Origin of the sequence: Ralstonia sp. OTU4908 (assembly GCF_038440115.1) — a bacterium.
GTDB lineage: Bacteria > Pseudomonadota > Gammaproteobacteria > Burkholderiales > Burkholderiaceae > Ralstonia > Ralstonia pickettii.
In genome coordinates, this window is sequence record NZ_JASATD010000005.1 from 168,627 (window position 1) to 224,257 (window position 55,631).

Below are 55,631 nucleotides of genomic sequence, written 5' to 3' on the forward strand. Positions count from 1 at the left end.
CGCAGCCATGGAATATGTCTTGGTGAACGCGAGCGGCGAGAACAGTCGCCCCTCCTGGGCCTCGAGCGTAAAGACCGGAACAAACGAGAGCGTGACTATCAGGAGTGAGAAGAACAGCGCAGGGCCGACTTCTGCCGCAGACTCGCTAATCACATTCCAGCGCTCATGCCCATAGAGGCTACTGCTCGGATGCTCCTCGTACCAGCGCTCTAGATGCTTGTGCGCGTTCTCAATCATGACCACGGCGGCGTCGACCATGGCGCCGATGGCAATGGCAATTCCGCCAAGTGACATGATGTTGGCGTTGACGCCTTGGTAGCGCATGACCAGGAAGGCCGACAAGACTCCGAGCGGCAGAGAGATGATGGCCACAAGCGCCGAGCGCAGGTGAAACAGAAAGACTAGGCAAACCAGCGCGACAACGATGAATTCTTCGATGAGCTTGTGCGTCAGGTTGTCCACCGCGCGGGTAATCAGCGAAGAGCGGTCATACGTTGGCACAATCTCAACACCGGCAGGTAGGCTCTTCTGCAGAGTCGCCAGCTTGGCTTTGACCGCGTCGATGGTCTCCAAGGCATTCTTGCCAGACCGCATCACAATGACGCCACCTGCCACTTCGCCTTGGCCGTCTAACTCAGCGATACCGCGACGCATTTCTGGGCCCAATTGCACCGTGGAAACGTCGCCGAGCCGTACCGGGATGCCGGCGCCGCTTGTCACCAGCGGTATCTGCCGGAAATCGTCGAGTGTTTTCAGATAGCCCGAGGCGCGCACCATGTATTCGGCCTCGCCCAACTCCAGCACCGAACCACCAGTCTCCTGGTTGGCCCTTTTGAGTGCCGCGAGAACCTTGGCCTGGGACAGGTTGTAGGCGCGCATCCGGTCGGGTTGCAACACGACCTGAAACTGCTTGACCATGCCCCCGATGGAGGCGACCTCAGCTACGTTGGGTAGCGATTTCAGCTCGAAGCGCAGGAACCAGTCCTGCAGAGCACGCAACTGACTCAGGTCGTGATGGCCGGTCTTGTCGACCAGCGCGTACTCGTAGACCCAGCCCACGCCGGTGGCATCCGGGCCCAGCGCCGGCTTGGCTGCCGCCGGCAGGCGCGATTGCACTTGGTTCAGATACTCCAGCACGCGTGAACGCGCCCAATAAAGGTCGGTGCCGTCCTCGAATAGCACGTAGACAAAGGAGTCGCCGAAGAATGAGTAGCCCCGCACGGTCTTGGCCCCCGGCACCGACAGCATCGTGGTCGTCAGAGGATAGGTGACCTGATTCTCGACAATCTGCGGCGCCTGGCCAGGAAACGGCGTGCGGATGATGACCTGTACGTCGGAGAGGTCGGGCAGCGCGTCGAGCGGCGTGCTGCGCACCGCCCACAGACCCCATGCGGTCAGCATGATGGTGGCTAGCAGCACCAGGAACCGGTTGCGGATGGACGCAAGGATGAGCCGGGTAATCATGGCTTGGTGCCCCCCGCTGCGGGGACCGGCTGCACAGAGGAAAGCACAGGCGTGTCATCCGCATCCATATGGAAGCGGAAGCGGATTTGTTGTCCTGTCTTCAGGCCCTTCGGCATCCCAGTCGGCGGTGCTTTGAACTCCATCGTCATGGCGCCCCAGTGAATGGTCGGAATCGGTCCGTGGGAGATGGTGAGCGCTTGCGGGGAAACGGCTTCGATGCGTCCGACACCTTCGTGCTCAGGGCCCGCCGCTACCGGAGCGGCTGGCGCAGATGCGCTTTCCATACGCGTGGTGGCCCCGCGCAGGCTTGCTTCCGAGTCAAGCAGGAACTGGCCGGAAGCCACGACCTTCTGGCCCACCTTCAGGCCTTCGGTAATCTCCGTTTGTCCGTTCGCCTCGGCACCGGTCTTGACCTCGACCGGGTTGAAGCCGCCATTGCCAGCTTCGGCCATGGCGATGGTGCGAGTACCAGTGCGGATGAGGGACTCCGTCGGGACGAGAATCTTTTCGGCGCCGCCCTGCGAACCAAAGCGGACGCTGACGAACATGCCAGGGACCAGCTGCCGGTTCCTGTTTTGCAGTTCGATGCGAACTTTCAGCGTGCGCGTGGTGGGATTGACGTCCGGCAGAATGGCATCGACCTTGCCTGTCAGCGTCTGCCCGGGTAACGCCGAAGCACTTGCCGTCACCGGTTGACCGGGCTTGGCGACGGAGGCCTGGCTTTCCGGCACTTCTGCCAGCACCCAGACAGTCGAGAGGTCGGCCACCCGGAACAGCGTCATGCCGGGCGTGACCGTCATGCCATCACGAGCGCCGACTTCAGTGACGACGCCGTCGACGGAGCTGGCGATGCTAAGCCGGGGCTGAAGCTTGCCCGTGGTTTCCACCAACCGAATCTGGCCCTCGGTCATGCCAGCTTGGCGCATACGCGCGAGCGCTGCACCACGTAGGTCACCTGGGAGGCCCGCGTTTGCGCGCGCCACGGCCAGGTACTCTTCCTGGGCGGCCACCCAGTCTGGCGAATAGATGACCACCAATGGCTGCCCGCGCTTGACCGAGTCGAGTGTGGTCTTGGCATAGGCGTGCTCAACGAACCCTGCGGTACGTGCCTGGATAACCTCGATGCCGCGTTCGTTGATGGCGACGTTGCCGGGCACCTCCAGCACCGATTCGAGCCGGCCCGATTTCACTTCTACCGTGCGGATGCCCAAGTTCTGCGTGATGCGGCTGTCAATGGTGACGGCGGCCGAGCCGGCGCCGGCGTCTTCGTAGACCGGCACCAGTTGCATGTCCATGAAAGGCGACTTGCCAGGCTTGTCGAAGCGCTGCCCGGGCACCATGGGGTCATGCCAGTACAGAATCTTCTTGCCAGTTTTCGGGTCAACGTCGCCTGCCTTGAGGCCCGAGTTGGCGGTTGCCGTCGCTGGCGGCTGTGCAGAGTTTCGCCCTTGCGTTACGCCAAATCGATAGGTGCCGTAGAGCGCAGCTCCGGCAACCATCAGACCCGCCACGACAGAAATGGCTTGCTTCTTCATTTGGATTCCTTTGTGGCCGGTTCGGTTTGGGCTGTGGGCAACGGGATGAGGTAGGCGAGCTCGGCCCAGAGCTTTGCTGTCCGGGCTTCCAGCGTCAGGCGTTCCAGCGCTGTATCGATGGCGCGGTGATTGGCACCGGCGACAGCCAGCAACGTCCCGGTATTGGCCCGGTAGGCGGTGAGTGCGGCATCTGACTGGGCGTTCGCCAGCGGCAGAAGCTTCTCGTCATAGCGTTGGAGGCGGCCAAGATTCCGTTGCAGTTCGGATAACTTGGCTGAAATCTGCGCCCGGGTTGTGCGTGCGACGACTTCGGACTTGGCCCGGGCTTCTTCCGCTTCCGCCAGCTTTGCTGCGATTTCCCGGTCCTGGCGGTTGGCGCGGTCCCATGGCAAAGGAAAACTAACGTTGACCGAGGCCATATTGGAATAGGCCGAGCCGCGTTGGCTGTACATCAATTCAACGCTCACGTCCGGGTTACGGGCTGCGGTTGCAACGCGAATATCAGCCTCGGCGAGAGCAACGTCGCGTTGGGCCGCCGCCAACTCCGGTATGGCATCCATGTCGGTCTGAGCAAGTTGCTGGATGCGCGGCGGGACGGTGAGGGACGGCCGCTCCGAAAGAGGCCGACTGCTCGCCTGCCCAACCCATCGTTCAAGGTTGGCCCTGGCGGCATCGATGGCAGCCTGATTCTCGTCGCGCTGGTCCTGCAGCTTTTGAATTTCCACCTCAGCGGCCAGCACGTCCGTGCGCGTGCCGCGCCCGCTCCGATAGGCGGCCGTCGCTGCTTGCAGTTCGAGTTGGAGGGGGTGGCTGTGGTGGCTAAGCAGCACGTCAGTCTGCTCCGCATACCAGCGGTCAAGCCAGGCCGCAGCAACACCACGCTGGACGCTGGCAAGGCCAACTGTCCGTTGTGCCTCGGCGGCCGCTGCTTCGGCCTCGTAGCGTCCAGCGCGCGCCCGGCGTTTGTCCGGCCGGGTGAACTCCTGCACCACGCTAATTGAACGCTGGGTCATGAAATCCCGGCCGAGGGAAAACTGGTCGGGACCGTTTATCGGGACATTGTTGACCCCGAGTTTGAGCACAGGGTCAGGCAACTGGCCAGCTGCAACGGCCATCTGCGCAGCCGATTCCACGGAGCCGCGCGAGATTTCAGCGTTGGCCGCACGCGTCGTGGCAAGCGCAATGGCTTCTTCGAGGGAAAGCGCGGACGTTGGCTCCGCGTGTGCAAGGATAAGCGCAGACAAGCCAAGGACAGGCGCAAGAAATAGCGCCTGTAAAAATTGACGAGAAAAAAGCATGTAGCCTCCAGGAGCAACGGTACCTGTCTCGATATAGCGAGACGGACTTAGACAGCGTTGCTCAGAAGGCTACGTTCGATAACAGCAGTGAAGGATGGTGAGTGGCGGCGGCGGGGCTCGCGCGACGGCGCCCTCGTGTACGTGTGCGACGTAGTTCGCGGCGGAGACGGGAGCGGGCTCAACCACGCTCACGAGCACCGGCAGAAATGCCGGGCTCTGGGGAGAGAAGTGGTCGGCAGACTTGGCATTGAACTGGCAATGCTCAAGGCACAGGCCATCGCGCTTTTCACTATCCTTCTGCGCCATCGCTGCCATCTCGGGGCAGGATTCGGTCATCCCGGCCATCCCATTCATGGCGCTGACTGAATACAGACTTCCCGCACAGGCGTACGCGGCCGCTGCCAGTTGAACTGTCAGGAAGGCGACTACGAGGAAGCCGGTCATCCACAGCCGGCGAAGAGATGTGCGCACGCTATGTTGTTGTTCGATTTGGCGAGAATGGTAGCAGTGGTCGGTATCGGTCAGGTAAGGTCACCTGTTGCGCCTTTGCAGCAGATGATAGCGGTCCCGGCGAGCCACCACGGTTCGTTCGCTGGGACCGGGCCCCATGCTTACTTAGGTTGTTGCTGCATCAAGTCCTGGCATGACTGTTTCATCATTGCCTGGCAAGCAGGCATCATGCACGCGTCGGCAAAGATGAGGTAAGCAGGAACAAGTTGCGCCTCATCATCCTGTCGACGAGCAATCGTCTCGAGAGCAGCCAGCAAGTGGTCTGCCACTGCAAAATCCTGCTCACGGCAAGCTCGCTCGAAGACCATGAGCAGCTCCTTCTGTAAAGAGCCCTCGAGGGGTGCGGTGGCATCCGATAATCTCCTGCGCCTCATCATTCTCACCAGGGCGCTTATTACGCCTTGGTCCAGCAGTCGACATGGTGATGATGGACCCTTCCCTTATGGGAAGGTCAAGAGATGTTCTTGTGCCTGCACACCAGTTGATGAACATCAATTGCCAGCTGAAGCGCTGACCTACATTCGCCATAGGGGCCATTGGGCTTCGCAATGAAGGACTACGACTATGGCGAAGAATCGAAGCATCTCACTGTGTATTGCTGTTGCTGCGCTCGCTTGGGCGCCGTTGGCGTTTTCGGCCGCGTCGACGAGTGGGGCGTCCCACAACCGCCATCACGCCCCAGAGCCGCCCGAAACGCCGGCGGTAGCGCATCAAGGGAATCCTGAGCTTGACGCCCAGATTGCCCACTTGCGTGCAATCCGCGAGCGGCTGTCACGAGCCAATACCCCTGAAGAGCGCCAAGCGCTCCTGGCAGAACGAACACAAGTCATGCAGGAAGCCATGGCAACCATGCACAAGACCGTTGGAATGCCTATGGGGATGCGGCCGCCGAAGGGCAAGAGCAAAGACCTGGCTGCCCAAACGCAATTGTGTCAGGGCATGATGGGCCAACACATGGCCCTGATGCAGGAAATGATGCAGTCGATGATGGACGGTCAGGGTATGGGCGGCGGTATGGGAATAGGTGGCGGCATGATGACCAAATAGGTCGCCCGGTTCTCGCTCAGCTCTATTCCGGATAGTGGAACGTCTATTGTGTGCGCCGTGACACATTGACCTTCCTGGTATGGGAAGGTCTAACCTAATTATTCAAAGCGTCCCGCCTGGCTGACTGGGGCAGCTAACTGTATCGCCAGTACGCTTGCCATGGTTTTCCGCCATGCCATGCGGCGCGCACAGGCGGTAACCGAACGGAGCCAAGGTCTATGGATAACCATCGTCATGTGCGTGGCGAGGAGCATGGCCATCACCACATGGACCTCGAGCGTCACCTTCATGTCGTTCACGGTTCGTCTGCGCATCAGCATCACGAGCTCGAAGCATCGGCTGACGAGCTGACCGAGAAAGACCCCGTCTGCGGGATGAGTGTCAGCACCGATTCGCGCTTCAAGGCTGAGCACCAAGGCAAGACGTACAGGTTCTGCAGTGAGCAGTGCGAGGACAAGTTTGTTGCCGAGCCGCAGAAGTATCTGGCCTCTTCGGCCGAAGCCGCTCTCGCCCCTACGCAGGAAGGGACCATCTACACGTGCCCGATGCACCCGGAAATCCGGCAAGACCATCCCGGCAATTGCCGCATCTGTGGGATGACGCTGGAACCGGTCATCCCACAGTTGGAAGAAGAGAATCCGGAGCTGGCCGACTTCCAAAGACGCTTCTGGTGGACGCTCCCCTTGAGCGCTGCGGCTTTAGTCCTGGCCATGTTTGGGCACCGTTTTGGCTGGATGGCAGCGGCCACACAGAGTTGGGTCGAATTGGTCCTGGCGACGCCCGTTGTGCTTTGGGCGGGGTACCCGTTCTTCGAGCGCTGCGTCCGGTCCTTTATCCATCGCAGCCCAAACATGTGGACTCTTATCGGGCTCGGCACCGGTGCTGCTTACGTCTACAGCGTTGTCGCGACTGTCGCGCCCGGCGTATTCCCCGAAACGTTCGTTGAGCATGGCCGCATTGGCGTGTACTTCGAAGCGGCCGCAGTCATCATCTCGCTGACTTTGGCTGGACAGGTGCTTGAGCTCAGGGCGCGGTCTCAGACGTCGGCCGCCATCAAGTCGCTTCTCGGTTTGGCGCCGAAAACAGCGCGTCGCATCAACCCAGACGGTAGCGAGGAAGACGTTCCTCTGACTCACGTACACGTGGGTGACCGTCTCCGTGTCCGCCCTGGCGAGAAGGTGCCCGTTGATGGCGTGGTCATCGAGGGTACAAGTTCTGTTGATGAGTCCATGATTACGGGCGAGCCGATTCCTGTGACCAAGCGGGTGGGTGACCACGCCATTGGCGCGACGATGAATGCCTCCGGCAGCCTGGTCATCGAATCCGAGAGGGTGGGCTCGCAGACCGTCCTGTCTCAGATTGTGCAGATGGTTGCCCAGGCGCAACGGTCCAAAGCACCGATGCAACGGATGGCGGACAAGGTGGCGGGCGTGTTCGTGGTCGCGGTGGTGACCGTTGCTATCCTTACGTTCTTTGCCTGGGGACTCTTCGGGCCACAGCCGAGCTGGGTATACGGTCTCGTCAATGCCGTCGCTGTTCTCATCATTGCCTGCCCGTGTGCGTTAGGGCTGGCGACCCCGATGTCCATCATGGTGGCGAGCGGCAAAGGTGCATCCAATGGTGTTCTGTTCCGCGACGCAGCAGCCATCGAGAACTTGCGAAAGGTCGACACGCTTATCGTCGACAAGACCGGGACGCTGACCGAAGGCAAGCCGGCCTTCGAGCGCAGCGTTGGCACCAACGGCTTTTCCGATATGGAGGTTCTCCGGCTCGCGGCCAGTCTCGACCAAGGCAGCGAGCACCCCTTGGCCGCCACGATTGTGGACGCCGCGCGTCAGCGGGATTTGCCGCTCGACAAGACCGAAGATTTTGAGTCAAGCACAGGCATCGGGGTGCGGGGAACGGTCGCAGGCAAGAAGCTCGCGCTTGGCAACACCGTGCTCATGGAGGCAGAAGGCGTATCAGCAGCCTCGTTGAGCCAAACCGCCGACGAGCTGCGGGCGCATGGTGCCAGCGTCATGTACCTTGCCGTCGAGGGCAAGCTGGCCGGCCTGTTGGCAGTATCCGACCCGGTGAAGGCAACGACTCCGGAGGCCCTCCAACGTCTCAAAGAGAAAGGCATCCGGGTAGTGATGGCCACCGGGGACGGCGTGGTGACCGCCAAGGCGGTTGCCGACAAACTCGGCATCGACGAGTTCCACGGGGAGGTCAAGCCTGCCGACAAGTTGGCGTTGGTCAGCAAATTCCAAGGCGAAGGCCGGGTGGTAGCCATGGCGGGCGATGGTATCAACGACGCGCCTGCGCTAGCCAAAGCCGATGTCGGCATCGCAATGGGCACCGGCACCGACGTCGCCATGAATAGCGCCCACGTCACCTTGGTGAAAGGCGACTTGCGAGGAATTTCCCGGGCCCGTCAGCTGTCGGAAGCGACAATTGCCAACATGAAGCAGAACCTCGGTTTCGCCTTCATCTACAACTCGTTGGGTGTGCCATTGGCAGCAGGTGTCCTCTATAGCACAACGGGTCTGCTTCTGTCGCCGATGATTGCGGCGCTTGCCATGAGTCTGAGTTCGCTGTCCGTCGTCTCGAACGCTTTGCGACTTAGTAAGGCGCAGATGTGATGCGTCTGGAGTCCACTCGCCTGCCGGTGCCGCGAGGCAACCAGGACGTCGTGGCTGGCTGAAGATGGAGCATGCAGACGAGAGCAGGCGCCCGCTATATCCCCGGATGACGCTGCGTGGCAGGTTGTGACGGCAATCCGTCTTCGAAGGGAGAGTGCGAGGCCGCATGGTCCATAGCACGCGCCCTGTCACAGAGACTGTGCGGTAACGTGTCAACGTCTGGTCGAATGCACCGAACGCGATGTTCAAAGCGCCAAGCTTGGGACGATGACGAAATACACGTTCAAGAGATAGAGCCCGGACAGAATAAGGGTGACTCCGCCGGTAATTTCAAATGCCCTCTGCCCCTTGCCCAGAGGCCTCAAATGTTCGAGCCAACCTATCGCTAAAGCTCCCAGCCCAAGCGGAACGGCCCTGCCAAGCGCAAAGGCAAGAAGAAGCGCTGCACCGAAGAAAGGGGACCCTATGCCGGCGGCCACCCCTAGCATGACTACTAACGCCGGCGTGCACACGGGGCAAATCGCGACTGCGAACGGCACGCCCAGTAAGAACGCGCCCCAGGCTCCTTTGACTGGCATCGCGCGAATGCCTACGGCTGGAAGTGGCACTCGCAGCCATCCAACCCATACAAGCCCGAGCACGATGAGCAAGGGCCCCAACGCCAACCCCCACTCACGCCCTAGAAGTTTTTGTACCCAGACTCCGCCCAATCCTGCTGCGAATCCCAGCAGAACATGGGTGAGTACCATTCCAGCGGCAAACATGGTCCCAAAGAACGCCGCGCGAGACGTAGTCTGAGCGCGCGTTACATAGGCGAGCGAAACCGGAATGGCGGCCAAGGCCACAGGATTGAAGCTAAACAGGAAACCAGCAAGAACCGCAACTCCGAGGGCTGGAAATCCAACGTGCTCAACCGCGCTGCGCAATATGTCTATGTTCACTTGCCGCCGCCCAATCTCAGATGTTTTGCGAGTTCTGCGCGTAATGCGTCGGTAGTGGGTAACGAGGTAAACACCAGGGCTCCGTCGATGGCGATGGCGGGAATCGTCAAGACGCCAAGCGACACCGCATAATCCAATTCGTCGAGAACATCGACGTCACGCAGCGTTACCTGGTCGCTTCCAAAGGACGCTATTAGCTCGCGAATGCTGTCTTGTGCAGCGGCGCACTTTTGGCAGCCGGGCGAGGTTAGGAGTTCGACTTTGACCATGCTAGGCTCTGTTATCGCAGCTCGTTAAAGCCATCTTCCAGCGCAGCCAGAATGGGACAGTCGTCCAACGGGAGCGCCCCTTGAGTGCACTTGGCGAGCAGTTGGTCCAGTGTCCCGGACATGCGTTGCATGGTCGCAATTTTTGCCGAGAGCTGTAGCTTCTTCTCAACGGCGAGGTGGCGGACATCGTCGCAACAGGCGGAGTCGCGGCTTTTAAGGGTGAGCAGTTCACGGATGTCCGACAAAGAAAAACCGCATTGTTGTGCGTCTTTGATGAAATGAATGCGTCCAAGCATGGTCGCGTCATACAAGCGGTATCCGGCTTCGGTCTTCGAATCGGGGGCGAGGAGCCCTTCCTTCTCGTAATAACGCAAGGTATCAGTGCTGACGCCGGCTAGGGCAGCCATCTTGCTGATGGTAAACATGGTGTCCTCCAAACTTGATTTTCATTCTAGAGCTTGGAGCTAAGTCCAAAGTCAAGCATCGAAGGCGGAAACAGGCCCGGAGGACTACCTTAGCGATGCGTCAAAGTGGCGTGCCGATACCAGCACCGCGCAGCATCGCTTCATCAACGGCTGCCCCGCAGCAGCATGCCGCCAGCTTGCCGTCCACGATGATGGCCGGCACTCTGTGGATTCCAAGGCGCTTCGCCTCCTTCACCACGTTGATATCGTTCATGTCCCGAACGACCACTTCGCATGAGGAACACGTAATACTCGTGACGAGGTCGATGGCTTCGTGACAGGCAGGGCATCCAGCACTATAGATTTCGATAATTCGTTTGGCAGTCATGGTTTCACTCCGTTCAATGCCTCCCAAAGGCGGGAGGTAAAGAAATGCTAGAGCTTGGACTACGCACCAAAGTCAAGCGAATTGTTTCGAGCGAATCCCTATTGTTGATGGCGGCAGCAGGCCCGGCGCACTACCTAAGGAAGCTTCAAAACAGCATAGCAATATCAATATTCGCTTCAAGCAACAGCGCTTCATCAAAGGTCGCATCGAAACAGCAAGCTGTGGCGCCTTGGACATGGTCGGGATTTCTCGCGTTTGACGTGTACGAGGGCACGCCGCTCCAGCGTGCCCTGCATAACGATTCTAGGAGCCACGTTTTCCAAGAGACGACCTTGCGTGTCGAACTATTGACTGTACGTCTTGGCTATCCACGACGCCACGGTGTGTAGTGCGCGAGACGCTAGACGGTCCGCAACCAAGCTTTAGGTGACGTCCCAAGCTTTCGTGAAAAAGCGCGCGTCAAAGCGCTGGCGCTGCCATATCCCACTTCGATGGCGACGTGCTTGAGGGGGCGACCGGCACGCAGTAGAGCTTGCGCGAGTGTGAGACGCCATGACGAGAGGTAGCTGGCAGGTGTTTGGCCTACCACCTTGCGGAAGTGGAGGGCGAACCGGGCGCGCGACATTCCAGCTACCTGGGCCATTTCACTCAGTTCCCACTGGTGTGCCGCGTCCCCATGAATGGCCGTCAAAACCTTCGCCAGTCGAGGGTCCGCCAAGCCTGAGAGCGTTCCGTTATTTGTGATTCCGTTATCGACGCAATATCGTAGGACGCGAATCATGAGAAGCTCGCAGAGACGGTCCAGCGACGCCTGCTTGCCGCAGTGGTTGGAAAAAGCCTCGTCGTAGAGCAGCTCGAGCAGAGGGTGAGCACCGGCTAATTGCGAAAGGGGAATGAGAACGAGGCTCGGCAGCGAGTCAGCGATGGGATTGTGTCGACCGGCGCCGAGCATAATCGCCGCACACACCACGTCGGCTCCTTCGCGCTCATCGGCTATGAGTTGATGGGCATCGGGACTCGGCATGAACACCAAGGTCGGCTCGGTAATCGAAAAGCAGCCGTCGCGTCCACCAATCAGCTTTACCGGTCCGTGTCTGATGAGGTGCATGTGTCCTCTGCGCGTGTCCTTCTCAAAGCCATGAACGCCGCAGATGTTGCCGGTATAGAAGACCCCGGCGCTGAGAGATAAGCGATTCAGAAGCTCTGAGAGACGTTCCATGTCAGGGTGAGATTTTCGGTCATGACAACGGGACGGGGCATCACCAACACCTGCGGTTGCATCCCTAGACTTTCAAGGGTCCGGCGCTTGGCCGGTACAACCTGTCAGTCTGTATATACAAAATCGGAGAACCCTGATGCAAGTCAATCTTTCGCAGCCTATTCGCCGGCTGTTCCTGTCGGCCATTGCGTCCGCAGCGGTCGCGTTGACCTTGGTCCCTATTTCATCGTTTGCTTACGATGAAGGCTCTCCATCCGCTATGAACGTGGATGCAAAAGGTGTCGCGCTGAAGGGTTACGACCCTGTTTCCTACTTCAGCGGGTCGAAACCCATACACGGGAAGGCCAAAATTACGGCACAGCATGACGGCGCAACCTACTACTTCGCTTCCGTCGCCAATCGCAACAAGTTTAAGGCGGCCCCCGAGCAATATGCTCCGCAGTATGGTGGCTTCTGCGCGATGGGGGTAGCGCTGGGCAAGAAGCTGGACGTTGACCCGCTGGCATACAGGGTTGTGAATGACAAGCTCTACCTGAATGTCAGCAAGGACGTTCAGAAGCGCTGGCTCGACGATGTGCCTGGCAACATCGAGAACGCGGAAAAAGGCTGGCCGGCACTGAAGGACAAGGCTCCCAAGGACCTGTAAATCAGCAAATGACGAGGGGCCTGGCTCGGAACGAGTAGCCCCTACCGCGTGTCTTTTGTAGTTAGATTCGCTCCAACCCCAAGACTTCCTTCCCGCCTCGCAGCCATCTAACCGCCTCGATGATGTCGAACGTCAGAGAAATCGAGTTTACGACAAACACCACCCACGCATACATACGCACGGGACCAGTGGGGAGCGGGCTGGCGCCCCAAAGTTGGCTGGCGAGATAGAGGACCAACGGAACCCAAACGAAGTGCGGGAAGGACAAGAGTCGCGTGAGTCCTCGCTGAAGGACCATTATTGGGACGTTCACCGCAGCGACGATGGCGAACGCCATGGCCGTGTAGCGGCCCACAGGTGAATCCAAGAACGTCAACGACGCCACGTTTGTGACGACAAGAATCGCGAGCCATGTCTGCACCCACGCGGGCAATCCAGCTATCGACTTAAGCAGGTCTTTCAAAGCGTTTCACTCCCGTTCAGGCGCTTCAGGGCATGGACATCGACTAAATCACCTAAGCGAGCCAACACATCGCGCGCCAGGCGAATGTTCTGCTCCGCACGAATCGTCGCCATCTCTCTGGACGTCGTGCACAACTTCATTACACATACGTTGGAAGCCACGAACTGCTTGTCTCCTGCAACCACCGGCTTCGAGTCTATCGAGCGTATTACCGCTAGAACCATTTCGGTGCCCTCCAGAATTTCCAGGACCCTGGACGAAACTACCTGCAGGTCCCCCGATAGCCGTTGCTCTCGGTTGGCAGACTCAATCGCCGCGCGCGAGCGCGCCATTGCCCCTGACATGCTCGCGACAAAGAAGGGAACGAGCATGGTCAAGAGGGCCTTACCCAAGTCAATAGGCAGACCGTGCAGCAGCGCGGAACCCTGGTTGACCAACACCAATGTTGGACCGACCAACGCTGCGACCAGCAGCGCCCTTCGCACGATGGATGCGTCCCAAGGAGTTGCGAGCTTCATGAAATTCAGCGCGAAGCCAACGCAATCCAGTTTGCGAATAGCCGGCCGTCACGTCCCAGACTCAGGGTCGTGTTTCGTCTTGTCCTGAGGAACGTCGACCTGCCCATGCGAGTAAGCTGTTGCTGCTTCATGAAAGAGCCCTATCTGCTTCTTGAAGTTCGAACAGTGCCGGCACATCATCAAATGGGCCTTCATTGCGACCCTCTCACGTAGGCTCAGATGTCGTTCGAGGTCCTGGGAGCAAAGCTCGGTGGTCTCGCGGCAATTCAGCATACCGGCGCCTCCTTTCGTCCCCAGCCGACATCCATGCATTCACGTAGCTTCAGGCGCGCTCGATGCAGGATGACGTGGCAATTGCTCATGGTGATTCCAAGCTGCGTGCAAATTTCTTCGGCCTCAAATCCGAGGAACTCTCGCATCATGAAGACGCGACTCGTCTTGGCCGGTAAGACAGTCAAACAAGCCTCGAAAACATTCCAGAACTGCTGAGATTGAAGCGCCTGCTCCGGATTAGGCCAGGTTGCTGGGCGGTGCCCGTCCTTCCACTTGCCGCCCTCATTGAACAGGACCTCCAAGCGTTGTTCCAAGTCCTCATCTTCCTTGACAAGGCTGGACAGGTTGACGCACCGGTCCGCTTGACGGAGGTGGTCAATGATTCGATTTCGAAGAATGGCGAAAACCCAAGTTTTCAACGTTGAATGGCCAGCAAAGGACGAGGAGCGGCGCAGCGCGGCTTCAATGGCCTCCTGCACGAGGTCTTCCGCCGTCTCCCGGTTTCGAAGCTGAAGCTCAGCAAATCGCAGCATGTCCGCTCGCAGCGCCGTAAGTGCTTCCCAGCTCACGCCAGGGGAAGTCTGCTGTTGGTAGTTGAGGTCAGCGGTATTCCGTCGAGCCATGGCTCTCCTTCCGTGTAACGTCTCGGCATGCCAAGCTTGCCGAGTCAAGTACTGCGGGGCGCAGGACGTAGAAAATGCGGGCCCATCCTAGGGGAGCCAACTCCCAGGCTCTTGACCAGGAGTCTCGGAATCCAGGCCACGCGTTTCATCCTTCCAACGCACCAGCAGCCAGCCGACGGTGAGGCGAGGTAAATGCTGCCGTCAAATTAGACGTGGGGACTCGTCCAAACCTTACACAAGCGCAATCAGTGTAAGTCGGCGACGCCTGTGCTCGTCCAACGCACAAAGGCCACTGTTCCCAAGAAATGCACGCCACCCTCCCGCTACTTCTAAAGTCCGACTTCCCCGCGATACGCCGGCAGTCGGTCGAGACCCTCCAAGTCAATCTCGGATACCGATGCAATCAGAACTGCGTGCACTGTCACGTCAATGCCGGACCGAACCGCACCGAGGAAATGTCTGCCGAAACGGTCGATACCGTCATCGAGTTCCTGGTAGCCAATCCGACGGTGACTACCCTGGACCTGACCGGTGGCGCGCCTGAACTGCACCCGCACTTTCGGCGCCTCGTGGCGGCCGCGCACGCCAGCGGCGTCAAGGTTATCGACCGCTGTAATCTCACCATCCTTGAAGAGCCCGGGCAGGAGACCCTGGCGGAGTTCCTAGCTGCGCACGCCGTCGAGGTGGTGGCATCTTTGCCTTGTTACATGGAAGACAACGTCGACCGCCAGCGAGGTCGTGGAGTCTTCAGTTCAAGCATTCGAGCGCTGCAGCGTCTCAACGCCCTCGGGTACGGCAAACAGGACTCGGCGCTTGTTCTGAACTTGGTTTACAACCCCCAAGGTCCGACCCTGCCGCCTCCCCAGGACAAGTTGGAGCGCGATTACAAGAGCCACCTCGAGAACGAGTTCGGTGTGGTCTTCAACGGACTTTTCACATTGGTCAACATGCCTATCCAGCGGTTCGGCTCCATGTTGGTCTCGAAGGGGCAGTTTAGCGATTACATGCACATCCTCAGGCAGGCGCACCGAGAGCAGAACTTGACCCAGGTCATGTGCCGAAGCCTACTGAGCGTCGACTGGCAGGGGTACTTGTACGACTGCGATTTCAACCAGCAGTTGGGCGTGCCAATTCATGATGCGCATCGGATGCGGGTGCACTTGGGGGACGTCACATTGCCTCAGCTCCTGAACCGCCCGATTCGCGTCGCAGACCACTGCTTCGGCTGCACGGCCGGACAAGGCTCAAGCTGCGGCGGCGCCCTCGAGAACAAGGGCAACACTCTCGTATGTGCTGATGGAGCCTAACCCCATGTCGACGCTCGAACTTGTTCAGGATTACTACGGCCGGCAATTGAAGAGCTCCTCCGACCTCAAGACCAGCGCCTGCTGCGATGCCAGTCAGGTGCCGCATTGGCTCAAACCGTTGCTTGCTCGCATACATCCCGAGGTTCTGTCGCGATACTACGGGTGCGGCCTGGTTTGCCCGACGGCTCTAACGGGATGCCGTGTTCTCGACCTCGGCTGTGGCTCGGGCAGAGACGTCTACGCATTGGCGCAGCTTGTCGGGCCGGAAGGAGAAGTCATCGGCGTTGACATGACGGAGGCGCAACTTGAGGTTGCAGCCAGGCATCATGCGTATCACGCAGGTGTGTTCGGTTACAACAACGTCCGGTTTATCCACGGCTATATCGAACGGCTCGGTGAACTCGGTCTGGACGCCGGGAGCTTTGACGTCATCGTATCGAACTGCGTCGTCAATCTCTCTCAGAACAAGGGGGCTGTGCTTGAGGGCGTTCGTCACCTGCTCACGCCGGGCGGGGAGCTCTACTTCTCGGACGTCTACGCTGACCGTCGAGTCCCCGAGTCGCTTCGCGAAGACCCTGTGCTCTATGGGGAGTGCCTGGGCGGCGCCTTGTACTGGAATGACTTCCTGCGGCTTGCGGGCGAGCATGGCTTTACTGACCCGCGCCTTGTGGAAGACCGTCCCCTCGCCGTCACCGACCCGACGCTGGCCGACAGGCTCGAGGGCGTCGACTTCTACTCAGCAACCTATCGCCTGTTCAAGATTGATGAGCTTGAGCCTGCCTGCGAAGACTATGGGCAGGCCGTCATCTACCGTGGGACCGTGGCAGAAAGCCCGACTCGGTTCGTGCTCGATAAGCACCACGATATCGAAGCCGGCCAGGTGTTTCCCGTCTGCGGAAACACCTGGCGGATGCTGCGCGACTCCCGCTTCTTCCCTCATTTCACGTTTGTCGGCGACTTCCGGCGGCACTACGGCCTCTTCGAGGGCTGTGGCAGCGCCATTCCTTTCGACACCGGCCACGCACAGTTTATGTCTGGCTCTTGCTGCTGAGCGGCTCAATGTCCAAACCGACTTGGCAACTACGCGACGTTCCTTTGTATGAGGCAACACGTTGGAAAGCTCGCCGAGTTCCGACATTCACCGCGACGCTTCGAGCGACCTTGTTGGGCGCTCGAAGCGTGCCCTATTGCCGACATGGAAGGCCAACAAACCAAACACAAAGGAGCAGCATGGAGATTAAAGCATTAGCGTTTGACACCGGCGGAACTGTGCTCGACTGGCACAGTGGCTTGGTACGGGCACTGGCCAAAGTGGGCGCAGCTCATGACGTCTCGCTCGACTGGCATGAGGTGGTGAACGAATGGCGCCGGCGTGCCATGCGGGACATCGTGGGCCAGATATATCCCGCCTTCAACATGGACGACGTTCACCGGCAGACGTTGTCAGAGACTCTGAACCACTTCGGTCTTGCACGGCTGAGCCTAGCTGAGCGCCGAGAGATTTGGGAGGCTTGGCGTCATCTGGACGCTTGGCCCGATTTTCCGGGTGCGCTGGCCGAAATCAGGAAAACTATCCCGGTCGTGTCGTTCACCATGCTCCCAACCGCGTTGGTGGTTGACGTGTCGCGTCGAAACAGCATTTCCTGGGATGCCATCATTTCGTGCGAGATGATAGGGGTGTACAAGCCGCACTCGAGCGCTTACGCGACCGCCGCGAAGTGGATGGGGCTCGAGCCTTCTTCAATTTTGATGGTCGCTTGTCACAACTTCGACTTGAACGCCGCAAAGAAGGCTGGATTCCATACCGCGTTCATCCGGCGGCCCCAGGAATGGGGGCCGCCGGGGCCACCTGACCCCAATCCGAACATGGAGTATGACTTTGTCGAAGATGGATTCCGGGAGCTACAGGCACGCTTGGCGCAGCGGTAGCAGCGAATGTCAATCCGGAACCGGGCCGCTGGACCCGGTTCTTTTTTGTCACTGCGGCCTGTTCAGATTCCCACAGTCAGGTTGACCCACGCATCTGGCAGCCACTGAAGCACATGAGCTTCCACCCACTTGTCCGCTCCGGTCAGGATAAGAACGCCGGACACGCCGAGCACAATCGCAAACACGCTACGAATCCGCTCAATGCGTGCCAACACCCAGTCCCGAGTTCTTGCGAATCCGCTTCTGGACGCGTAAGCAACACCCACAAGCGGTACTGCGGCTCCAAGTCCAAACAGACCGAGGATGAATCCTCCGCGCGCGACGCCGCCCTCGCTGGCGACCAAGGTCAAGGCTGAGCCGAGGAGGGGCCCGGAACATGGACTCCACACAAGTCCCAGGACTGCTCCGAGGAGCGCCGCACCCACGAGAGAGGTGCTGTCTAACTTCGCTGACATCGCGTTGGCACTGCCCGCGACGGGAAGCATCCATCGAGAGAAGCGCTCTCCCTGAGCTGGCACCAGCATCACGACCGCGAACGCGATAAGCATTGCGGCGCCCAGCGTGCGAACTGTGTCGCCGTCGATGCCAAGTACTGGGCCGAGGGCGCCAACAAGCATCCCGACGCCCGCGAAGGACGCTGTCATACCCAGCCCCATCGCGACCGGTGCGAACCTGTTGCCCTGCAGCGCTCCTCCGACAACAAGCGGGAGAACCGGGAACACGCAAGGCGACAAGGTCGTCAGACTTCCCGCCGCCACGCTCAAGGCCAACTGCGGGAGCGATATAGAGAGCGTCGTCGGCAGCATCGTCAGAACGCTGCCTTCAATGCGCGACGAATGCCGTCTGTCGACGTATCACCGACCAGGCGAGTGACTTCTTTGCGCCCATGCAGGACCACCAGCGTGGATTGCGCCTGCACGCCAAACTTGCGTTTCAGTTCCTTCTCGGTGTCATAGTTGGCTTCGAGCACGGTAAGGTCCAGGCCAGGCTCCTTCCGCAGTTCCTGCAATGCCTTGTCCTGAGCTCGGCACGTCGGGCACCAGTCAGCGCGGAAGTGCACCGCGACAGGTTTATCAGCTTGTTGCGCTGCGGCGAGCGTCGAAGCCGAGTACGGCTGAATTTCGAGCGCTTGCGCTAGGGTCGCAGCACACATGGTCAGCATTACAAATATCCATTTCAAGGTCGACATAGCAGTCCTCCAAACTCAAACAGGATTGGCAACATGAGACGGGTGGGGTCTTCCGTTCCCCTGAGGACAGGGTTCTTGGCGGCGTACAAGCTCCGCTTCTAATGCATCCAGGTCGGCGCCCCAGTCGATGGCTACATGGCTCAACACTTCAAGGCGATGGTCCTTCAGAGCCTCCTTCTTGTCCGGTCTTCGCGCTAGCCGCTCGTCTCGGCGAACCAGCAGCTCTGATATGACGGGTCTGTACATGCGAACAAACTCGTTGAGCCACTCGCATGAGTTTGCGTGCCTCCGGACCGCGCTCATCCGGAATCGGTCTACCAGCGCAAGCGTCGTCACGGCGTCGAACCAGTGGCCATCCGTAACCCACTGGTTCACCGTGAACAGCCCGACAGGCAGCCCACGGTCGTCGAGCGAAATCGCAAACAGATGGGAAGGTGCCGTGTTCACCCAACGGACCTTCCCGCTTGGCAGTCGGCGGCGGCGGCCATTGCGCGTAGCGTGCCAAAATAGGTGCACATGGCCGTGCTCCACGCCGCTCCGATGCGCGTGGTAATAGAACTGCGACCCCGAGACCTCGTCGATGACGTCGTCAGGCGGATAGTGGTCGTATTCGACGACCGTCCGCCCTCGAATCCAACTCTGAATCAGCGAACCAGCCTTTGACGTGGCGCGGCTGAAAGCTTCGACGCTCGCTCGAGCGCCATGCACTTGAGCGAGCAAATCCTCGTCCGAAAGCCTGCGCCAAGACTCTCGTAGAACCCTTCCAGCGTTCGTGCGCAATCTCGGGGTGCCCATCGTCAAACTCGTGACGTCATTTCTTGCCGCCGCACGCGCCGCACTTGGTCTTGCATGCGGCGTTCTGCTGTGTCGTCTGTGCGCTGCACTTACGACCAGTACACGCGCGGCACATCATCGCGCAGCCGCTCAGCGCGGCCGTTGTCACGACCGCCGATGCGAGCGTTTTTGCGAGCATTGAAGACAATCCCTGCATAGTTATTGCTCCGTTAGATGGGGAAGGTTATTGCTTCTTGCCAGCACATGCGCCGCATTTGGCCGCACACTTGGCGGCACCACACGCGGCCTTCTTCTTAGCCTTCATCTTCGGGCCACTGGCCTTGCATGCGCTGCAGCCAGCAGCAGCGGCCTGTTTCGGGCTGCACTTTGCGGCGTTGCAGGTGGCAGCGAACGCGTTGCCCCCAAGTGCCGCAGCGGTAATGACTGCGGATGCCACAGCACGCGAGAGTTGGTTAGACAGATTGCTCATAGAATTCCTCAGTAGGTTGACGTTGTAATAACGAGTACCCGGTGTGTTGCCTGGGACCGCTTGCGCGGCCCGAGCCATTGGCGCGTTCCGTTGCAAGAGCGTGGGTAGTCCGCGCAGGGATTGGCCCGTCGCGTCCGAAATGAGATACCAATAGCTGAGTTCATCGCTGGATGCCGATTGCGAACCGTTTTTCCAGCCAGTTATCGACGGATAATCGTCCCGGGCCATGGACAATCAGATATAACAAGACCGCAGCCCACGTACCGTGCGTTGGGTACGCATCGGGATAAACGAATATCTCAATCACGAGCGTCATCACCAAGAGCCCAAACGCGGAGAAACGTGTGGCAAGCCCCATGAGAAGCAGTACAGGAAAGAAGTGCTCTGCGAACGCCGCCATTGGTGCAGCCAGTTCCGGAGACACCAACGGGAGCCGGTACTCGTCCCGAAACAGCGCGACTGCGGAGTCCGACAGTCTGGGCAAGCCGAAGCTGAACTCGCCGCTGACAAAATTGAGCTTGAAGCCTTCCACCTTCGTCTGGCCAGAAAGCCAAAACACAGCGGCAATCGAGAACCTAGCAACCAGCGCCAACAGCGTGTCAGGGAAAGACGACATCATGCGGATGACCGTCTGAACGCACTGAACAAGGGGCTTGCAAATGGGAGAACTGTTCACTTTAGGTTGCCTCCTGCCTCGATAGTTGAATGAGCGTCACCGCCTGTTGTCGCACAAGCGTGGAAAGCGCAAGGGACAGGTTGAAGTCGTTGTGTGATTCCAGCGCGTACTCTGCTGCGGCCCCCAATGGGTGCCCCGACATCAGCGCCTCAACGAATTCGCCCCCTCCCGGCGCCAATCGAACAAGCTCGACTTCCAGGTCCACACGGCAGACCAGCGTGTCTTCCGGTGTGTCAATGTCGATGCTCTCCAGCAATCCCGTTCCGTTGTGGGCTGCCCATAACGAAGCCACCGCAAATTTGGAGCGAACGAGCCTTGCAGAAGGATGAAAGTTGAATCGAAGCGCGCTCAGGGTTGCGCCGCTTGCGCCGACCAACTCTTGGTCGAGCGCAGTAAGCGGCGTAGCGTCTGCAGCGTGATATGCAGCAACGCGTGTGAACTCCAGCCTCGCGACGTCGGCCAGATACGGTACAGACCATGCCGGCTCAAATGTTTCGATGAATGAGGCGAAGTCGCGCCCATACAGTGCCAAGATGGGCGAACTCGGCGGCAACTGGCGGGCGAATAGTGCTGCTGCCGCGCGGAAGAATTCGATGCCAACCAGCTCCTGAACGACGGGAAAGGTCTCGGCAAGGGCATCGACCAGTGAGACCACGACGTTGTTGCGGTACACGGCAAACCGCCTGGACGGGTCTGAGTTGTTCCACGCCTGGATACCCAAAGGAACAGGAGCCTCGGAGTCCAACAGCGCGCGAGCGAAATCGCGTTGAGCCGCCTGTGTGCGCTGACTCATGCTCGTCTCCCGATTTCGCCGTGAAGAGGGCGACTGAAGCCACGCTCAGCGTGCCGCGCCTCAGCGAGCAAATCGCTCAGCGGCGGCACATTGTTGTCCCATTCGATGAGTGTGGGCGTAGGACCCAGCCATGCAATCGTGCGCCTAAACAGGTCCCAAACGGTGGGGCAAACACGGGAACCGTGGTCATCAATCAGAAGAGGGGCACCGTTGGCATCCCTATCGGTAGAAAAGCCCGCGAGATGAATCTCCCCCACTGCATTCAGCGGAAGACGGGACAGGTAGTCCAAACTGCCCCTGTGATGGTTGACGGAGGACACAAGGACGTTCGTCAGGTCGAGTAAGAGCCCACACCCTGTCTTCAGAACCACCTCGCGGATAAACTCAGCTTCATGGAACTCATTGCCCGCGAACTCAACGTAGGTTGCGGGGTTCTCGAGAAGGATGCGACGCTTCAGACGTTCCTGAACTTGGTCGACGTGGTCGCATATCCGCTCGAGCGTCACGCGGTCGTATCGGATAGGCAGTAGGTCGTTGTAGAAGAAGTCGCCGTGTGTCGACCACGCCAAATGTTCTGAGAACGACTCAGGTTCGTATTGCGCAAGCAGTACCGCGAGCCTTTCCAGATGCGCCTCGTCCAAAGGGGCTTCGCCCCCGATGGACAAACCGACACCATGAATCGACAAGGGGTACGCCTCGCGAACCCGGCTTAGCCAGTGGTGAAACGGCCCACCGTCCACCATGTAGTTCTCGGCATGCACCTCGAAGAAACCAACGTCCGGCCTCGTTTCGACTACTTCCTTCGTGTGCTGCGGCTTCAGTCCCACTCCCGCCCTCGAAGGAAGATGGGAATTCCCACGACGCTCGCAGCGAGCTGCGGGTGTGTCATGAGGAGCGGGGGCGAGGAGCGGGAACATGATTAGGACGCTTGCAAGACGGTCAAGCCTTCTTCTCGGCCGTGAACGCCTGCAGCTGGCCAAAGCCGGTCGGCGACGTCTTCGAGACCGTCTTGTCGCACGTACCCTTCGGAACAAACGACCAGGCGTTGGACTGGTGGTCGACTTTGGAGGTACCGGCACAGGTCGTTCCGGGGCCGGCTGCGCAGTCGTTCTTGCCCTTGAGTGCCACGCCAAAACACTTTTCCTTCTCGGCCGATTGGGCCAAGGCCGGTTGCGCCGCAAAGGCGGCGCCCAGGGCGAGGGCCAGCGCGGCGGCGGGCACCTTGGAAGAAATGCGCAAGTTCATTTGAATCTCCATGATTCGGTGTCGATGGTTTGAGCCTGCAGGACTCGGCGGCCGTTCGGTTGCTGACTGCTAGATAACAGCGGCGCGCTGCCCTACGTTCGAATAGACGAAGGAGTGCCCCGTCGGCTTACAGGTGTGCGTGCTTATTTCGCTAGTGCATTGCCCTGCGCTGACGTATCGAAACGGGCTAGCAGTACCCCCAGGCGCCGACGCGTTGTTTCAGGAATCGCAGAAGGCGGTGTGACCAAGGCGCTGTCGAGCGCGCGATGCGCCAAGGATTCTGGCCAGAGCTTGGCCAGCCGCCGCACGGTCGCCGATACGACTTGCTGGGCCCGCGTAGCGTTCTGCTGAAGGTTGGCAATCGCCAACTCTGCGGTGACACAGGCTTGATGGGGATGCCAGCAATCCCAGTCGGTGACGAGCGCCAGCGTTGCGTAGGCGATTTCGGCTTCGCGCGCCAGCTTCGCTTCCGGCATGTTCGTCATGCCGATGACCGACGCATTCATCGAACGATACCAATGCGACTCGGCCCGTGTAGAGAATGCGGGACCTTCGATGCACACGTAGGTGCCACCTCGGTGGACTTGGACGTCATTCGACGCAACCTCAGTGGCCGCGTCGGCCATCGTCTGCTCCAATTGGGCGCAGACTGGGTCGGCCATCGATACGTGCGCGACCGCCCCACCGCCAAAAAATGTCGATGAGCGCTGTTTCGTGAGGTCGAGGAACTGCCGTGGAAGAACCAGGTCCAGAGGCCTGATGTCCTCCGCCAACGAGCCCACCGCCGATACGGAAATGAGGTACTCGACGCCTAGCTGTTTGAAGGCATGAGTGTTTGCTCGGTACGGGATTTCGTGCGGCAGCAGCGAGTGCGAACGGCCGTGCCGAGCCAAGAAGGCGACCTCCACCTCACCTAGACGTCCCATCAAGAAGGCATCCGAGGGTGCGCCGAATGGGGTTTTGATGCCTATTTCGGAAACGTCGGTAAGCCCCTCCATGCGGTACAACCCGCTTCCGCCTATCACGCCAATTCGCGCTCTGCGCATGACTCCTCCTCCCGTAGGTTGAGTCGTTCTTGACGATTGAGGGGCGGATTTCCTTACGTTTGTCCTGTGTAAGGAACGTTGGCGCTGCATCGTCTATCAAGTGCGGCCAGCACTTTCGCGGGCCCCGAACCTCGAGGCGTCGATGCGTTTGGATAAACGGTGGGTATTTTTGAGCCTTTTCGTCGCGATGGTAGCGACGCTGCATGCTCTCGGCGTTGGGCAGCACCTCAGCCTGGAAGGCTTCAAGCATAGCCAAGCCGGCCTGCTTGTGTGGCGCGATGCAAGCCCCCTCGTCGCTGCCGGGGTGTACTTTGCAATCTATACGGCGGCCGCCGCGCTTTCGCTACCGGGGGCGGCCATTCTCACGCTCGGTGCCGGAGCCATTTTTGGGACGCTCTGGGGAGTGGTTATTGCGTCTTTCGCGTCCACACTGGGCGCAACGGCCGCTTTTCTCAGCGCCAGGTGGCTGATTCGTGACTGGGTGCAAGCTCGGTTTGGAAACCGGCTCCGCGCGTTGAACGCTGGCATTGCGAAGGATGGCGGGTACTACCTATTCAGTCTGCGCCTTGTTCCGGTGGTGCCGTTTTTTGCCATCAATCTCTTGATGGGGCTCACGACCATCCGGACGTGGACGTTCTACTGGGTGAGCCAACTGGGAATGCTCGCCGCCACCATCATCTATGTCAACGCGGGCACGCAGCTCTCGCGTGTCGACTCTATCTCTGCAATCGCTTCGCCCGGTTTGCTAGGCTCTCTGGCATTGCTCGGCCTGTTTCCTCTCGCCGCTCGCAAGATTGCCGACTCGGTCCAAGCGCGAGCGGTCTACAAGCGATGGCCCAAGCCGAGACGATTCGACCGGAACCTCGTTGTCATTGGCGGCGGGTCCGCCGGCCTAGTCACCGCATACATAGGCTCCGCCATGCGTGCCAAGGTGACGCTGGTCGAAAAGCACAAGCTGGGAGGTGATTGCCTGAACACGGGGTGCGTGCCGTCCAAGGCGCTTATCCGTTCCGCGAAGTTTCTGTCGCATGTGCAACGAGCGCAAGACTTCGGTGCCCGCTCGGCCAGCGTCGACTTCGACTTCGCGCAGGTGATGGAGCGCGTGCAGAACGTCATCCAGCGCATCGAGCCGCACGATTCAGCGGAGCGATACACCAGTCTTGGTGTCGACGTCGTCAACGGCGCGGCTCGAATCGTCAGTCCGTGGGAGGTGGAGGTTAGTCAACCGGATGGAACGACTCGACACCTCACGACGCGAGCCATCGTTATCGCCGCCGGTGCACGGCCCACCATTCCGCCTCTGCCCGGCATCGACAAGATTCAGGTGCTCACCTCTGACAACGTCTGGAGCCTCCGGGCGCTGCCACGCCGTCTCGTAGTTCTCGGGGGAGGCCCCATCGGCTGCGAATTGACGCAGGCGTTTGCGCGGCTGGGCAGCCAGGTAACACAGGTTGAGATGGCACCTCGCCTCTTGATGCGCGAAGACCCTGACGTCTCGCAACTGATTGCGCAAAGATTCAGGCTTGAAGGCATTGACGTACGCTTGGAACATGGTGCAAAGCGCATTGAGGTGGACGAAGCGAGTAAGCGGCTCGTTGTCGAGCATCACGGCATTGAGTCTGCCATTGAGTTTGACGAGCTGCTGGTGGCGGTCGGGCGGACGCCAAATCTCTCGGGGTACGGTCTGGAGGAACTCGGTGTCAGTCTCGGTCGAACAGTCGAGGTCAACGGGTATTTGCAGACGAACTATCCGAATATCTACGCTGCGGGCGACGTGGCGGGGCCCTACCAGTTCACACATACGGCGGCACACCAAGCCTGGTACGCGGCCGTCAACGCGTTGCTTGACCCGTTCAAGAAGTTTCGAGCCGACTATCGTGTCATCCCTTGGGCAACATTTACTGAACCCGAAATTGCCAGAGTTGGTTTGAACGAGACCGAAGCGACGGACCGCAACATCCCATATGAGGCCACCGTTTACGGAATCGACGACCTGGACCGTGCCATCGCCGACAGCGAAGCGCACGGCTTCGTCAAGGTGCTCACCGTGCCCGGAAAGGACAAGATTCTGGGCGTCACCATCGTCGGAGAGCATGCGGCGGACTTGCTGGCTGAGTACGTGCTCGCCATGAAGCATGGCATCGGGTTGAACAAGATTCTGGGGACCATACACACGTATCCGACGTTCTCCGAAGCGAACAAGTACGCGGCGGGCGCCTGGAAACGCGCACATATTCCTCACCGGCTGCTCGGTTGGTTGGAGCGCTTCCATGGCTGGCGACTCGGCAGTCAATCATGAAATTGACACTGGCGCGCGGATTCGAATATCGCAGCCGTTCGTGGCGCAACGAGTTCATGGAGACCACGACGTGAGGCCAGCACTATGCATCATCTTGCCGGTCCTCAACGAGGCGCCAACCCTCGAAGAGCGCCTGCGCGCGCTGCAAGCCATGCGCAAACGCGGAGCACGCGTCGTGGTTGTCGACGGTGGCAGCGACGACGACACCCTATCTATCGCCCGCCAACATGCAGACCTGGCGTTTCTGGCACCTCGAGGGCGTGCTTCTCAAATGAACGCGGGTGCGGCCGCTTGCCCGGCCGACATTTTGCTGTTTCTCCATGCGGACACCCTGTTGCCGTCATCGGCTGATGTCCTGGTCGCGCGTGCCTTACGTGGCCCGCGCCAATGGGGACGATTTGACGTCCGCCTGGATTCGCGTCGCCCAGCACTTCGTCTTGTGGAAACGCTGATGAATGTTCGGTCCAGGTGGACCGGCATTGCTACCGGCGACCAAGCCATGTTCGTCAGGTATGAGGCGTTTCAGGAAGCGGGGGCGTTTCCGGACATTCCACTGATGGAGGACGTCGTGATGTCCAAACGACTCAAGAAGCTGAGTCCGCCCGCATGCTTACGGCAAAGGGTTGTCACCTCGGCGCGTCGCTGGGAGCGCTATGGCATCTGGCGAACAGTTCTTCTTATGTGGCGCCTTCGCCTTGCATTCTTCTTTGGCGCCGACCCGAACAAGTTGGCGGTTCAATATGGCTATCAAATCCCATCGCGCTAGGCGTTCTTTTTCTGGCGTTCAGATTGCTGTCTTTGCAAAGGCGCCACTGCCGGGGTTCGCCAAGAGCAGGCTCATTCCAGCACTTGGCGCCACAGGCGCTGCGCATCTGCAGCGTGCGTTTATCAGGGGCACAGTGGCAACGGCTATTGCGGCAAACCTAGGCCCCTTAACGCTCTGGTGCACACCGGATACTGAGCACCACCTCTTTCGCGCCCTGCGGCACCACTATGGAATTCAGATTCTGATACAGGCTGACGGAGACCTCGGTGCCAAGATGACCGACGCTTTCGCGCGCCATTGCGCTACAGGGCCGCTCCTCCTTATCGGGACAGACTGTCCTGCACTTTCTCCTGCGCATCTCCGGCTTGCAGGAGAAGCTCTCTTGCGCGGCAATGACGCGGTATTTATCCCCTCGGAGGATGGAGGGTATGCGCTCGTTGGGTTGCACGAGCCGCAGCCTGCGTTGTTTGACGGTATTCCATGGAGTACTTCGGATGTATTGCGAGCGACGCTCGAGCGTGCGGCTTCACTTGGTCTGAGGGCAGAACTGCTTGACATGCTTTGGGACGTTGACGTGCCTTCGGACTTAGCACGGCTGGAGCGGCTATCCGAGGTGAAAGCCAGCAGTTCGGAGAGAGGTCATTGGTCAAATTGGCACCGGCGTGTCAGACGGGCAGCAGCTTCCTCTGAGTCTGTTCGGTCGACAACCGCTGCGCAGACAGAGTCCGCAGCAGAGGACTACACGTGAAACGGCTCGTTCTCCTTGGCGGCGGACATGCTCACGTCCACGTGCTCACCGAACTTCGCAAGAAGCCGATTGCCGGATGGGAAGTTCACCTGATTTCGCCATACCCGCGCCAAATCTACTCGGGGATGCTCCCAGGTTGGATTGCCGGGCACTACGACATCGAACAGTGCGCGGTGCGCCTCGATGCCCTCACCGCAGCGGCTGGGATACCGTTCCATCGGACATCCGGCATCGAAATCGACCTGCGCCGGAACGTCATTGCATGCGAAGACGGGAGTCAGGAGCCCTTCGACGCGCTATCCATCGACACGGGGCCGCAAACCTCGCTCGATGGCATCGTCGGAGCCACACGAAATGTCATCCCAATCCGACCCATCGAGGCGTTTGTGGCGGCCTTGCCAGAGCTCGCTTCCCGCATCGCTTCGCACCATGGTCCCTTTGACCTGGCTGTCGTCGGCGCCGGTGCAGCAGGTGTCGAGCTTGCTTTTGCCATTCAGCGTCGCGCCATCAGCGAGGGTTGGTCGCATTTGCGTCTGTCCTTAATCGGCTCCAGTTCGCTGCCACTGGATGGGGTCTCGCGTGTGGCTCGTCTTCGCGCCGTGCGGTTGCTGCATCGACTTGGGGTCGGTTGGATTGGCGGTCGACGTGTTACGGCTGCGTTCAAGGACAACCTCACTTTCGAAAGCGGACCTCCGCTAAAGGTTGACGCGTGCCTTGCTGTGACGGGCGCTTCTGCGCCGGCGTGGGCGGTACAAAGCGGGCTTTCCACAGACGCCGCAGGTTTTATCGCGGTTGAACCGACTCTCCAGAGCACATCACATCCCAACGTTTTTGCAGCAGGAGACGTCGCGGCGTACCACTCGGCTCGCCCCAAGGCAGGGGTCTACGCTGTTCGAGCGGGGCCGGTGTTGGCCTCGAACCTTCGTGCCTTCTGCGAAGGGCGGACGCTGGTCGATTGGGAGCCGCAGGAGCGAGCGCTGTATTTGGTAAGCACGGGAGGCCGTCACGCAATTGCATCCTGGGGCAAATGGTCTTGGAGCGGGTCGTGGGTCTGGTATTGGAAAGATTGGATTGACCGCCGTTTCGTAAGGCGCTTCTCCATTGTGGGCGGTCAGCGATAGGGGGATGGCAGAAATGCGACTGTGGAAATCTCGTGTCGAGACAGAACACGACAAGGATGTAAATCAGCATGCGGCACACGGCGAGCAGTTGCTTTCGAACCTGCTCGCTTTGGCCTGGGTTATTGACTCCAGGGACCCATTCTCGGGAGGCCGACTCTGGAGAGTCTCGCGCTACTGTGCTTTGCTGTGCGAGGGCATCGGTCTACCCATCGAACAGAGCGCCAGCATTACGCTGGCTGGCTTCGTGCATGACCTCGGCAAAATCGCCATGCCGGATAGCGCCCTTCGCAAAGACGGCCCATTGAATGCACAGGATTTAGCGGTTATCAAGACGCATCCGGACGTTGGCGCTCGGCTTATGTCGGGGCACCCGCTTTCGCCGCTCGTGCTGGACGCAGTGCATCTGCATCACGAAGCCCCCGACGGCTCCGGTTATCCCAAGGGCCTCAAAGGCGACGATATTCCGCTGGTTGCCAGGATTGTCGGCTTGTGCGATGCCTTCGATGGCATGACCAGTGCGCGACCCGGTCGTAAGGTTCGCTGCATCGACTCGGCATTGGACGATATCGGATTGGGGCTGGGTTCACGCTTCGACGCTGAGCTCGGGCAACGGTTCGTCGAGTTGGGGCAAGAGGGGCTCCTTGGCCACATTGCGGGCTACAGCGACGACGGTATCCCTCTTCAGTTCTGCCTAGCGTGCGGACCGACACTTGTCACAAGGCGTGAGCAAGGCCTTGGCGATAGCGTGTTTTGTGGCAACTGCGGCCGGCATTACGTCCTCGAGACGGGGCATGCCGAAGCCCTGCTCGAAGCGGTTCCGACCGGGATGGTCGGGACGGCTCAGAACCTGAGCCCCCGGCCCGACGCCGCGCTTATCCGGCGCTTTGTGGAGGACACCGCGCGTCACGCCCTCGCTGACTTGTCTTGACCACGGTAGTCGCTTGTATCGATAGGGGTACAGAGCATTGACAACCGGTGCATCATGCACCTTGCTTTCGGGGCGCTCGGTCTGGCTTCGTTGCTGACACGCATTTGGTGAGTTGCTCCAATATCCGGACCATGTGGCTCCGAGACGCACTATCAAGAGGTCGATACGCTCGGTGTCATCAACCCTGCGGGGACCATTCACCATACGCCTACGCTAGTTTCTAACCGGCATAGGAGGTAAAGCGAGCCGTTACGTCCAAAGGAATTTACTCAATGCCGTACGTACTCTAGTCAACCATCACGTGCCTAAGCTGCGGGCACGCGAAGTAAGAGACGATGCCCACCGACTTATGCACGTGGTTCTATGTGTGCAAGAAGTGCAATGCGACTCTCACACCGAAGCAAGGAGGCTGCAGCGTCTTTTGCAGCTACGACTTCGGTGAAGTGCCCACCCATCCAGATGGCCCATCACTGTTGTAGCGGTCACGGCAACTGACCGCGCAATGAGCGGCAGCAGCCCATTTTTTCTCTTCATCCAAGGAATTAACCATGTCCTACCTCAAGCAACTTACCTCCGTTGACCACGGGTCTGCAGAAGGCAAGCAGAAAGAAGTTCTCGATACGGCGCTCAAGCAGGTTGGCTTCATCCCGAACATGTATGCCAACATGGCGAACGCGCCGGCGGTGCTCAGCACATATTTGCATGGCTATGGACTGTTCCGGGGCGAGTCTGGTTTTTCCCCGGCGGAGCAGGAGGTTGTCTTTCTGGCAGTGAGCCAGGTCAATGGCTGCAGCTATTGCACGGCCGCTCACAGCATGATTGCCGACAAAATGTCGGGTGTTCCTGCACCTGTTCTGAAGGCCATTCGAGAGAAACAGCCTATTCCCGATGCCAAGCTGGCAGCGCTTTTCGAACTGACTCAAGACATTGTTCGTACGCTCGGCAACCCCAGCGAAGGCAAGGTCGCCGCCTTTCTCGATGCTGGCTACAAAGAGCAAGATGTGCTCTACATCATCCTGGCCGTCTCCGTTAAGGTTCTGAGTAATTACTCCAATCATGCCTTCGGGACCGAAGTCGATGCGAGATTTGCGGCTTATAAGGTTGGATGACAAGGTCGCACCACTCACGACTGGTTGTCATGTCGGCTTGTTGCGCCTTCGTTGAGTGGCTTCGTGGGCAAAAAAATGGCCACCCGGGAACGGGTGGCCGAATCAATCACTGTCCTTGAGATACAGCCGGCGCCGGGAGTCCAAAATTAATTGCGACCCTCAATCGTCTGAGAACAACTCGGTGAGCCCATTCCAATCTTTTGACCGGACTAGGAGTTCAACTATCTCGAGTATGACCAACAGGCTCTCCTGACTTCGCCCTTTGAGCGTCCGGCTGACCTTACTTGTTAGCGCTTGCTTGCGGGAAATTCGAATTCGCTTGTACTCACGTCACACCTTGAAAGAAGGCGTGGGTGGTACGTTCAAGCCGAGGCCGGTTCTTGGCCAGTTGGAGCGGCCACCGGCTTGGCAATTTTCGCTGCCTCAAACGCCAGAATCAGTAGCGTGCCAGTGGGCTTGCCCTCGCGCGACAGATAGAAATCCGCCTTCAGCTTGCCGGTGACTTTGACGAAATCGCCTTTGGCGAGGCCCAAGTCTTCGCTCTTCATGACCCTCACGGTATACCAACAGGGTTCTGCATCGCTTCCGCGCTGGCTTTCGCACATCCGAAACTCGTAATAGGTCTTGCCGGTTGTCTTTGTTTCCTTCTGTTGTGGCTGGGTAGCCACGTTGCCAAATGCCTGCATTTTTTGATGTCCTTGCGTGGTACGTAGGTTTTTGATGGCGTTCCATCACTACGTATAGGCACCAGCCGAAAGACATCGAGCGGCCCTACAGCCGAAGCGGGGAAACCGGCTGCCGCCACGGCTTCGCGGTGTTCGGGCGTCGATAGGGCAAATAGTTCTCGTTGAACCAGCCGGACAGTGAGTGCTCGTTGGTGGAATCCAGTCTCACCTTTGGCAACCACGTCGGCAACAATTGCACGATGGCATGACCCACACGGACATCGATAGCGCCGCCACCGCCGGATGGCCAGACAGCGGCCCAAACCTCAAACACCCCAGGCTCGACCTCCTTGAAGTGTCGACCGTAGTCCGGATTGATTACCTCGGCGTTTGAAACCTTGGCTGTCTTGCGAATTACGGCAAGGGCATCTTGCAATATGCGGTCGGTGCGAGCGAACACGACGACACGTCGAAGTGTCGTATCGTCTTCTAAGGCGGACCCGATGCGCCTCACCAGTTTGGACAACGCCGTCTCGCGGTCGTTACCGCGTTTGCTTCGGTCGATTTCAAACCAAGTGACTCCATCCGGTTCATATGCGAGCGCGTCAGGACGCAGCGTTCGAGGTGTGTCGGGCCACACCTCGACCGACATGAAACCTTGCTTGACCTTTCCGGTGTTGCCCGTTCCCTTGTTCAATTCTCGTAGCGCTTCGGATTCCGTGAGCGCACGCAGCCCGCGCGCTTCGCATGCCAAGACGATGAAGTTCATCCACAGCCGGTGCTCTGGATTGCTCATATCGGCGACACGTCGCACAGAGGGGCACGCGGCTATGCCGTGGTCATCAAGCCATCGTGCACCGGCCGTGGTCAGTCCGTACACGTGCTGGAATCGGTCGGTGCGATAGCGACGGACCAGTCCAGCTTTGGCCATTCCTCGCATTGCGCGTTGGGCGGCAGTGAGCGCTGCTTTGAAGGGGCGCTCTGGGCAGCACGCGAGGGCGATATCGACGGCGCGGATAACGCGGAATCGATTCAGTGTCGACAGCGCTCGCAGCCACATGGCCTCCTGTAGAACGGTTGGATGTATCTCGGAGGTCAGCCCTCGGCTCTTGATTTGCGACGCGCGTTGCCGCACGTTGGTCGGCGTAGGCGCGTCCGTCTGCGCCGCAGTGTTCATCGCCTCCGCGCTATGTGATGCACCTTGCTGCGGCGCAGAGAAGCTGTTGACAGTCTCTCGTAGGCAAGCGTCGTGTGCCTCTACTGCGCGGTGGCGTGTGTCGTTGGTAGCGCGAGACGGTGCCGTGGGGTTAGGTTTCATCGTGGGTATCTCCGTTGATAGCGTTTGCAACGCCACGCGCCCCTCGTTGTGCTGCCGGGCGTGCGTGGGATGTGCTTTCGTATAGCTATCAGCGCCAATAGGGTCTACGAGGCTGTCCACCACGCACGCCTTGGCGAGCGTTTGCGCTACCAAGGATTCGTCGCCCGGCTGGGCGAGGGCATGGGGCAACTGTCTCTTCCCCTCGTCCAGCCTCGCGCGCTTGGGGCGCGCGACGCCGACGTATCCGTCGCGACGTCCGGCAAAGTGAACGCGCTTTCGGCCCGGCTCCGCCGGTGCGAAACCCCGCCGCCGTCCGCAGACGTTTTTTCAAGGCCCCCTGTTTCCCTGGGACGGCGGCACGCAACCCTTCTTTCGGCATGCCGTGCCGGCCTGGCTGCCCCGTGCTGCGTGAAGCAACTCTGTCGTCAACGCAGCGCGGGGACCCCGCGCCAGACCCAGCATCCGCTCGCGCGTCTGCGTCCGCCCTCGATGTCGACATGCGCTGGGCCGGCGGCGGGGTTTCGCCCCGCCTTCGCCTGGCCCCGTCGCGAGCAGCTCTTCTCCCGTAGCCGTCCCGCAATGGTCAGCTGACCCATGCACGCCGCTCTGCGTTTAGGAAAGGCCCACGGCTGGACGCCGTGCCGTCCGTCCGCTGCCGCCATCGGGAGCGCGGGTTTGGTGTCGTCGGGCCGGGCCTGTTGAGAAGCCGTACTGACCGACGGTGAGAGTGCTGCCTTGGCTACCCTCGTGGTGAGCGTTCGCTGCATCCGTGGTGACGCTTTCGGTGCCCGGGTGCCCGCCACACTGGCGCGTGCGATACCGGCAAGTGGCGCTGAGCCAATGCTCGGCCGTCTCGCGAGTCGACGCCCGTGCCAAGACCACGCTGTCGTCAGCAATCGGTCCTTCCAGGGCTCGGAGCTGCCCGTCGCGCAGTGCCTGAATCGCACGCTCCTGCAGTTGTCGCAGTTGTCCATGCCCCTGTGGCTCAGGTTGCCACTGGCTGACGTTGGGCAAGAGGTCCAAGACTCTACGCCAGACCGAGGGAAAGCTTTCCAGCGGGTCCACTAAGAGAACGGACTGAATAGGGGTGCGCTCAGTCGCCAAGCACGCCAGCACTTCGAAGAGGCGCTCAGCCTCACCCGGCGGTATATCGTCAAAGGCGGTCTGCTCCACCAGTGCCATTTCTTGGAGCCTTCTTGGTCCATCTGCTGGCGCGGTACCGTCCCAGCCTGCCAGGCGCCATTCGTCGCGCCAAGCCAAAAGCTTTGCGCCTGTGCCAACGCTGTCGGCTTCCAGTGACCGGCTGTAGAAGCGTGGGCGGTCCGCATGCTTTTTGAGGTGACCCACGTAGCTCGTCACACGGCGGGCCAGGGTCTCCTCCGGGCGGCTCAATCCCAGATAGGTTTCGAGGAGCCCGAGTAGGCCCATCCGCCCAACGACAGGCTCGTTAAGGGAGTTCTTGCGCGAGGGTCCTTGGCGACTGTCTAAGCTGAGTCCGAACGTAACGTGCATGGGCGGATGTGTTTGACGGAACTGAGTTCTAGATGGAAAAGCTTGTCGGAAGCCGAACGTACACCGACGCGGACAGCACTATCAGCGCATCGGAACTGTTCATTGCTCACCGAAGAGGTACGTGCGCGCCGAGTCTAGGGGAATATTGAGGCATTTTGTGTCTCGAGTGCGCTTGGTCATGTGTCGCATCACCATGAGGCCACAAGATAAGAGGCAACTGTTTCCTTAAGACGAAAATTGCCTCTTCTCACTGGGCGTTGTCCCCAAGTGATGCCGATTGCAGCATAGCTGCGTCTGATTGTGTTTGCTGCGTGGGCAATTCGCGCGCAACACAGGTTGCTATACATGTGTGCATCAACCACATTTTGGAGACAACACATGCACGCAAAACACCGCAATGGCCGAGTCCAACTCTATCGCAGCACCTACGTGCGCAAGGGCGAGAAAGGCAATACCCACGGATATGCGCAGCAGCAGTTTGTCGGCAGCCTGCCCGCTGAGTCGTTGGCCATTCCAGACGACCTTGCCGGCAAGCTGACTGATGCTGAGCGCGGCTACGTCGAGCGCGAAATCATCGAGCCGGCGCGCCAACGGGCGGAGGATGAACGGCTCAAGGCTCAAGCACGCGAGCGCGACCCGAACTGGCGCATCGTGGAAGCGGCACGTTTGCTGAAGGAGGCTCGCAACCTAAGCGATGCCTGTCCGGGCGTATTGGATGCCGTCGGCGCAGCAGGAGCGGTGGATGTCTCCGAGCACCTGCGTGGGTTCGTCCTGCCGTCGAGGCAGAATAGTCAGACGAACCATCCGCTGAATGACGCTCTTGAGTCGATTCGTCGGGCGACCAAGTCCGTCAAGGATGGGGACTACGGTAAGGCGCCCGAGGAGAACGTGAGAGCGACAAACGAGTATCAACTGTGGGCCGCAATCAAGAGCGCCATAGATGGCGCCGGTGATGACAGCCTTTTGCGTGCGATGCAGGACGCAGGTTTTGCGAAGGCAAAGGGGAGGTGAGTTTGGATTGGGCGGGCACGGCAGGCTAAAAAGCGATGAGGGAGCCGAAGCCCCCTCATTACACATTTGGGCTATGCCCGGCGGCCCATCAGCTGTTCGCAGCGGCGTCCTTAACCTTCTTCAATGCGCGAACCTTGACGCGCACCGACGCAGGCTTGGCCTCGAACCACTGCTCCTGACCGGTAAACGGGTTCTTGCCGAAACGGCGCTTGGTCGCCGGCACCTTGACCGAGGTCACCTTGAACAGGCCCGGCAGCGTGAACTCGCCCGCGCCCTTCTTGTGCAGCGACCCCAGGATGGTGTTCTCCAGATGCAGGAGGACGGCTTTTACCGACTTCGCATCGACTTCAGCCTGCTCAGCCAGATGGCTCACCAGGGCGGCCTTCGTGAACGTGTCCTTCAGCGGTTTGATGGCAGGTGCCGTGCCTGCCGACTTCTTTGCCGGTGCGGCCTTCTTTGCGGCGGTCTTTGTTTTGGTTGCCATAAGAGAATAGGTTGGGTGAGTTGACCATCTAGTGGCAGTGCGTCAAGGTTGCAACGCACTGCTGGTTAGCAGTGCAAATATTGCCGTTTCCTCAATGATTACGCCAGAGCATGCGGATGGAACGGGCCGCATGCGAGGGCCCCGAGTAGCCGGAGCCGGCTCATGTAAAGAGGGATGAAACATCCGCGATGGCCTGCGATTTCCTGACCGCCGGCGTAGCGATGATGCTGGAAGGCGCCTTGATGGCTCGCCTGCCCTGCGGCGGAATGGGGCGAAATTCCTTAGGCCCATTCGGTTTGCGGAAAACATTAACGCCCTCGGCCTGCTCCAGAGGCTCTCCCTTCCTCGTGCGCATCGACCATCCCTGCAGACCGTTGATTTCGCATAGTGCAGCACGCAACTGCTGCCGCCGCCGCCGAACCGTGGCGCCAGCGACGTCCGTCGTGCACCAGACGTAAGTCGCCAGCGTATCCAAGTTGAAGGACATGGTTGTTCTTGGTCGGATGCGTACCGAGAGAGCACAGTGCAACGCACGTGCGGTATCCGTTTGCAGCGTCAGGCGCTCCTGCAGCGAAACGGGCGAGTATTGCTGGCCAATCAGAATTTCGGTCAGCCGCGCGTTCAGGATGACCTGCGCGCCCTGTTTGTCGCCGCGACGCCAATGGAGTAGCCGTGAACTGAATTCCTCATTGCCCTTCGCTGCCCATATCGTGACCTCACTCAAGCGCATCAATTCGCGGCGAATCTGCTTTGCTGCACTACCGCCCTCGGCTGCACGTCCACAGCGCTGTGACAACTCTGCATAGCTCACGTGCAGCGTTGCAAGCGCAGGTGCATTTCCCTCATGGATGGCGGCAAGCGGGCGGGCAGCAGGTTCACAATAGAGCGCTGCTTCGATAGGTGCCCAGTCGGCGATTTGCTGCTGAGCCTTTCCGTACTGTTTTCCCGCCAATTCCAGGAGCACGAGCAACAGCGTTTGTTCGGGAATGCCTAGGCGGTCCGGGCCGCGCAGCCGCCAAGTGACACCACCGAATGTACACCGAGCGTCGAGCTTCGGCCGCTCACCATTGCCGACGGAGCCGAACAACCCTGTACCCGGCAGCATCGGGTCGTACCGCACAATACGCTTATCTTGAACTGGCAATGTCATCGCTTCGCCCCCGTCGTACGTCCCTTTCGTGCCGCCGAAGGCGATTTCGATGCACCATCGGGCGTCCAGACCGTCATTGCTCCGGAGTGTGGGGCCTTGCGCAGCACAACCGTCGCGGGGGTGCCAACGTAGTTGGTTTTCGGGCTGTCCAACCGCACAAACTGACGGAGCTCGGCCTTGGGGATGCCGAGCTCGCCGGCCAACTGCTCTGACACCGGGGAAAGATTCGCTTGCCAGCGTATCGCGTCCGTCAGTGCGGTACAGCCTCGGGAAGCGTAGGCGTACTCACCGCCACCGGTTGTCATGGACATGCGGTTGGCGTGGTGCGCGATAAGAACGGCGGCACCCGTGTCATGTGCGAGTCGTTCGAACCGGTTGACGACGGCTGTCATCATCGCTGTATCGTTCTCGTCCCCGTCGTGAAACCGACGCAGAGGGTCGACGATGACCAGGCGCGCCCCTTTGCATAACTCGACCAGTTGGCGGTATTCCTCGTTGCCGACGCCGAAGCAGACTAACGAACCGCGTCCGTTCAGTGGATAGATGCCCAGGTTCTCATGCAGACGCGCGAGGAAAGTATGCAGGCTGTCACGACTCGTGGATACCATGCTTTGCTGCAACTGTTCGGAGACGCCATGCAATCGCTGGTGGATGACCGCCTTCGGCTCTTCAGCCAGAAACAGTACGACCTTGGCCGGCGATAGACTGCAACCGTCCAGTGCTCCACCGAGAATCGGCTGCCCCGACGCCATCGCACAGCCGATTTGCATCAGGAGCATGGTTTTTCCCAAGCTGCCCGGGGCAATGAGGGCGCCCACCGTACCCGCCAGCAAGCCTGGCAGGATGTGTTCCAGCGTCGGCGGCGGCGTCATCAGAAGGTGGCGAATGTTCAGCTTCAGGTCGGAGAGCGCAGTCATTGGCCGCCTCCGACTACATGTTCGGCGAGCCAGGCGTCAACATCTGCACGACGCCAGCGGAGCAGACGGGTGCCGGGGATGTTAAGCCGTGGTGGAACAGCCATCGGGTTGAGGCGGAGGTCTTTTTTGATTGTCTCCGGGCTGCGGCCGAGCAGCTCCGCGAGTTCGCGAAGGTCCAACAGGTAAGACATGGAATACACTCCAAAAGGTAGATTCCCCGGAGCGAGAGGGTTGAAAACGCCTCCCGCGACGCCGGGTGCCACCACGTGGCTCTATGTGTATTCACTCGTCTTAAACGCTCGGGCGCTGCTGAATTGCCGACCGCTTTTGCCAATCACTGGCAATGCGTTCTAGCGCTGCCCTTTGTCAGCCTCGCTCTTCGTCTCGACCGCTACGTAAGTCGTAACTGTCCCTGGCACGGACGCGCTCCGCGCTCGCGGTGACGCCGAGATACGCCTTGCAGTTGCACGACGAAAGGGTTCCGGATTCAGTGACGTGGGCCTATTTTTAGACTGATGGAATCGCCTCAACGGGTAAGGTGCGTTCATATGATGCCCAGGCATCAGGCGCACAAGAACCCACCATCATGTGAACGCGGCGTTGAGGGGAAGTCCTTATCAGACAAGGCTTTGCGGGCGATTGTGAGGGGCTGCTCTATCTTTCTCTAGAAAGATAGTCTCAGCAGGGCGAAGTGTGGCCTGCGGAGCCTCGGGCTCGCGCCGGCCGTGGATAGCGGTGCTGGGCACCGAGCTAAGCACGCCCGGGCGTGCGGGACTGCGCCCTACCGGGCGTTCGAGGGCGCAGCCCTGGCACATATCAAGCTCGGCAGCGATGGTCGACCAAAAGGGGCGGGCGTGTATTGGTGCTCCCGACATCAGGCGCACCAAACCCAGGCATGACGTGAACGCGGACAAACGAGGAAACCGTTATCCCGTAAGGCTTGGCGGCTCATCGAAAGGGGCTGCTCTATCTTTCTCTAGAAAGAGAGTAGTTTCATCAGGGCGAACTATGGCTGGCGGACGTTTGGTCGCCGCCAGCCGTAGGGGCGGTGCGGGCACCGCGCTATGCCAAGGAACGCCTGCGGCGTCCTGTACTTCTCCCAGGCAAGAGTACTTGGGCGAAGCCCTGGCATATCTCACCGCATCCGCTGTCAGGCTACGGCTACGATGGTTCGGCTGGATGGGACAGGGCGGGTCAATTTTGCATCGGCGTCAACACGTGGCAGGTTAGTCAGAACCAACTCCCAGAATTCAGCCCTCGACTTCCGCGATGGCTTGCTCTGCGGGAGACAGGCGAGGATGGAGTGCCGCCTGTAATTGACCCTCGCGGTCGGCACGCCGTAGCCACTTTGCGACCGCGTACGCGTCGTGCTGGTCGCTGGTCATGCCTTCCCGCGCGGAAAACGCGTGTCGCCACATCGACGGGTAGGCCTCGACTATCGCCGAGCGACTCGCAGGAATATCCCAGCCATCGAACGGCCAGAAGTGCACCGTCTCGCCGAGCTGCCGGTGCAGATACAAAAACCACGGTAGGCCGGAATGCGTCGATTTGGCCACCGAGCCTTGCACGTCGAAGTGGAACGACGACTTGGCCCTGCAGGGCGCCTCGGTGATGCGCCGCCACTTGGGATTTCCCTCCCGCGCAGCGCCGTTACCGGTAAGACCATCGCGAACGAAATCGACGTAGACGTGCGCCTCGTCGGTTGGCCAGTGCCTTTGGAAGTCCTCCAAAAACGCGTACCAGTCCGGTTCCAAATGATGGACCTCGAAGTAGCGCAGGGGGAATGAGAAGCTGTGGTCGATGCCAACGATGGTCGGAATGTCCTCTCGTAGAAGGTCGGTCAGCCATATGGCGATGCCGCGTCGTGTCCAGTACTTGTGAGGATTTGAGTGAGGGAGTGACTTCGGTGGGTTCGTCGTTCTCAGGGCCCGCCATGTAGATTCGTATGCCCTGCAGGCTGTCGCTGGGCGTCTGAGCGCCGGAATAGTCGATACCCACGTAGCGGTGAAAAGATGCGGACATGACGAAACCGGCTTGTAGTGTTCTGGCTGGGTCTTGCTGCAGCATGATTTCTATCGAAGCTGCGAGAGGTGCCTCTGAATTGCACCGTTCTGCCTCGAATGTCTCTCAAGCAAGGAACTTGTAGTTCGAGGGGAAGGCCTTACCGTCGCAAAAGAGAGCGAAAGCACTAAAACTGTGTACGCGCAGGGCGTTGATACTGGCGGAAACGCTTTGGTCTAAACAAGGCACCACTTCGGGCTTGCTGCGATTAAAAATTGGCCGCCAAGTAACTTCATCATCCGCTTTAGCACGCTGATGTATAGTGCAGGTTGATTCTAAAGCGAGAGCGACCATGGCCGACATCCTCGACTTCGAAGAAGCAAAATTTCACAGGGACACGGGTAAGTTGCTGTGGGGCGAACACGACGTCAACATTGATTGGCAGGATGTCACGGTCTACGGGGCCACCGGAGAGCCGCAGATGACAGACGCCATTTCGATGGGCGAGAAAACCCGGCAGAAGGTGGCCAAGCTGTTCGCATCCTTCGGGCTGCCCGCCAAGCCCAACACCTACGGCGAACTGTTGCGCAACGTCGAGTACTGTGAAATATTGATTCTGATTACAGGAGGCGCGAGTGCGGGCGTTTCTTTGGACTGCATGATGGGGTCCGGTGATATTTGGAAGCCGGGCTGGGGTGCGCGTATCAAGGCCATTGTTGAAGGGGACTTGGAAACGTTGGCGCGTCTGCATCAGGAAGCCGATGTGTTTCGCCTCAACGGCTTGCGAGCGGACAACAAACGCTCGTCGTGTGTCTGATAACGCTGGCGGACCTACCGTTATCAACTCCTTAACCAAACGTCGGGCCTTCCGGTGGCCGTTGCCGGCCGTCTTATCCGCTAATCACAGACATTGATGTGCATGATTGGCGAGAAATTTTACAGCCCTGCTTGGGTGTCCGTCATTTCCGCGAAACGCCCCGAACGATATCGCTCTGCCCTCTCGGCATCGGTCATCGGCTTGGTGGGTTCCAGCAAGCGCACATCGATGCCCTTGCTTCTCGTCTCCATGAGTTTCCGAAGCGCGTGCTTAACAGCATGAGTCAAGCGAGACACCTGGAAGAGCAATCCTCTCAAGCCCATTTCATTCGCTCTCCGGTCGAGATACCGGTTGGCAGTTTGTCACTTCGATGGCTCGCCTCCGATACCTCAGACACAAAACGTCGCCGCACACAGACGTGGCCAAGCTGCCCGCAGCTTTGGCAATGAAATATACGGCTCGCTGACTGGAGCGCCTGCTTCGATATCGTCAACGGTTTGTGTTGGCTCGCACCATAGCGACCGCTCGAGTCGCACGCGTTCATACAGCAAGGCCCACCGCCCGTGCAGCGCTTCCGGTGCGCCGTTGGCGACCTGCACGAACAGGTCAGCGCACGCAAGCGACCACGGCGCCACCGCGTCGAGTCCCCTATCAAGCATGACATCGTCATCGGCCATCGCATAGCCGACGCGGTCCTCGAGCCATTCCTGCAGGCTCTGCGCTGATTGCTGTGCAGCGGATAGCGCGGCCGCGCATACGGCGGGCGACAGGTGCACTACTGTGCGAACACCGGCGGATTGTGTGGTTTTGATTGAACTCACTCGCGTTTCTCCTGATTTATGAAGTAAAAACAGAATGTGCGAGGACGGTCGAGAATGCAGCAAATATCGATTACGTAATTAAAATATCGATTACGTAATCCCATCGTAGTTGCCTATACGTGCTGTGCGCCCATCGGGCGAATATCAGAGGAGGGCACAACGATGGTAGGGCGACCTGGTGTTAGCTTGGTCGATGTCGTGCGCGCTTGCGTTGCACTCATGCACCAGAAGCGCCGCGTCGGACCGAGCAATGTACGCTCCGAACTTGGACGGGGCAGCATGTCCACGATTAGTCGGCACCTGCGAACGCTGGCGCTGCACGAGGGGCATCGCGAACCGAGGTATTGATGCGTGATTCGAAGAAGGCGGCCCCCTTTTGGTGGGCCGCTTGCTTTCCAGGGTACTGTTCTCCCGATATTTTTCCACTTGTTGCTGATGTGCTGCGAGAGGGAAGGGCGGTCGTTATGGAGTGGCATTTTTGCCTGATAATGAGCAACTGGTTTACCACCCTCGCAGCCTGCAATGCTCGACGATATCAAGAAAACCCTCTGGGCTGCGGCCGATAAGCTGCGCGCCAACATGGACGCGGCCGAGTACAAGCACCTTGTGCTCGGGCTCATCTTCCTCAAATACATCTCCGATACCTTCGCCGCCCGCCGTGCTGACCTGGCGCGCCGCTTCGCCGACGAGAATGACGAGTACTTCCTCCACGACTGCGACGACGAGTTGCTCGCGGAAGAGCTGGAGGACCGGGACTACTACAAGGAAGTCAACGTTTTCTGGGTACCCGAATCCGCCCGTTGGGAGAACCTGCGCAGTGCCGCCAAGCAGACGGACATCGGCAAGCGCATCGACGAGGCGCTTGCCGAAATCGAGGGGGAGAACCTGAAGCTCAAGGGTATTCTGGACAAGCGCTATGCCCGGGCGCAACTGCCCGATGGCAAGCTGGGGGAGCTGGTCGACCTGATTTCCACCATCGGATTTGGTGCGGATGCCGGTCAGGCGCGCGACGTCCTCGGCCAAGTCTACGAATACTTCCTTGGCCAGTTCGCCAGCGCCGAAGGTAAGAAGGGCGGCCAGTTCTACACGCCGGCGTCCATCGTCAAGACGCTGGTGGCCGTGCTCGCGCCGCATCATGGCAAGGTCTATGACCCCTGCTGCGGCTCCGGTGGCATGTTTGTCCAGTCGGAAAAATTCATCGAGGCACATGGCGGCAAGTTGGGGGACGTGTCCATCTATGGGCAGGAGTCCAACCCCACCACCTGGCGACTGGCGGCGATGAACCTGGCTATCCGGGGAATCGATTACAACCTGGGCCGGGAGCCGGCGGACACGTTTGTGCGCAACCAGCACCCGGACCTGCGCGCGGACTTCGTCCTGGCCAACCCACCGTTCAACGTCAGCGACTGGTGGCACGGCAGTCTGGAGGGAGACCCCCGGTGGGCCTATGGCACGCCGCCGCACGGCAATGCGAACTATGCCTGGTTGCAGCACATGCTTTATCACCTGAAGCCGAATGGCCGCGCAGGCATCGTGCTGGCCAATGGTTCGATGAGCTCAAGCCAGAACAGCGAAGGCGATATCCGCAGGGCGATGGTGGATGCCGACGCGGTGGAAATCATGGTGGCCCTCCCGGGGCAGCTCTTCTTCAACACCCAGATTCCGGCCTGCCTGTGGTTCCTCGCCAAACAGAAGACTACCCGCAAGGGCGAAGTGCTATTCATCGACGCGCGCAAGCTCAGCACCATGACTAGCCGGGTTCAGGCCGAGTTCACTGAAGAAACCATCGACCGGATTGCCGATACCGTTGCCGCGTGGCGTGGTGAGGCCGTCGAACGAACTGGCGAGTATCAAGATATTCCCGGCTATTGTCGCAGCGTGAAGCTGGCGGAGATTGCGGAGCATGCTCACGTGCTGACCCCAGGGCGCTATGTCGGCGCCGAGGAGGTCGAGGATGATGATGAAGCTTTTGCTGAGAAGATGCAGAAGCTCACGGAGAAGCTGGGGGAGCAGTTGGCAAAGGGCGCAGAACTGGACCAGTTGATTCGCCAGAAGCTTGGGGGAATGGGATATGAGCTTTGACTCAACGGGTGTCGAGTGCCAACAGACAAGCATATTCTCAGAACTAATCGCACAAGGAGCATTGCAAATCGGCGATGGCTACAGAGCGAAGAATGACGAGCTTGGTGGGGCGGGAACTATATTTCTACGCGCAGGACATGTTCGCGATACTCATATAGATTTTGGCGGCGCCGATAGATTTCAAACGACTGATAATTCGAAGTTCAAGGACAAGGTGTCGCGCTCCGGAGATGTCGTGGTCACGACGAAAGGTAACAGTACTGGGCGCGTGGCCTTCGTCACTCGTGACATGCCAGAGTTTGTCTATTCACCGCACCTGAGCTATTGGCGGTCCCTTGATGAAACGCGTCTATGCCAAGGTTTTCTGCGTGCCTGGTCGCGTGGGGCTGAGTTCAGGTGTCAGCTCGATGCAATGAGCCGTTCTACGGACATGGCGCCGTATCTTAGTCTGTCAGACCAGAAACGACTCCGTATCACTCTCCTTCCCGTTGCCGAACAACGAGAAGTGGCAGCCCTACTTGATGAGCTCGACGACCGCATCACCCTCCTACGCGAGACCAACGCCACGCTGGAAGCCATTGCCCAAGCCCTATTCAAGTCCTGGTTCGTCGATTTCGACCCCGTCCGCGCCAAGCAGGAAGGCCGCGCGCCAGACGGTATGGACGAAGCCAGCGCTGCGCAGTTTCCGGATGCATTTGAGGAATCGGAGTTGGGGTTGGTGCCAAGGGGGTGGGCGGTCCGTTCGCTTGATTCCTTTGCGAACTATCTCAACGGTCTGGCACTGCAAAAATACCCACCGGAGAGCGATGACGAGTACCTTCCAGTTATCAAGATTGCTCAGCTCCGGGCGGGAAGCGCTTCAGGCGCGGACCGCGCTAGCTCTAGGCTCAAACCCGAATACGTTGTTCACGATGGTGATGTATTGTTTTCTTGGTCTGGCACACTGGAAGTTGAATTGTGGTGTGGCGGCGACGGAGCTTTGAATCAGCACCTGTTTAAGGTCACTTCCACTGAAGTGCCAAAGTGGTTTTATTACTTGTCGACACGGCATTTTCTTCTAAGGTTCCGTGACATCGCCGCCCATAAGGCAACTACTATGGGGCACATTCAGCGCAAGCATTTGACGGAAGCTCGGTTGGCAATCCCACCTGCTCACGTCCTCGGGTCGATGTCGGAGCTTGTCGCGCCACTAATTGAGCGGCGCATTGCGAATTCTTTGCAGGCGCGGCACTTAGCGACGCTTCGGGACACCCTCCTCCCTCGCCTGATTTCCGGCCAACTCCGCCTCCCTGAGGCAGAAGCAGATGCCCTAGCAGCCTGACGCCGCCATGACAGAAGACCGACTGGAACAGGAAACGCTCGGCTGGCTCTCCGAAGTCGGCTATGACTGCCTCTTCGGCCCTGACCTCGCTCCCGATGGAGCGAACGCCGAGCGAGCCGATTACCGTCAAGTCCTGTTGGTCGAACGTCTACGCGGCGTCATGGCGCGCCTGAATCCGAGCATCCCGCTGACTGCCCGCGAAGACGCGGTGCGTCAGATTCGAGACCTGGGTATCCCTGTTCAGCTTTCCGCAAACCGGCGCTTCCATCAAATGCTGGTCGGTGGCGTGCCGGTCGAATATCAGAAGGACGGCGAAACCCGTGGCGATTTCGTTCGCCTTATCGACTGGGCCAATCCAGGGGCCAACGAGTGGCTGGCCGTCAACCAGTATTCCATCAAGGGTCCGCATCACACCCGACGGCCTGACATCATTCTGTTCGTCAACGGCTTGCCATTGGCGCTACTGGAACTCAAGAACCCAGCTGACGAGAGCGCCGACATCTGGAGGGCCTTCGACCAGATTCAAACCTACAAGGAACAGATTCCAGACGTCTTCCAGTACAACGAAATCTTGGTCATCAGCGACGGCTCCCAAGCCCGCATGGGCTCGCTCTCGGCAAATGCCGAGCGCTACATGCAGTGGCGCACCATCGATGGGGTCACCTTGGACCCGCTCGGCCAGTTCAACGAATTGGAAACGCTGGTCCGGGGTCTGCTGGCGCCAAGCTATCTGCTGGACTACCTACGCTTCTTTGTCCTGTTCGAGGACGACGGCACTCTGGTGAAGAAAATCGCCGGCTACCACCAGTTCCATGCTGTTCGGGCCGCAATCCAACAAGTGGTGTCTGCCTCTGTGCCTGGCGGCAGCCATAAAGGCGGAGTAGTCTGGCACACGCAGGGCAGCGGCAAGAGCATCACCATGACTTGCTTTGCTGCTCGGGTGATGCAGGAAGCGGCCATGGAGAATCCCACCATTGTCGTCATCACGGACCGCAGTGACCTCGATGGGCAACTCTTCGGTGTGTTTTCTCTAGCGCAGGACTTGTTGCGCGAGCAACCGGTGCAGGCGGCAACTCGGCAGGACTTGCGCGCCAAGCTGGCAAACCGGCCTTCCGGCGGCATCGTCTTCGCCACCATCCAGAAGTTCATGCCAGGGGAGGATGAAGATAACTTCCCCATGCTCTCGGACCGGCACAACATAGTGGTCATCGCCGACGAAGCGCACCGGACCCAATACGGCTTCGAAGCCAAGCTGAAGACGTTGAGCCCGCCGAGGCCCGCCGCCAACGACGATTCGGGCCTGCTGGTTGCCGAACCCCGAGCGGTCTACCAGGTCGGCTATGCGCAGCACCTGCGCGATGCGCTACCCAATGCCACGTTCGTGGCCTTCACCGGCACCCCGGTATCGAGCGAGGACCGAGACACGCGGGCGGTGTTCGGCGACTACATCCACGTCTACGACATGCAGCAGGCCAAGGAGGATGGCGCCACGGTGGCCATCTACTTCGAGTCTCGCCTAGCCAAACTGTCGCTTAAGGCCGAGGAGCTGCCTCAGATTGACGCGGAGGTGGATGAGCTCGCCGAGGACGAAGAGGAAAGCCAGCAGGCGAGACTGAAAACCCGCTGGGCTGCTCTGGAAAAGGTGGTCGGCGCGGAACCTCGCGTGGCCGCTGTCGCCGCCGACCTGGTGGCGCACTTCGAAGAGCGCAACAAGGCGCAGAGCGGCAAGGCCATGGTGGTGGCGATGAGCCGCGAGATTTGCGTTCACCTCTACAACGAAATCATCAAGCTGCGCCCCGACTGGCACGACCCCGACCCCGAGAAGGGCGCTATCAAGATTGTGATGACTGGCTCGGCCAGCGATAAAGCGCTGCTGCGGCCTCACATCTACAGCGGCCAAGTCAAGAAACGCTTGGAAAAGCGCTTCAAAGACCCTGCCGACCCGTTGCGTATTGTCATCGTGCGAGACATGTGGCTAACGGGCTTCGACGCGCCTTGCGTCCATACGCTGTATGTCGACAAGCCGATGAAGGGCCACAACCTCATGCAGGCCATTGCCCGCGTCAACCGCGTTTTCAAGGACAAGCAGGGCGGATTGGTTGTCGATTACATCGGCATTGCCAATGAGCTCAAGAGCGCGCTCAAGGAATATACGGCGAGCAATGGGCGTGGCCGCCCCACCGTCGACGCTGCTGAGGCGTATGCGCTCCTGGAAGAGAAGCTGGACATCCTGCGCGGCATGCTCCACGGCTTCGACTACAGCGACTTCCTGACGGCTGGCCATAAGCGTCTGGCTGGTGCTGCCAACCATGTGCTGGGTCTCAAGGATGGCAAGAAACGCTTCGCCGACACGGCGCTTGCCATGAGCAAGGCGTTCACGCTGTGCTGCACGCTGGACGAGGCCAAGGCCGTCCGCGAAGAGGTCGCCTTCATGCAAGCGGTCAAGGTCATCCTGACCAAGCGCGAGCTCAGTGAGAAGAAGCGCACCGACGAGGAGCGTGAGTTGGCCATCCGGCAAATCATCGGCTCTGCGGTGGTTTCCGAAGAGGTCGTGGACGTCTTCGAGGCGGTCGGCCTTGACAAGCCGAATATCGGCATTCTCGATGACGCTTTCCTCGCGGAAGTGCGCAATCTTCCGGAACGCAACCTGGCGGTCGAGTTGCTGGAGCGACTGCTGGAAGGTGAAATCAAGAGTCGCTTTGCTGGAAACGTGGTTCAGGAGAAGAAGTTCTCCGAGATGCTTGCCAATGTGGTGAAGCGCTACCAGAACCGAGCCATTGAGACGGCCCAGGTCATCGAAGAGCTCATCGACATGGCCAAGAAGTTCCGCGCCGCCGCCAGCCGTGGCGAGGAGCTGGGACTGACCGAAGATGAGGTGCGCTTCTATGACGCTTTGGCCAATAACGAGTCCGCCGTGCGTGAACTCTCCGATGAGACGCTGAAGAAGATTGCGCACGAACTGACCGAGAACCTACGCCAGAACATCACCGTGGACTGGTCAGCGCGCGAAAGCGTGCGCGCGAAGCTGCGACTGATGGTCAAACGGATTTTACGCAAGTACAAGTATCCGCCGGACCAGCAGGAGGGGGCGGTGGAGTTGGTGTTGCAGCAGGCGGAGGCCTTGGGAGAGGCTTGGGTCTGAATGCTAGTTGCGCTTCCTATTCCCCTTTTTTCTGTGTTCCTAGAGATGTCTCAAGGAGGGCACGCGCTTGCAATAACGCTGTGTCCGCGTCGACCTTGTGCCCATGGAGATTCTCCGCGAGTGTGCTCAATAGTTGGCCCCTTGCAAGTGCGAGTCGCGTTTACAGCGCGCCATTGTCAGTAACTGTTGTAGAGGTGCGAAAAATCCACCCCTTCAATCTTGAAGAGGTCCATCCCTGCCGCGAGTTCCATCGGGTCGTAGATACGGCGGCCTGCACGCTTCTTTCCATAGCGCCCCGCCATGCCTTCGGGCTGATGGCCCAAGATGCCGTCGAGCTGATATTGCGATAGCTTGCATCGGCCACCGTATTCTTCGAATGTGTGCCGGAAGGAGTGGAAGTTGTAGCGGATATCGTCCACAACATGCTTGTCCAGATACTCGTTGAACCAGGTCGAGAACTGGGCCGTGAGCACGCCATACTTGTTCGGCTTCAGGCCCGGAAAGAGCCACTCCTCTCCGGCCAACTGCATCTGCTCGACATAGCGACCAAAGCCGATTTTCATCAGCTCGCTATGGACGGGGACTTGACGCTTCGAGACCCTATTCTTGACACCCTGTTCTTCGTGCAAGTCCGTAATGCGCAGGAACATGCGGTTGTTCCAGGTTTGCACGTCACAGACCATCAACTGGCCAAGCTCCTCCTCGCGCTCACCACCGAAGACCGCGAGCAGTGGCAGCCAGAATGCGGCATCGCCCCCACCCTTGGCGGGCCGCTTGCCTGCGGTGAACACCTCGGTCTTGAACAAGAGCCGGATGTGCGAGGGCTCAAACGGTTGTTGGTCGTTTTTCTCCTTCGTCGAGACCTTGATTTTGACTTCCGAAAAAGGGTTGGCCCTCAACGCCGTGAGGCCACTCTCCAGATTCGTCTGCAGGATGGGACGTAACAGCGCAAAAATCGTCTTCACGCGGCTCTTGGAGAGGCCTTCGTTCTGTTCGAGGTATCGCGCATAGTCGCGAATGTCATCGGCGGTGAGCTCGACCGGCGCACTGTCGCCGGAAAACTTCCGCAGCCGCGCCACCTGTGACCGGGCCTCATCAACGGTCTTGGGCTCGGGGTGCCGCTCGCTGGCCCAATAGCCCAGATAGTGGTCCCAGCTGTCATTCTCACCGGGGGCGGCGGGCATGTCAGGGGTGGGTACCTCGATGCCCCGCAGCCGGTCTAGCTGACTCTTGATGACCTGTAGGTCGGCCTGCATCAGTTGCAGAGTGTAATGCTGCAGCAGGCCGGGCTCCGCCGTGGCGGCGTCGAAGCCCTCGGTTGCCAGCATGTCATCGGTGTTGTGCTCGGCGTACGATGTGTCCTGAATCGCGCACGCGTCCTCGAGCGCCTGCAGTTCCTGCCCGAGCTCGGCGCGGCGTGCCTGCAGGTCGGCGAGCGTTTTGGGGCGCTCGTCTTCGTCCGTGTCGAGAATCGCAGCCTTATAGCGCTCGATGAGCGATGGAATCATCCAGCGCTCGAGCTTCTGTGGTTGCTCATCGTGGGCGGCTTCACTTGTGTGCGGTATCTCGTCTGCCGCGTCAGTCGTGGGCGGCGTCTCGTCTGCGACCTGCAGTTTGGCCTCGTGGGTCGCGAAGAGATTGTCAGCCTCCACGGACAGCTTGCGGGCGCGTTTGGCGGCAGTCTTGTAATCGGGCGTGCCTAGGGAGGCGGTGATGACCGGCTTGCCGATTGAAGCTTGGAGGTGCTTGGGGACCGGGCGCCGGAACTGCCACTTTTCGCTGTCGGGCCGTTTGTAGAGGTATTGTTGCAAGGCTTTGTCCACTGGGTGACCTATCGAGGCGGATTCGTACGCAAATTGCTACGGTCCGTTGTTACGGTCGACAAGCGGAAAAACTTTAGCCAGCACCCTGGAGACCCTTATAAATCAAGGGTCTCGGAAAGCGAAAGGCCGCTGGTCCTTGCGGAGCAGCGGCCTTTCAGTGAGTGGTGGCGAATCAGGGACTCGAACCCCGGACCTGCGGATTATGATTCCGTCGCTCTAACCGACTGAGCTAATTCGCCGAAGAAGCGGGATTCTACCGTCTTCGGCGAATATGTCAACCCCCTGCGTCAGTCGTTGCGATAAATATCCACATCCTTGGTCTCGCGCACGAAGAGCACTCCGATCACGAAGGTGATGGCCGCGATCCAGATCGGGTACCACAAACCGTGATAGATATTGCCGTTCTGGGCCACGAGGGCGAACGAGATGGTCGGCAGCAGGCCCCCAAACCAGCCGTTGCCGATGTGATACGGCAGCGACATCGACGAGTACCGGATGCGCGTCGGGAACATCTCCACCAGCATTGCCGCGATCGGGCCGTAGACCATGGTCACGTAGATCACCAGGATCACCAGGATCACCAGCACCATGATCGTGTTCATCTGGGCGGGATCGGCCTTGGCCGGGTAGTTGGCCGCCTTGAGCGACTCGCTCACCTGCTTCTTGAAGTCGGCGATCTTGGCCTTGCTGTCGGCGTCGAAGTTCTGGCCGTCTGCCGTGCGGGTGGCGTTGAGCGAGGTGATCTGCTTACCCGCGATCGACACCGATGCGACCGTGCCGGCCGGGCCTTCGACCGTCTCGTAGCTGGCCGACGACTGCGCTAGCGTGCGCTTGGCGATGTCGCAAGACGAGCGGAAGTCCACCTCGCGGGCGATCGGGCTGCCCTGGAACGAGCACTCCTTCGGATCGACCGTGATGGTGATCTGCGCGGTCTGCTGGGCACGCTCCAGCGCCGGGTTGGCGTAGTGCGTGAGCGCCTTGAACAGCGGGAAGTAGGTCAGCACCGCCAGCAGGCAGCCGGCCATGATGATCTTCTTGCGACCGATGCGGTCAGAGAGCGAGCCGAAGAACACGAAGAACGGCGTACCGATGGCAAGCGCTACCGCAATCAGCACGTTGGCCGTGAATGCGTCGACCTTCAGCACCTGCGTGAGGAAGAACAGTGCGTAGAACTGGCCCGTGTACCACACCACAGCCTGGCCGGCGGTCAGGCCGAGCAGCGCCAGGATGACGATCTTCAGGTTGCGCCATTGGCCGAACGCTTCTGTCAACGGGGCCTTGGAGGTCTTGCCCTCGGCCTTCATCTTCTGGAATGCCGGCGATTCGCTCATCGACAGGCGGATGTACACCGACGTGGCGAGCAGCAGGATCGAGACCAGGAACGGGATGCGCCAGCCCCAGTCGTCGAACGCCTTGCCGGTCAGTTCGCGCACGGCCAGGATGACGACCAGCGAGAGGAACAGGCCCAACGTAGCCGTCGTCTGGATCCACGATGTGTAGGCACCGCGGCGGCCGTGCGGGGCGTGCTCGGCGACATACGTGGCGGCGCCGCCGTACTCACCGCCCAGCGCCAGACCTTGCAGCATGCGCAGCGCGATCAGGATGACCGGCGCAGCAACGCCAATCGTGCCATACGACGGAAGCAGGCCGACGATGAACGTCGACGTACCCATGATGACGATGGTCACCAGGAACGTGTACTTGCGCCCGATCATGTCGCCCAGGCGGCCGAACACCAGCGCGCCGAACGGGCGCACCAGGAAGCCGGCGGCAAAGGCCAGCAGGGCAAAGATGAAGCCCGCCGTGGGGTCCAGACCCGAGAAGAACTGCTTGGCGATGATGGCCGCCAACGAGCCGTAAAGATAAAAGTCGTACCACTCGAACACCGTCCCCAGCGACGAGGCAAAGATGACCTTCTTCTCCTCCCTCGTCATGGGCGCGGGCTGTACACGCCCGACGGGCGCGTTCGGTGCACTCTGCACGGTTGCCATGTTGTCTCCTGTTTTTTTCGTAGGTCGTCCCGCTGGGCATCGACATGACAACGCAAACGCTTTTCGCCCGCGGAAGTGTCAACGATTGTGGAAGCCGAAACTTACGGCGTTCTGACAGGCATGTGCCTTCCGATGCACGCGATTGGCGGTGACGATTTCAACGAAATCAAGCCCTTGGGTGCGCGCGGGCTGGCGCGCGGCGCATTGATTCGGCCGTCGCCGGGCTGCGTGCGCTGCATCATCCAACCGCCCGTTTGTATATGCAGTGCCAGACGGCATGCGCACCTTCTGCGAATGTGCATACGCACAAGAGGCACGCGGTTACCGACGTCGTTTTGGGCGATGGCTGTCGCTCCACGGCCGATTTGCCGCCGGATGTCGCGCACCGTTTCTTACGTTGTTGTGCGGCGCTAGGGAAAACCACTATCGCAGTAAACCGCCGCGGACGGCCTCAGTAAGAGTTCAGTCAGTTTCGCTATCCAGAATCGCCGCACACATTCCAAGAGCAAACCAGGAGACAGGCGATGCAGGATGGATTGGTAGGAAAAATCGAAGCGCATCCGAAATATGCGCAGCTCAAACAGAGACGCAACAGGCTTGGCCTCGTTCTGACAGTGCTGATGCTGGCCGTGTACTACGGCTACATCGCGTTGATCGCCTTCGATAAGGCATTTCTCGCCAAGCCCGTGGGTACAGGCGTGATGAGCGTGGGCATGCCCGTCGGTATGGCGGTCATCATCTTCACCGTCGTCATTACCGGCATCTACGTGCGCCGCGCCAACAGCGAATACGATCAACTGACGCAGGACATCCTGAAGGACGTCGCCAAATGAAGAAGATGCTTTCGATCCTGCTGGTGGCGCTACTGGCCGCTGGCGCCTGCGGAGCGGCTCTGGCTGCCGGCGGCGATGTCGGACAGACCGCCAAGCAGGAAACCAACACCACGGCCATCGTTCTGTTTGCACTGTTTGTGGCCGGCACGCTGTGGATCACGAAGTGGGCGGCCAAGCGTACGCGCTCCGCGGCCGATTTCTACACGGCGGGCGGCGGCATCACCGGCTTCCAGAATGGCCTGGCCATTTCGGGCGACTACATGTCGGCAGCGTCCTTCCTCGGTATTTCCGCGGCCGTGATGACCTCCGGCTACGACGGCCTGATCTACTCCATCGGCTTTCTGGTCGGCTGGCCGATCATCACGTTCCTGATGGCCGAGCGGCTGCGCAATCTTGGCAAGTTCACCTTTGCAGACGTGGCAGGCTACCGGTTCGAGCAAGGCCCGATCCGCAGCTTTGCCGCCGTTGGCACGCTGGTGGTGGTGGCGTTCTATCTGATCGCTCAGATGGTGGGTGCAGGCCAGCTCATCAAACTGCTGTTCGGGCTGGATTACTGGATCGCGGTGGTCATCGTCGGTGCGTTGATGATGGTCTACGTGCTCTTCGGCGGTATGACCGCAACCACCTGGGTGCAGATCATCAAGGCGTGCATGCTGCTGGCTGGCGTGACGTTCATGGCCATCATGGTGCTGGCGCAGTACGGTTTCAGTCTGGAGGCGTTGTTCGCCAAGGCTGTGCAGGTCAAGACCGCCATTGCAGCCAATGCCGGCAAATCGCCCGATGAGGCCGCCAAGATCGGTCTGTCGGTGATGGCGCCGGGTGGCTTCATCAAGGATCCGATCTCGGCCATCTCGTTCGGCATGGCGCTGATGTTCGGCACCGCCGGTCTGCCTCACATCCTGATGCGTTTCTTCACGGTGCCCGATGCCAAGGAAGCACGCAAATCGGTCTTCTGGGCAACTACCTGGATCGGCTACTTCTACATCCTGATCTTTATCATCGGCTTTGGTGCGATCACGCTGGTGTTGACGAACCCCGAACTGTCCGACGTGGCCAAGGGTGTCATCAAGGGCGGCGCGGGCACGGCCAACATGGCTGCGGTACTGGTGGCCAAGACTGTGGGCGGCGACGTGTTCTACGGCTTCATCTCGGCCGTGGCGTTTGCCACGATTCTCGCGGTGGTAGCAGGGCTCACGCTGTCGGGTGCATCGGCGGTGTCGCATGATCTTTACGCCACGGTCTTCAAGCACGGCAAGGCCAACAGCGCCGACGAGCTGAAGGTCTCGCGCATCACCACGCTGGTGCTGGGCGTGATCGCCGTGCTGCTGGGCATCGCTTTCGAGAAGCAGAACATCGCGTTCATGGTGTCGCTGGCGTTTGCGGTGGCGGCATCGGCCAACTTTCCGGTGTTGTTCCTCTCGATGCTGTGGAAGGGCTGTACCACGCGTGGTGCGGTTATCGGCGGGTTCCTGGGGCTGATCTCGTCAGTGGGTCTGACGATCGTTTCGCCGTCGGTGTGGGAGGCCACGCTCGGCTATCCGAAGGGCTCGGCGTGGTTCCCGTACACGTCGCCCGCGCTGTTCTCGATGACGATCGGCTTCGTGGGCGTGTGGCTGTTCTCGGTGCTGGACAGCAGCGTTCGCGCCAAGAACGAAAAGGCGTCGTTTGCCGCGCAACAGGTCCGCTCGGAAACGGGCCTCGGTGCGGCTGGCGCATCGGGCCACTGATCGGCCACTGCCCACGCTGACCGGAGGCGGGTGACGCATTGCATCGCCCGCCTTCAGGCAACCATGCCCAGCGCTTTCAACTTCGCCGTCTGGCCGTTCGATTGCCTCAATCAGGACGAGCAGCGCCTGGTGCGCGACGCGGTCGACATCGGCTATTACCCAGAAGGGCAGACCATCCTCGACGCAGGTGCCGCACCGCTGCACCTGTTCGTGATCATCAAAGGCCGTGTCGGCCAGTACGACGGCGACGAGCTGATCGCTACCTTTGGCCCCGACGATTGCTTTGACGGCCGGGCGCTGGTGGCCGGCAAGGCAAGCAGCCGCTTCGTCGCTGCTGAAGAAGTGGTGGCTTATCAGGTGGCACGTCAGGCGGTGCGCGACCTTATTGCCGCCAACGCCACCTTCGGTGCGCTGCTTTTTTCCGATCTCGGCAGCAAGCTCAGCGCCATTGCTCAGCGGCAGAGCATGGAGACGATGCAGTCGCTGGCTGTCTCGCACGTGAGCGATGCCTTCATCCGGCCTGCCCATTTCGTTGATGCCGGCACAGACGTGGTCTCTGTGGTGAAGCTGTTTCAGGCACAGAACACCTCGAATGTGCTCGTGCGCGATGGCGCCGCCAACCCGCCGCGCGTGGGCATCTTCACACGCAGTTCGTTGCAGCGCGCCGTCCTGCAAGGCACTCCGCTGGATCGTCTGCCGGTTGGGCAGATGAGCCAATTCTCGCTGATCACCGTGCCGGCCTCTGCGCAGATCGGCGACGCGCTGACATTGATGCTGCGCCATCGCGTGCACCGGCTGGTCGTCACGCGCGGGGATGAGATTCTCGGTTTGCTCGAATCACTGGATGTGTTCAGCTTCCTGGCCAACCACTCGTATCTGCTGACAGTGCAGATCAACCTGGCCCAGAGTTTGGACGCGCTCGCGCAGGTGGCCGCCCAGATCACGCGGATGGTCACGCTGCTCACGCGTGGCGGCTCGCGCATTGACCACGTCGCCAGCCTCGTACGCGAAATCAACGCCCGCCTGTTCGAACGCGCTTGGCAGATGATCGCGCCACCTGAACTGGTGGAAAACAGTTGCCTGTTCGTCATGGGCAGCGAAGGGCGCGGCGAGCAACTGCTCAAGACCGATCAGGACAACGCGCTGGTGCTGCGCGATGGTTACGTGCCACCCGCGGACCTGCAGCGTATCGTCACGCGCTTCTCCCATGCGCTCGCCGCATTCGGCTACCCGCCTTGCCCCGGCGGCATCATGCTCAGCCGGCCCGAGTGGTGCATGACCGCGAGCGACTTCGCGCGGCGCATTCGCGAATGGCTAATTCTGCCGAGCCCCGAGGGCCTGATGCATCTGGCGATTTTCTTCGATGCCCATGCGGTG

Annotated in this window: 53 protein-coding genes, 1 tRNA gene and 2 pseudogenes (2 of these 56 cut by a window edge); 23 read left to right on the top strand and 33 right to left on the bottom strand. The window is 59.8% G+C overall.

Going from position 1 to position 55,631, the window contains the following annotated elements:
* The 5 genes from AAHM38_RS06865 to AAHM38_RS06885 all read right to left on the bottom strand — a co-directional run.
* On the bottom strand, nucleotides 1-1,464 hold the start of the coding sequence (locus tag AAHM38_RS06865; RefSeq protein WP_024973577.1) for an efflux RND transporter permease subunit. It extends 1,707 nt beyond the left edge of the window; only the first 1,464 of its 3,171 coding nucleotides appear in the window; the start codon lies at nucleotides 1,462-1,464; its stop codon lies off the left edge, out of view.
* The gene (locus AAHM38_RS06870; protein WP_024973576.1) at nucleotides 1,461-2,999 is read right to left on the bottom strand and encodes an efflux RND transporter periplasmic adaptor subunit; all 1,539 of its coding nucleotides are present in this window, start codon (nucleotides 2,997-2,999) and stop codon (nucleotides 1,461-1,463) included. Before AAHM38_RS06870 ends, AAHM38_RS06865 begins: the two co-directional genes overlap by 4 nt.
* Nucleotides 2,996-4,297, bottom strand: coding sequence for a TolC family protein (locus tag AAHM38_RS06875; RefSeq protein WP_024973575.1), 1,302 nt, complete (start codon nucleotides 4,295-4,297; stop codon nucleotides 2,996-2,998). The genes AAHM38_RS06870 and AAHM38_RS06875 overlap by 4 nt, the downstream gene beginning before the upstream one ends.
* Before the next feature lie 69 nt (nucleotides 4,298-4,366).
* The gene (locus tag AAHM38_RS06880) at nucleotides 4,367-4,741 is read right to left on the bottom strand and encodes a copper resistance protein (protein ID WP_218909884.1); all 375 of its coding nucleotides are present in this window, start codon (nucleotides 4,739-4,741) and stop codon (nucleotides 4,367-4,369) included.
* Between the two features lie 167 nt (nucleotides 4,742-4,908).
* Complete coding sequence (locus AAHM38_RS06885; protein ID WP_179817544.1) at nucleotides 4,909-5,115, bottom strand: hypothetical protein; 207 nt, start codon at nucleotides 5,113-5,115, stop codon at nucleotides 4,909-4,911.
* A gap of 256 nt (nucleotides 5,116-5,371) precedes the next feature.
* Here AAHM38_RS06885 and AAHM38_RS06890 point away from each other — a divergent pair, with 256 nt between their 5' ends.
* Nucleotides 5,372-5,854 carry a hypothetical protein gene (locus tag AAHM38_RS06890; protein WP_024973572.1) on the top strand — a complete coding sequence of 161 codons (483 nt, stop codon included), beginning with the start codon at nucleotides 5,372-5,374 and terminating at the stop codon, nucleotides 5,852-5,854.
* Nucleotides 5,855-6,072: 218 nt separating this feature from the next.
* Nucleotides 6,073-8,475: a heavy metal translocating P-type ATPase gene (locus tag AAHM38_RS06895; RefSeq protein ID WP_024973571.1), complete on the top strand. Its 2,403-nt coding sequence runs from the start codon at nucleotides 6,073-6,075 to the stop codon at nucleotides 8,473-8,475.
* A 245-nt stretch (nucleotides 8,476-8,720) separates the two neighbouring features.
* Here the strand turns inward: AAHM38_RS06895 and AAHM38_RS06900 are convergent, their stop codons facing one another.
* The 5 genes from AAHM38_RS06900 to AAHM38_RS06920 all read right to left on the bottom strand — a co-directional run bounded on the left by AAHM38_RS06900 (nucleotide 8,721) and on the right by AAHM38_RS06920 (nucleotide 11,696).
* Nucleotides 8,721-9,416 (bottom strand): cytochrome c biogenesis CcdA family protein, encoded by a 696-nt coding sequence (locus tag AAHM38_RS06900; protein WP_024973570.1) that lies wholly within the window; start codon nucleotides 9,414-9,416, stop codon nucleotides 8,721-8,723.
* On the bottom strand, nucleotides 9,413-9,685 hold the full coding sequence (locus AAHM38_RS06905) for a thioredoxin family protein (protein ID WP_024973569.1): 273 nt from the start codon (nucleotides 9,683-9,685) through the stop codon (nucleotides 9,413-9,415). Before AAHM38_RS06905 ends, AAHM38_RS06900 begins: the two co-directional genes overlap by 4 nt.
* Nucleotides 9,686-9,696: 11 nt before the next feature.
* Nucleotides 9,697-10,110 carry a heavy metal-responsive transcriptional regulator gene (locus tag AAHM38_RS06910; protein ID WP_024973568.1) on the bottom strand — a complete coding sequence of 138 codons (414 nt, stop codon included), beginning with the start codon at nucleotides 10,108-10,110 and terminating at the stop codon, nucleotides 9,697-9,699.
* Nucleotides 10,111-10,210: 100 nt separating this feature from the next.
* Nucleotides 10,211-10,477 (bottom strand): thioredoxin family protein, encoded by a 267-nt coding sequence (locus AAHM38_RS06915; RefSeq protein ID WP_024973567.1) that lies wholly within the window; start codon nucleotides 10,475-10,477, stop codon nucleotides 10,211-10,213.
* Between the two features lie 400 nt (nucleotides 10,478-10,877).
* Nucleotides 10,878-11,696 carry an AraC family transcriptional regulator gene (locus AAHM38_RS06920; protein WP_024973566.1) on the bottom strand — a complete coding sequence of 273 codons (819 nt, stop codon included), beginning with the start codon at nucleotides 11,694-11,696 and terminating at the stop codon, nucleotides 10,878-10,880.
* A 136-nt stretch (nucleotides 11,697-11,832) separates the two neighbouring features.
* Here AAHM38_RS06920 and AAHM38_RS06925 point away from each other — a divergent pair, with 136 nt between their 5' ends.
* Entirely contained in the window at nucleotides 11,833-12,342 is a 510-nt protein-coding gene (locus AAHM38_RS06925; RefSeq protein WP_051539929.1) for a YHS domain-containing (seleno)protein, read from the top strand.
* A gap of 459 nt (nucleotides 12,343-12,801) precedes the next feature.
* Here AAHM38_RS06925 and AAHM38_RS06930 read toward each other — a convergent pair whose 3' ends face one another.
* From AAHM38_RS06930 to AAHM38_RS06940, 3 genes are read right to left on the bottom strand one after another with little or no spacing between them, the layout of a single operon-like run.
* A complete protein-coding gene (locus tag AAHM38_RS06930; protein WP_024973563.1) occupies nucleotides 12,802-13,323 on the bottom strand; it encodes a hypothetical protein in 522 nt (173 codons plus the stop codon).
* 48 nt (nucleotides 13,324-13,371) lie between these two features.
* Nucleotides 13,372-13,635, bottom strand: a complete 264-nt coding sequence (locus AAHM38_RS06935; protein WP_080693835.1) for a zf-HC2 domain-containing protein — start codon at nucleotides 13,633-13,635, stop codon at nucleotides 13,372-13,374.
* Nucleotides 13,590-14,219, bottom strand: a complete 630-nt coding sequence (locus AAHM38_RS06940; RefSeq protein WP_024973561.1) for a sigma-70 family RNA polymerase sigma factor — start codon at nucleotides 14,217-14,219, stop codon at nucleotides 13,590-13,592. The genes AAHM38_RS06935 and AAHM38_RS06940 overlap by 46 nt, the downstream gene beginning before the upstream one ends.
* Before the next feature lie 305 nt (nucleotides 14,220-14,524).
* On the opposite strand from AAHM38_RS06940, the gene arsS reads away from it, so the two are divergent.
* The 3 genes from arsS to AAHM38_RS06955 all read left to right on the top strand — a co-directional run bounded on the left by arsS (nucleotide 14,525) and on the right by AAHM38_RS06955 (nucleotide 17,455).
* Nucleotides 14,525-15,526: an arsenosugar biosynthesis radical SAM (seleno)protein ArsS gene (gene arsS, locus AAHM38_RS06945; protein WP_024973560.1), complete on the top strand. Its 1,002-nt coding sequence runs from the start codon at nucleotides 14,525-14,527 to the stop codon at nucleotides 15,524-15,526.
* A 4-nt stretch (nucleotides 15,527-15,530) separates the two neighbouring features.
* The gene (locus tag AAHM38_RS06950) at nucleotides 15,531-16,577 is read left to right on the top strand and encodes a methyltransferase domain-containing protein (RefSeq protein ID WP_024973559.1); all 1,047 of its coding nucleotides are present in this window, start codon (nucleotides 15,531-15,533) and stop codon (nucleotides 16,575-16,577) included.
* A 179-nt stretch (nucleotides 16,578-16,756) separates the two neighbouring features.
* Nucleotides 16,757-17,455: a haloacid dehalogenase type II gene (locus AAHM38_RS06955; RefSeq protein WP_024973558.1), complete on the top strand. Its 699-nt coding sequence runs from the start codon at nucleotides 16,757-16,759 to the stop codon at nucleotides 17,453-17,455.
* Between the two features lie 62 nt (nucleotides 17,456-17,517).
* On the opposite strand, the gene AAHM38_RS06960 is transcribed toward AAHM38_RS06955, so the two are convergent.
* From AAHM38_RS06960 to mtnP, 8 genes are all read right to left on the bottom strand, one after another.
* The gene (locus tag AAHM38_RS06960) at nucleotides 17,518-18,261 is read right to left on the bottom strand and encodes a cytochrome c biogenesis CcdA family protein (protein WP_024973557.1); all 744 of its coding nucleotides are present in this window, start codon (nucleotides 18,259-18,261) and stop codon (nucleotides 17,518-17,520) included.
* A gap of 2 nt (nucleotides 18,262-18,263) precedes the next feature.
* Nucleotides 18,264-18,644 carry a thioredoxin family protein gene (locus AAHM38_RS06965; RefSeq protein WP_024973556.1) on the bottom strand — a complete coding sequence of 127 codons (381 nt, stop codon included), beginning with the start codon at nucleotides 18,642-18,644 and terminating at the stop codon, nucleotides 18,264-18,266.
* A 15-nt stretch (nucleotides 18,645-18,659) separates the two neighbouring features.
* Nucleotides 18,660-19,364, bottom strand: a complete 705-nt coding sequence (locus AAHM38_RS06970) for a DUF6969 family protein (protein ID WP_125472832.1) — start codon at nucleotides 19,362-19,364, stop codon at nucleotides 18,660-18,662.
* Nucleotides 19,365-20,068: 704 nt separating this feature from the next.
* The gene (locus tag AAHM38_RS06975; RefSeq protein WP_051539952.1) at nucleotides 20,069-20,527 is read right to left on the bottom strand and encodes a DoxX family protein; all 459 of its coding nucleotides are present in this window, start codon (nucleotides 20,525-20,527) and stop codon (nucleotides 20,069-20,071) included.
* 58 nt (nucleotides 20,528-20,585) lie between these two features.
* A complete protein-coding gene (locus AAHM38_RS06980; protein ID WP_024973552.1) occupies nucleotides 20,586-21,377 on the bottom strand; it encodes an HvfC/BufC N-terminal domain-containing protein in 792 nt (263 codons plus the stop codon).
* Nucleotides 21,374-22,294: an MNIO family bufferin maturase gene (gene bufB / locus AAHM38_RS06985; protein ID WP_024973551.1), complete on the bottom strand. Its 921-nt coding sequence runs from the start codon at nucleotides 22,292-22,294 to the stop codon at nucleotides 21,374-21,376. Before bufB ends, AAHM38_RS06980 begins: the two co-directional genes overlap by 4 nt.
* A 22-nt stretch (nucleotides 22,295-22,316) precedes the next feature.
* On the bottom strand, nucleotides 22,317-22,622 hold the full coding sequence (locus AAHM38_RS06990; RefSeq protein WP_024973550.1) for a BufA1 family periplasmic bufferin-type metallophore: 306 nt from the start codon (nucleotides 22,620-22,622) through the stop codon (nucleotides 22,317-22,319).
* Nucleotides 22,623-22,765: 143 nt separating this feature from the next.
* Nucleotides 22,766-23,668 carry an S-methyl-5'-thioadenosine phosphorylase gene (gene mtnP, locus AAHM38_RS06995; RefSeq protein ID WP_024973549.1) on the bottom strand — a complete coding sequence of 301 codons (903 nt, stop codon included), beginning with the start codon at nucleotides 23,666-23,668 and terminating at the stop codon, nucleotides 22,766-22,768.
* Nucleotides 23,669-23,810: 142 nt separating this feature from the next.
* Between mtnP and AAHM38_RS07000 the strand changes: the two genes are divergently transcribed.
* From AAHM38_RS07000 to AAHM38_RS07030, 7 genes are all read left to right on the top strand, one after another.
* On the top strand, nucleotides 23,811-25,967 hold the full coding sequence (locus AAHM38_RS07000; RefSeq protein ID WP_024973548.1) for an FAD-dependent oxidoreductase: 2,157 nt from the start codon (nucleotides 23,811-23,813) through the stop codon (nucleotides 25,965-25,967).
* The gene (locus tag AAHM38_RS07005) at nucleotides 25,939-26,733 is read left to right on the top strand and encodes a TIGR04283 family arsenosugar biosynthesis glycosyltransferase (protein ID WP_080693833.1); all 795 of its coding nucleotides are present in this window, start codon (nucleotides 25,939-25,941) and stop codon (nucleotides 26,731-26,733) included. The genes AAHM38_RS07000 and AAHM38_RS07005 overlap by 29 nt, the downstream gene beginning before the upstream one ends.
* Complete coding sequence (locus tag AAHM38_RS07010) at nucleotides 26,708-27,481, top strand: TIGR04282 family arsenosugar biosynthesis glycosyltransferase (RefSeq protein ID WP_080693832.1); 774 nt, start codon at nucleotides 26,708-26,710, stop codon at nucleotides 27,479-27,481. Before AAHM38_RS07005 ends, AAHM38_RS07010 begins: the two co-directional genes overlap by 26 nt.
* Nucleotides 27,478-28,602 carry an FAD-dependent oxidoreductase gene (locus AAHM38_RS07015; protein ID WP_024973546.1) on the top strand — a complete coding sequence of 375 codons (1,125 nt, stop codon included), beginning with the start codon at nucleotides 27,478-27,480 and terminating at the stop codon, nucleotides 28,600-28,602. Before AAHM38_RS07010 ends, AAHM38_RS07015 begins: the two co-directional genes overlap by 4 nt.
* A 4-nt stretch (nucleotides 28,603-28,606) precedes the next feature.
* Nucleotides 28,607-29,530 carry an HD-GYP domain-containing protein gene (locus AAHM38_RS07020; protein ID WP_051539925.1) on the top strand — a complete coding sequence of 308 codons (924 nt, stop codon included), beginning with the start codon at nucleotides 28,607-28,609 and terminating at the stop codon, nucleotides 29,528-29,530.
* A 335-nt stretch (nucleotides 29,531-29,865) separates the two neighbouring features.
* Nucleotides 29,866-30,009 carry a GDCCVxC domain-containing (seleno)protein gene (locus AAHM38_RS07025; protein WP_277216663.1) on the top strand — a complete coding sequence of 48 codons (144 nt, stop codon included), beginning with the start codon at nucleotides 29,866-29,868 and terminating at the stop codon, nucleotides 30,007-30,009.
* Nucleotides 30,010-30,078: 69 nt separating this feature from the next.
* Nucleotides 30,079-30,639, top strand: a complete 561-nt coding sequence (locus tag AAHM38_RS07030) for a carboxymuconolactone decarboxylase family protein (RefSeq protein ID WP_024973541.1) — start codon at nucleotides 30,079-30,081, stop codon at nucleotides 30,637-30,639.
* A 362-nt stretch (nucleotides 30,640-31,001) separates the two neighbouring features.
* On the opposite strand, the gene AAHM38_RS07035 is transcribed toward AAHM38_RS07030, so the two are convergent.
* Together AAHM38_RS07035 and AAHM38_RS07040 are read right to left on the bottom strand one after the other, a co-directional pair.
* Nucleotides 31,002-31,325 carry a single-stranded DNA-binding protein gene (locus AAHM38_RS07035; RefSeq protein WP_024973540.1) on the bottom strand — a complete coding sequence of 108 codons (324 nt, stop codon included), beginning with the start codon at nucleotides 31,323-31,325 and terminating at the stop codon, nucleotides 31,002-31,004.
* Between the two features lie 85 nt (nucleotides 31,326-31,410).
* Nucleotides 31,411-32,481, bottom strand: coding sequence for a replication-relaxation family protein (locus AAHM38_RS07040; protein ID WP_235202051.1), 1,071 nt, complete (start codon nucleotides 32,479-32,481; stop codon nucleotides 31,411-31,413).
* A gap of 2,031 nt (nucleotides 32,482-34,512) precedes the next feature.
* Here AAHM38_RS07040 and AAHM38_RS07045 point away from each other — a divergent pair.
* The gene (locus AAHM38_RS07045) at nucleotides 34,513-35,145 is read left to right on the top strand and encodes a hypothetical protein (protein WP_024973537.1); all 633 of its coding nucleotides are present in this window, start codon (nucleotides 34,513-34,515) and stop codon (nucleotides 35,143-35,145) included.
* 88 nt (nucleotides 35,146-35,233) lie between these two features.
* Here AAHM38_RS07045 and AAHM38_RS07050 read toward each other — a convergent pair whose 3' ends face one another.
* The 5 genes from AAHM38_RS07050 to AAHM38_RS07070 form a co-directional block, all read right to left on the bottom strand.
* Nucleotides 35,234-35,629, bottom strand: a complete 396-nt coding sequence (locus tag AAHM38_RS07050) for an HU family DNA-binding protein (protein WP_024973536.1) — start codon at nucleotides 35,627-35,629, stop codon at nucleotides 35,234-35,236.
* 160 nt (nucleotides 35,630-35,789) lie between these two features.
* Complete coding sequence (gene repC, locus AAHM38_RS07055; RefSeq protein ID WP_024973535.1) at nucleotides 35,790-36,779, bottom strand: replication protein C, IncQ-type; 990 nt, start codon at nucleotides 36,777-36,779, stop codon at nucleotides 35,790-35,792.
* Nucleotides 36,776-37,696: a helicase RepA family protein gene (locus tag AAHM38_RS07060; protein WP_024973534.1), complete on the bottom strand. Its 921-nt coding sequence runs from the start codon at nucleotides 37,694-37,696 to the stop codon at nucleotides 36,776-36,778. Before AAHM38_RS07060 ends, repC begins: the two co-directional genes overlap by 4 nt.
* Nucleotides 37,693-37,887 carry a helix-turn-helix transcriptional regulator gene (locus AAHM38_RS07065; protein ID WP_080693831.1) on the bottom strand — a complete coding sequence of 65 codons (195 nt, stop codon included), beginning with the start codon at nucleotides 37,885-37,887 and terminating at the stop codon, nucleotides 37,693-37,695. Before AAHM38_RS07065 ends, AAHM38_RS07060 begins: the two co-directional genes overlap by 4 nt.
* 1,059 nt (nucleotides 37,888-38,946) lie before the next feature.
* Nucleotides 38,947-39,450, bottom strand: a complete 504-nt coding sequence (locus tag AAHM38_RS07070) for a hypothetical protein (RefSeq protein WP_200868553.1) — start codon at nucleotides 39,448-39,450, stop codon at nucleotides 38,947-38,949.
* A 599-nt stretch (nucleotides 39,451-40,049) separates the two neighbouring features.
* On the opposite strand from AAHM38_RS07070, the gene AAHM38_RS07075 reads away from it, so the two are divergent.
* On the top strand, nucleotides 40,050-40,514 hold the full coding sequence (locus tag AAHM38_RS07075) for a hypothetical protein (RefSeq protein ID WP_024973532.1): 465 nt from the start codon (nucleotides 40,050-40,052) through the stop codon (nucleotides 40,512-40,514).
* Nucleotides 40,515-40,633: 119 nt separating this feature from the next.
* On the opposite strand, the gene AAHM38_RS07080 is transcribed toward AAHM38_RS07075, so the two are convergent.
* Together AAHM38_RS07080 and AAHM38_RS07085 are read right to left on the bottom strand one after the other, a co-directional pair.
* On the bottom strand, nucleotides 40,634-40,765 hold the full coding sequence (locus AAHM38_RS07080) for a hypothetical protein (RefSeq protein ID WP_259393898.1): 132 nt from the start codon (nucleotides 40,763-40,765) through the stop codon (nucleotides 40,634-40,636).
* Between the two features lie 138 nt (nucleotides 40,766-40,903).
* On the bottom strand, nucleotides 40,904-41,398 hold the full coding sequence (locus tag AAHM38_RS07085) for a hypothetical protein (protein ID WP_179817663.1): 495 nt from the start codon (nucleotides 41,396-41,398) through the stop codon (nucleotides 40,904-40,906).
* 99 nt (nucleotides 41,399-41,497) lie between these two features.
* Between AAHM38_RS07085 and AAHM38_RS25665 the strand changes: the two genes are divergently transcribed.
* The 5 genes and pseudogenes from AAHM38_RS25665 to AAHM38_RS25670 all read left to right on the top strand — a co-directional run.
* Nucleotides 41,498-41,683 (top strand): DNA-binding protein, encoded by a 186-nt coding sequence (locus AAHM38_RS25665; protein WP_080693830.1) that lies wholly within the window; start codon nucleotides 41,498-41,500, stop codon nucleotides 41,681-41,683.
* A gap of 174 nt (nucleotides 41,684-41,857) precedes the next feature.
* Nucleotides 41,858-43,417: a class I SAM-dependent DNA methyltransferase gene (locus AAHM38_RS07090; RefSeq protein WP_116575900.1), complete on the top strand. Its 1,560-nt coding sequence runs from the start codon at nucleotides 41,858-41,860 to the stop codon at nucleotides 43,415-43,417.
* Complete coding sequence (locus AAHM38_RS07095; protein WP_235202050.1) at nucleotides 43,407-44,738, top strand: restriction endonuclease subunit S; 1,332 nt, start codon at nucleotides 43,407-43,409, stop codon at nucleotides 44,736-44,738. The genes AAHM38_RS07090 and AAHM38_RS07095 overlap by 11 nt, the downstream gene beginning before the upstream one ends.
* A gap of 7 nt (nucleotides 44,739-44,745) precedes the next feature.
* Nucleotides 44,746-46,842: pseudogene (locus AAHM38_RS07100) on the top strand (type I restriction endonuclease subunit R); the annotation flags it as partial.
* Nucleotides 46,843-46,908: 66 nt separating this feature from the next.
* Nucleotides 46,909-47,880, top strand: a pseudogene (locus AAHM38_RS25670) (DUF3387 domain-containing protein); the annotation flags it as partial.
* A gap of 176 nt (nucleotides 47,881-48,056) precedes the next feature.
* Here the strand turns inward: AAHM38_RS25670 and AAHM38_RS07105 are convergent.
* From AAHM38_RS07105 to AAHM38_RS07115, 3 genes are all read right to left on the bottom strand, one after another.
* Nucleotides 48,057-49,691, bottom strand: coding sequence for a site-specific integrase (locus tag AAHM38_RS07105; RefSeq protein WP_125472837.1), 1,635 nt, complete (start codon nucleotides 49,689-49,691; stop codon nucleotides 48,057-48,059).
* Nucleotides 49,692-49,865: 174 nt separating this feature from the next.
* Nucleotides 49,866-49,942, bottom strand: a tRNA-Met gene (locus tag AAHM38_RS07110).
* A 48-nt stretch (nucleotides 49,943-49,990) separates the two neighbouring features.
* Entirely contained in the window at nucleotides 49,991-51,694 is a 1,704-nt protein-coding gene (locus AAHM38_RS07115; protein WP_012434927.1) for an MFS transporter, read from the bottom strand.
* A gap of 524 nt (nucleotides 51,695-52,218) precedes the next feature.
* Between AAHM38_RS07115 and AAHM38_RS07120 the strand changes: the two genes are divergently transcribed.
* The 3 genes from AAHM38_RS07120 to AAHM38_RS07130 form a co-directional block, all read left to right on the top strand.
* Nucleotides 52,219-52,527: a DUF485 domain-containing protein gene (locus AAHM38_RS07120; protein ID WP_004635419.1), complete on the top strand. Its 309-nt coding sequence runs from the start codon at nucleotides 52,219-52,221 to the stop codon at nucleotides 52,525-52,527.
* The gene (locus AAHM38_RS07125; protein WP_004635416.1) at nucleotides 52,524-54,254 is read left to right on the top strand and encodes a cation acetate symporter; all 1,731 of its coding nucleotides are present in this window, start codon (nucleotides 52,524-52,526) and stop codon (nucleotides 54,252-54,254) included. The genes AAHM38_RS07120 and AAHM38_RS07125 overlap by 4 nt, the downstream gene beginning before the upstream one ends.
* Nucleotides 54,255-54,317: 63 nt before the next feature.
* Nucleotides 54,318-55,631, top strand: the 5' portion of a protein-coding gene (locus AAHM38_RS07130) for a DUF294 nucleotidyltransferase-like domain-containing protein (RefSeq protein WP_012761239.1). Its footprint extends 513 nt past the window's final position; 1,314 of the gene's 1,827 nt are visible here — the first part of the coding sequence; it begins with the start codon at nucleotides 54,318-54,320; the stop codon falls past the right edge of the window.

Coding starts and splice junctions, on each gene's coding strand:
- AAHM38_RS06905 (WP_024973569.1), bottom strand. CDS start 9,685: ATGGTCAAAGTCGAACTCCTAACCTCGCCCGGCTGCCAAAAGTGCGCC.
- AAHM38_RS06880 (WP_218909884.1), bottom strand. CDS start 4,741: ATGACCGGCTTCCTCGTAGTCGCCTTCCTGACAGTTCAACTGGCAGCG.
- AAHM38_RS06950 (WP_024973559.1), top strand. CDS start 15,531: ATGTCGACGCTCGAACTTGTTCAGGATTACTACGGCCGGCAATTGAAG.
- AAHM38_RS06870 (WP_024973576.1), bottom strand. CDS start 2,999: ATGAAGAAGCAAGCCATTTCTGTCGTGGCGGGTCTGATGGTTGCCGGA.
- AAHM38_RS07060 (WP_024973534.1), bottom strand. CDS start 37,696: ATGACTGCGCTCTCCGACCTGAAGCTGAACATTCGCCACCTTCTGATG.
- AAHM38_RS07125 (WP_004635416.1), top strand. CDS start 52,524: ATGAAGAAGATGCTTTCGATCCTGCTGGTGGCGCTACTGGCCGCTGGC.
- bufB (WP_024973551.1), bottom strand. CDS start 22,294: ATGTTCCCGCTCCTCGCCCCCGCTCCTCATGACACACCCGCAGCTCGC.
- AAHM38_RS06890 (WP_024973572.1), top strand. CDS start 5,372: ATGGCGAAGAATCGAAGCATCTCACTGTGTATTGCTGTTGCTGCGCTC.
- AAHM38_RS06885 (WP_179817544.1), bottom strand. CDS start 5,115: ATGGTCTTCGAGCGAGCTTGCCGTGAGCAGGATTTTGCAGTGGCAGAC.
- AAHM38_RS07090 (WP_116575900.1), top strand. CDS start 41,858: ATGCTCGACGATATCAAGAAAACCCTCTGGGCTGCGGCCGATAAGCTG.
- AAHM38_RS06975 (WP_051539952.1), bottom strand. CDS start 20,527: ATGATGTCGTCTTTCCCTGACACGCTGTTGGCGCTGGTTGCTAGGTTC.
- AAHM38_RS06920 (WP_024973566.1), bottom strand. CDS start 11,696: ATGGAACGTCTCTCAGAGCTTCTGAATCGCTTATCTCTCAGCGCCGGG.
- AAHM38_RS07000 (WP_024973548.1), top strand. CDS start 23,811: ATGCGTTTGGATAAACGGTGGGTATTTTTGAGCCTTTTCGTCGCGATG.
- AAHM38_RS07065 (WP_080693831.1), bottom strand. CDS start 37,887: ATGTCTTACCTGTTGGACCTTCGCGAACTCGCGGAGCTGCTCGGCCGC.
- AAHM38_RS06965 (WP_024973556.1), bottom strand. CDS start 18,644: ATGTCGACCTTGAAATGGATATTTGTAATGCTGACCATGTGTGCTGCG.
- AAHM38_RS06915 (WP_024973567.1), bottom strand. CDS start 10,477: ATGACTGCCAAACGAATTATCGAAATCTATAGTGCTGGATGCCCTGCC.
- AAHM38_RS07035 (WP_024973540.1), bottom strand. CDS start 31,325: ATGCAGGCATTTGGCAACGTGGCTACCCAGCCACAACAGAAGGAAACA.
- AAHM38_RS07095 (WP_235202050.1), top strand. CDS start 43,407: ATGAGCTTTGACTCAACGGGTGTCGAGTGCCAACAGACAAGCATATTC.
- AAHM38_RS06940 (WP_024973561.1), bottom strand. CDS start 14,219: ATGGCTCGACGGAATACCGCTGACCTCAACTACCAACAGCAGACTTCC.
- AAHM38_RS07010 (WP_080693832.1), top strand. CDS start 26,708: ATGGCTATCAAATCCCATCGCGCTAGGCGTTCTTTTTCTGGCGTTCAG.
- AAHM38_RS07045 (WP_024973537.1), top strand. CDS start 34,513: ATGCACGCAAAACACCGCAATGGCCGAGTCCAACTCTATCGCAGCACC.
- AAHM38_RS07005 (WP_080693833.1), top strand. CDS start 25,939: ATGGCTGGCGACTCGGCAGTCAATCATGAAATTGACACTGGCGCGCGG.
- AAHM38_RS07120 (WP_004635419.1), top strand. CDS start 52,219: ATGCAGGATGGATTGGTAGGAAAAATCGAAGCGCATCCGAAATATGCG.
- mtnP (WP_024973549.1), bottom strand. CDS start 23,668: ATGCGCAGAGCGCGAATTGGCGTGATAGGCGGAAGCGGGTTGTACCGC.
- repC (WP_024973535.1), bottom strand. CDS start 36,779: ATGACATTGCCAGTTCAAGATAAGCGTATTGTGCGGTACGACCCGATG.
- AAHM38_RS07050 (WP_024973536.1), bottom strand. CDS start 35,629: ATGGCAACCAAAACAAAGACCGCCGCAAAGAAGGCCGCACCGGCAAAG.
- AAHM38_RS07115 (WP_012434927.1), bottom strand. CDS start 51,694: ATGGCAACCGTGCAGAGTGCACCGAACGCGCCCGTCGGGCGTGTACAG.
- AAHM38_RS06910 (WP_024973568.1), bottom strand. CDS start 10,110: ATGTTTACCATCAGCAAGATGGCTGCCCTAGCCGGCGTCAGCACTGAT.
- AAHM38_RS07075 (WP_024973532.1), top strand. CDS start 40,050: ATGGCCGACATCCTCGACTTCGAAGAAGCAAAATTTCACAGGGACACG.
- AAHM38_RS25665 (WP_080693830.1), top strand. CDS start 41,498: ATGGTAGGGCGACCTGGTGTTAGCTTGGTCGATGTCGTGCGCGCTTGC.
- AAHM38_RS07040 (WP_235202051.1), bottom strand. CDS start 32,481: ATGAACACTGCGGCGCAGACGGACGCGCCTACGCCGACCAACGTGCGG.
- AAHM38_RS06955 (WP_024973558.1), top strand. CDS start 16,757: ATGGAGATTAAAGCATTAGCGTTTGACACCGGCGGAACTGTGCTCGAC.
- AAHM38_RS06875 (WP_024973575.1), bottom strand. CDS start 4,297: ATGCTTTTTTCTCGTCAATTTTTACAGGCGCTATTTCTTGCGCCTGTC.
- AAHM38_RS07030 (WP_024973541.1), top strand. CDS start 30,079: ATGTCCTACCTCAAGCAACTTACCTCCGTTGACCACGGGTCTGCAGAA.
- AAHM38_RS06930 (WP_024973563.1), bottom strand. CDS start 13,323: ATGAAGCTCGCAACTCCTTGGGACGCATCCATCGTGCGAAGGGCGCTG.
- AAHM38_RS06960 (WP_024973557.1), bottom strand. CDS start 18,261: ATGCTGCCGACGACGCTCTCTATATCGCTCCCGCAGTTGGCCTTGAGC.
- AAHM38_RS07025 (WP_277216663.1), top strand. CDS start 29,866: ATGCCCACCGACTTATGCACGTGGTTCTATGTGTGCAAGAAGTGCAAT.
- AAHM38_RS06925 (WP_051539929.1), top strand. CDS start 11,833: ATGCAAGTCAATCTTTCGCAGCCTATTCGCCGGCTGTTCCTGTCGGCC.
- AAHM38_RS06990 (WP_024973550.1), bottom strand. CDS start 22,622: ATGAACTTGCGCATTTCTTCCAAGGTGCCCGCCGCCGCGCTGGCCCTC.
- AAHM38_RS07080 (WP_259393898.1), bottom strand. CDS start 40,765: ATGGAGACGAGAAGCAAGGGCATCGATGTGCGCTTGCTGGAACCCACC.
- arsS (WP_024973560.1), top strand. CDS start 14,525: ATGCACGCCACCCTCCCGCTACTTCTAAAGTCCGACTTCCCCGCGATA.
- AAHM38_RS07020 (WP_051539925.1), top strand. CDS start 28,607: ATGGCAGAAATGCGACTGTGGAAATCTCGTGTCGAGACAGAACACGAC.
- AAHM38_RS06935 (WP_080693835.1), bottom strand. CDS start 13,635: ATGCATGGATGTCGGCTGGGGACGAAAGGAGGCGCCGGTATGCTGAAT.
- AAHM38_RS06895 (WP_024973571.1), top strand. CDS start 6,073: ATGGATAACCATCGTCATGTGCGTGGCGAGGAGCATGGCCATCACCAC.
- AAHM38_RS06980 (WP_024973552.1), bottom strand. CDS start 21,377: ATGAGTCAGCGCACACAGGCGGCTCAACGCGATTTCGCTCGCGCGCTG.